At 59.9% G+C, this 57,671-nt stretch carries 43 protein-coding genes (2 of these 43 cut by a window edge); 16 read left to right on the top strand and 27 right to left on the bottom strand.

Translation table 11 applies throughout. From position 1 onward, the window contains the following. Positions 1–1,120: the 5' end (the start) of a PD-(D/E)XK nuclease family protein gene (locus ACKUUJ_RS06465; protein WP_409065062.1), read on the bottom strand. 2,033 nt of this gene lie to the left of the window's left edge; 1,120 of the gene's 3,153 nt are visible here — the first part of the coding sequence; the start codon lies at positions 1,118–1,120; its stop codon lies off the left edge, out of view. A gap of 219 nt (positions 1,121–1,339) precedes the next feature. Further along, the gene (locus tag ACKUUJ_RS06470; RefSeq protein WP_022094855.1) at positions 1,340–1,639 is read right to left on the bottom strand and encodes a YerC/YecD family TrpR-related protein; all 300 of its coding nucleotides are present in this window, start codon (positions 1,637–1,639) and stop codon (positions 1,340–1,342) included. A 322-nt stretch (positions 1,640–1,961) separates the two neighbouring features. Here ACKUUJ_RS06470 and ACKUUJ_RS06475 point away from each other — a divergent pair, with 322 nt between their 5' ends. After that, positions 1,962–2,327 carry a phage holin family protein gene (locus ACKUUJ_RS06475; RefSeq protein ID WP_118256363.1) on the top strand — a complete coding sequence of 122 codons (366 nt, stop codon included), beginning with the start codon at positions 1,962–1,964 and terminating at the stop codon, positions 2,325–2,327. A gap of 136 nt (positions 2,328–2,463) precedes the next feature. Here the strand turns inward: ACKUUJ_RS06475 and ACKUUJ_RS06480 are convergent, their stop codons facing one another. Beyond that, positions 2,464–2,892, bottom strand: a complete 429-nt coding sequence (locus ACKUUJ_RS06480; RefSeq protein ID WP_055250949.1) for an Rrf2 family transcriptional regulator — start codon at positions 2,890–2,892, stop codon at positions 2,464–2,466. A gap of 253 nt (positions 2,893–3,145) precedes the next feature. Here ACKUUJ_RS06480 and cysK point away from each other — a divergent pair, with 253 nt between their 5' ends. From cysK to ACKUUJ_RS06495, 3 genes are all read left to right on the top strand, one after another. Beyond that, positions 3,146–4,084: a cysteine synthase A gene (gene cysK / locus ACKUUJ_RS06485; protein WP_409065063.1), complete on the top strand. Its 939-nt coding sequence runs from the start codon at positions 3,146–3,148 to the stop codon at positions 4,082–4,084. A 57-nt stretch (positions 4,085–4,141) separates the two neighbouring features. Then, positions 4,142–5,365: a tRNA 2-thiouridine(34) synthase MnmA gene (gene mnmA / locus ACKUUJ_RS06490; protein WP_409065137.1), complete on the top strand. Its 1,224-nt coding sequence runs from the start codon at positions 4,142–4,144 to the stop codon at positions 5,363–5,365. Between the two features lie 152 nt (positions 5,366–5,517). Next, positions 5,518–6,891: a hypothetical protein gene (locus tag ACKUUJ_RS06495; RefSeq protein WP_409065064.1), complete on the top strand. Its 1,374-nt coding sequence runs from the start codon at positions 5,518–5,520 to the stop codon at positions 6,889–6,891. A gap of 135 nt (positions 6,892–7,026) precedes the next feature. On the opposite strand, the gene ACKUUJ_RS06500 is transcribed toward ACKUUJ_RS06495, so the two are convergent. The 3 genes from ACKUUJ_RS06500 to ACKUUJ_RS06510 form a co-directional block, all read right to left on the bottom strand. Next, positions 7,027–8,046 (bottom strand): M42 family metallopeptidase, encoded by a 1,020-nt coding sequence (locus ACKUUJ_RS06500; RefSeq protein ID WP_409065065.1) that lies wholly within the window; start codon positions 8,044–8,046, stop codon positions 7,027–7,029. A gap of 274 nt (positions 8,047–8,320) precedes the next feature. After that, the gene (gene fucO, locus ACKUUJ_RS06505) at positions 8,321–9,487 is read right to left on the bottom strand and encodes a lactaldehyde reductase (RefSeq protein WP_409065066.1); all 1,167 of its coding nucleotides are present in this window, start codon (positions 9,485–9,487) and stop codon (positions 8,321–8,323) included. 228 nt (positions 9,488–9,715) lie between these two features. Next, complete coding sequence (locus ACKUUJ_RS06510) at positions 9,716–10,432, bottom strand: YoaK family protein (protein WP_409065067.1); 717 nt, start codon at positions 10,430–10,432, stop codon at positions 9,716–9,718. A 253-nt stretch (positions 10,433–10,685) separates the two neighbouring features. Between ACKUUJ_RS06510 and ACKUUJ_RS06515 the strand changes: the two genes are divergently transcribed. After that, positions 10,686–12,827, top strand: coding sequence for a YgiQ family radical SAM protein (locus ACKUUJ_RS06515; RefSeq protein WP_409065068.1), 2,142 nt, complete (start codon positions 10,686–10,688; stop codon positions 12,825–12,827). Positions 12,828–12,989: 162 nt separating this feature from the next. On the opposite strand, the gene ACKUUJ_RS06520 is transcribed toward ACKUUJ_RS06515, so the two are convergent. The 9 genes from ACKUUJ_RS06520 to ACKUUJ_RS06560 all read right to left on the bottom strand — a co-directional run bounded on the left by ACKUUJ_RS06520 (position 12,990) and on the right by ACKUUJ_RS06560 (position 25,040). Beyond that, complete coding sequence (locus ACKUUJ_RS06520) at positions 12,990–13,892, bottom strand: lysostaphin resistance A-like protein (protein WP_409065069.1); 903 nt, start codon at positions 13,890–13,892, stop codon at positions 12,990–12,992. Positions 13,893–13,975: 83 nt separating this feature from the next. Next, positions 13,976–14,176, bottom strand: a complete 201-nt coding sequence (locus tag ACKUUJ_RS06525) for a type II toxin-antitoxin system RelB/DinJ family antitoxin (RefSeq protein WP_196025235.1) — start codon at positions 14,174–14,176, stop codon at positions 13,976–13,978. Between the two features lie 227 nt (positions 14,177–14,403). Further along, positions 14,404–15,783: an ATP-binding cassette domain-containing protein gene (locus ACKUUJ_RS06530; RefSeq protein ID WP_409065070.1), complete on the bottom strand. Its 1,380-nt coding sequence runs from the start codon at positions 15,781–15,783 to the stop codon at positions 14,404–14,406. A gap of 3 nt (positions 15,784–15,786) precedes the next feature. Next, the gene (locus tag ACKUUJ_RS06535) at positions 15,787–16,845 is read right to left on the bottom strand and encodes an ABC transporter substrate-binding protein (RefSeq protein WP_409065071.1); all 1,059 of its coding nucleotides are present in this window, start codon (positions 16,843–16,845) and stop codon (positions 15,787–15,789) included. Positions 16,846–16,847: 2 nt separating this feature from the next. Further along, positions 16,848–18,602 carry a [FeFe] hydrogenase, group A gene (locus tag ACKUUJ_RS06540; protein WP_409065138.1) on the bottom strand — a complete coding sequence of 585 codons (1,755 nt, stop codon included), beginning with the start codon at positions 18,600–18,602 and terminating at the stop codon, positions 16,848–16,850. Positions 18,603–18,652: 50 nt separating this feature from the next. Further along, positions 18,653–20,485 (bottom strand): NAD(P)-binding protein, encoded by a 1,833-nt coding sequence (locus tag ACKUUJ_RS06545; protein WP_409065072.1) that lies wholly within the window; start codon positions 20,483–20,485, stop codon positions 18,653–18,655. A gap of 423 nt (positions 20,486–20,908) precedes the next feature. Beyond that, the gene (locus ACKUUJ_RS06550; RefSeq protein WP_409065073.1) at positions 20,909–23,158 is read right to left on the bottom strand and encodes a DEAD/DEAH box helicase; all 2,250 of its coding nucleotides are present in this window, start codon (positions 23,156–23,158) and stop codon (positions 20,909–20,911) included. A gap of 691 nt (positions 23,159–23,849) precedes the next feature. Beyond that, positions 23,850–24,398 carry a GNAT family N-acetyltransferase gene (locus ACKUUJ_RS06555; RefSeq protein ID WP_409065074.1) on the bottom strand — a complete coding sequence of 183 codons (549 nt, stop codon included), beginning with the start codon at positions 24,396–24,398 and terminating at the stop codon, positions 23,850–23,852. Between the two features lie 96 nt (positions 24,399–24,494). Then, positions 24,495–25,040 (bottom strand): hypothetical protein, encoded by a 546-nt coding sequence (locus ACKUUJ_RS06560; protein WP_409065075.1) that lies wholly within the window; start codon positions 25,038–25,040, stop codon positions 24,495–24,497. Between the two features lie 266 nt (positions 25,041–25,306). Here ACKUUJ_RS06560 and ACKUUJ_RS06565 point away from each other — a divergent pair, with 266 nt between their 5' ends. Together ACKUUJ_RS06565 and ACKUUJ_RS06570 are read left to right on the top strand one after the other, a co-directional pair. Beyond that, entirely contained in the window at positions 25,307–27,901 is a 2,595-nt protein-coding gene (locus tag ACKUUJ_RS06565; RefSeq protein ID WP_409065076.1) for a hypothetical protein, read from the top strand. 192 nt (positions 27,902–28,093) lie between these two features. Beyond that, positions 28,094–29,365, top strand: coding sequence for a hypothetical protein (locus tag ACKUUJ_RS06570; protein WP_409065077.1), 1,272 nt, complete (start codon positions 28,094–28,096; stop codon positions 29,363–29,365). Positions 29,366–29,489: 124 nt separating this feature from the next. On the opposite strand, the gene ACKUUJ_RS06575 is transcribed toward ACKUUJ_RS06570, so the two are convergent. The 10 genes from ACKUUJ_RS06575 to ACKUUJ_RS06620 all read right to left on the bottom strand — a co-directional run bounded on the left by ACKUUJ_RS06575 (position 29,490) and on the right by ACKUUJ_RS06620 (position 42,803). Then, a complete protein-coding gene (locus ACKUUJ_RS06575) occupies positions 29,490–30,554 on the bottom strand; it encodes a hypothetical protein (RefSeq protein ID WP_409065078.1) in 1,065 nt (354 codons plus the stop codon). 27 nt (positions 30,555–30,581) lie between these two features. Then, a complete protein-coding gene (locus tag ACKUUJ_RS06580) occupies positions 30,582–31,487 on the bottom strand; it encodes a hypothetical protein (RefSeq protein ID WP_409065079.1) in 906 nt (301 codons plus the stop codon). Positions 31,488–31,508: 21 nt separating this feature from the next. Further along, positions 31,509–32,639, bottom strand: a complete 1,131-nt coding sequence (locus ACKUUJ_RS06585; RefSeq protein ID WP_409065080.1) for a hypothetical protein — start codon at positions 32,637–32,639, stop codon at positions 31,509–31,511. Between the two features lie 130 nt (positions 32,640–32,769). Beyond that, the gene (locus ACKUUJ_RS06590) at positions 32,770–33,357 is read right to left on the bottom strand and encodes a hypothetical protein (RefSeq protein WP_409065081.1); all 588 of its coding nucleotides are present in this window, start codon (positions 33,355–33,357) and stop codon (positions 32,770–32,772) included. 132 nt (positions 33,358–33,489) lie between these two features. Further along, the gene (locus tag ACKUUJ_RS06595; RefSeq protein ID WP_409065082.1) at positions 33,490–36,981 is read right to left on the bottom strand and encodes a protein kinase domain-containing protein; all 3,492 of its coding nucleotides are present in this window, start codon (positions 36,979–36,981) and stop codon (positions 33,490–33,492) included. Positions 36,982–36,983: 2 nt separating this feature from the next. After that, positions 36,984–37,745: a PP2C family protein-serine/threonine phosphatase gene (locus ACKUUJ_RS06600; protein ID WP_409065083.1), complete on the bottom strand. Its 762-nt coding sequence runs from the start codon at positions 37,743–37,745 to the stop codon at positions 36,984–36,986. Beyond that, positions 37,742–39,697, bottom strand: a complete 1,956-nt coding sequence (locus ACKUUJ_RS06605; RefSeq protein ID WP_409065084.1) for an AAA family ATPase — start codon at positions 39,695–39,697, stop codon at positions 37,742–37,744. The genes ACKUUJ_RS06600 and ACKUUJ_RS06605 overlap by 4 nt, the downstream gene beginning before the upstream one ends. Positions 39,698–39,700: 3 nt before the next feature. Continuing rightward, positions 39,701–40,297 (bottom strand): 4Fe-4S single cluster domain-containing protein, encoded by a 597-nt coding sequence (locus tag ACKUUJ_RS06610; protein ID WP_409065085.1) that lies wholly within the window; start codon positions 40,295–40,297, stop codon positions 39,701–39,703. Further along, positions 40,287–41,273, bottom strand: a complete 987-nt coding sequence (locus ACKUUJ_RS06615; protein WP_409065086.1) for an FHA domain-containing protein — start codon at positions 41,271–41,273, stop codon at positions 40,287–40,289. The genes ACKUUJ_RS06610 and ACKUUJ_RS06615 overlap by 11 nt, the downstream gene beginning before the upstream one ends. A gap of 54 nt (positions 41,274–41,327) precedes the next feature. Beyond that, a complete protein-coding gene (locus ACKUUJ_RS06620) occupies positions 41,328–42,803 on the bottom strand; it encodes a hypothetical protein (protein ID WP_409065087.1) in 1,476 nt (491 codons plus the stop codon). A gap of 160 nt (positions 42,804–42,963) precedes the next feature. Here ACKUUJ_RS06620 and ACKUUJ_RS06625 point away from each other — a divergent pair, with 160 nt between their 5' ends. Beyond that, a complete protein-coding gene (locus ACKUUJ_RS06625; protein ID WP_409065088.1) occupies positions 42,964–44,211 on the top strand; it encodes a serine/threonine protein kinase in 1,248 nt (415 codons plus the stop codon). Positions 44,212–44,331: 120 nt separating this feature from the next. Here the strand turns inward: ACKUUJ_RS06625 and ACKUUJ_RS06630 are convergent, their stop codons facing one another. Then, entirely contained in the window at positions 44,332–45,576 is a 1,245-nt protein-coding gene (locus ACKUUJ_RS06630) for a zinc-ribbon domain-containing protein (protein WP_409065089.1), read from the bottom strand. Positions 45,577–45,756: 180 nt separating this feature from the next. Between ACKUUJ_RS06630 and ACKUUJ_RS06635 the strand changes: the two genes are divergently transcribed. The 8 genes from ACKUUJ_RS06635 (at position 45,757) to ACKUUJ_RS06670 (ending at position 57,081) form a co-directional block, all read left to right on the top strand. Then, positions 45,757–46,719, top strand: coding sequence for an FHA domain-containing protein (locus tag ACKUUJ_RS06635; RefSeq protein WP_409065090.1), 963 nt, complete (start codon positions 45,757–45,759; stop codon positions 46,717–46,719). A gap of 171 nt (positions 46,720–46,890) precedes the next feature. Beyond that, complete coding sequence (locus ACKUUJ_RS06640; RefSeq protein ID WP_409065091.1) at positions 46,891–48,975, top strand: protein kinase domain-containing protein; 2,085 nt, start codon at positions 46,891–46,893, stop codon at positions 48,973–48,975. A gap of 403 nt (positions 48,976–49,378) precedes the next feature. Further along, a complete protein-coding gene (locus tag ACKUUJ_RS06645) occupies positions 49,379–50,611 on the top strand; it encodes a hypothetical protein (protein ID WP_409065092.1) in 1,233 nt (410 codons plus the stop codon). 318 nt (positions 50,612–50,929) lie between these two features. After that, on the top strand, positions 50,930–52,714 hold the full coding sequence (locus tag ACKUUJ_RS06650; protein ID WP_409065093.1) for a hypothetical protein: 1,785 nt from the start codon (positions 50,930–50,932) through the stop codon (positions 52,712–52,714). 578 nt (positions 52,715–53,292) lie between these two features. Then, positions 53,293–55,635: a heavy metal translocating P-type ATPase gene (locus ACKUUJ_RS06655; protein ID WP_409065094.1), complete on the top strand. Its 2,343-nt coding sequence runs from the start codon at positions 53,293–53,295 to the stop codon at positions 55,633–55,635. Positions 55,636–55,782: 147 nt separating this feature from the next. Further along, a complete protein-coding gene (locus ACKUUJ_RS06660; RefSeq protein WP_006235338.1) occupies positions 55,783–56,004 on the top strand; it encodes a heavy-metal-associated domain-containing protein in 222 nt (73 codons plus the stop codon). Positions 56,005–56,188: 184 nt separating this feature from the next. After that, a complete protein-coding gene (locus tag ACKUUJ_RS06665) occupies positions 56,189–56,461 on the top strand; it encodes a metal-sensing transcriptional repressor (protein WP_035137388.1) in 273 nt (90 codons plus the stop codon). Positions 56,462–56,607: 146 nt separating this feature from the next. Next, on the top strand, positions 56,608–57,081 hold the full coding sequence (locus tag ACKUUJ_RS06670; protein ID WP_161159975.1) for a hypothetical protein: 474 nt from the start codon (positions 56,608–56,610) through the stop codon (positions 57,079–57,081). 92 nt (positions 57,082–57,173) lie between these two features. Here the strand turns inward: ACKUUJ_RS06670 and ACKUUJ_RS06675 are convergent, their stop codons facing one another. Further along, positions 57,174–57,671: the end of an amidohydrolase family protein gene (locus ACKUUJ_RS06675; RefSeq protein WP_409065095.1), read on the bottom strand. It continues 873 nt past the right edge of the window; only the last 498 of its 1,371 coding nucleotides appear in the window; its start codon lies beyond the right edge, outside the window — the gene reads right to left on this strand; its stop codon occupies positions 57,174–57,176.

Here is a 57,671-nt window from a genome sequence, read left to right on the forward strand (position 1 = left end):
CGGTCTTTGACGCCGCGCCCTCATCGGCGGCCTTCATGCGCTCGATCAGGCCGGCAAGCGCCGCAAACTGCCTGCCCGCAATGGATTGGGAAAACGCCGTGAATTCAGTTGTCTCGGCAGCGATATGACGAGCCGCCAGACGAGAGGCGAGCTCACCGAACAGCTGGGGTGCCCGGGCAGAAACGACGAGCACGCGCACGGGGTCGGTGGGCATTGCAGTAGCTTTATCGACCTTGGACTCCTTGTGCGCTTTCACCAACTTATCGATGGCGTCCGCATAGACATGAGCACGGGCATGGGGGCCGGCGACCTCAATAAAGGCAGGCTGAGCGGCGGTCCCGCAAGCGGCATCAGGCGCGACGGCGTCCTCCCCCAGCGGCGCGGCCTCAAACAGCACGCCGCGGGCATCAAATGCCGCGGCGAGCTCCTCGCGCATCGCCGCCTGCTCGCGGGCAAGCAGCACGACGACCTCTCCCCCATTGTTCGCCACGGCAGACAGCAGCTCGAGCAGGCCGTGCGTAAACGACGTGATACCGCGCACGCATACGGCGCGGGTGCACGCCGGCAGGTTATCGGCCAGGGCACCGGCCATAATGTCAGCCGCCTCGCAGGGCTCGACCATATCTCGACGGTCCAAACCGCCCGCATAGGCGCGCAAAAGCTCGAACACACGAGCCTCGGCATCGCTTTTTGGCTCAGGCTGGCAATTGTTGCCACGGCATCGCTCGGCCGTCGTCCCCGCCACACCCGGCAGCACGTCGCGGGCCATGCGCGCAAGCATGCGCACCGTGCCCTGGCTGCGCGAAAGCGGCTGCAAATCGGCATCGTCGAGACGCGTGACCATGTCCGAGAACAGCATCTGGCGCTGCAGATTGTCGACGAAACCGCGCCCGTCGCCCAAAAGCTCCCAAAGCGAGCGAAGCCACGATGTAGGCGTCTTGTAGTCGATACCCAGCGAAATCCCGGCTTCTGCCGCATCATGACGACACAGGTCGAGCTCGGCAAACGTTGGCGCCAGCAACACGGCACGCCCGTGGCGGGCAATAAGGTCGGCAAGCAGTGCCGACTCGGCATCGCTCAAATCCGTGCCGGCATTGGTGGTATAGATTCGAACAGGCATGGTCCTCCTCTCAAACTGTTCGCAATAATCAATGTATCCATCCTACCCGCCCAAACGGACAGATTTGCCCCACGCCAACAGATTTGATCCCTTGGGGACGGAGGAAAATGGATCATCGAGGGGGTCAGTCTAACCCGGTGATCCGTTTTCCTCCGTCCCCAGGGGATCAAAAAACCGCCCCCGGAGGGACGGTTCTGCACAATCCATTTTTGGCGTGGCCTACTCGCCATCCTCCAGCTTAATGAGGATCTTGCGGTAGCCACCGTACTCGCCGTTGAGCGCCTTGGATACACGGCTCACCGTGGTGGACGAAGCGCCGGTACGCGCCTGAACCTCGACATAGGGCTCGCCCTCGTCCAGGTAACGCGCGACCTGCAGACGCTGCGATAGATCGCAAATCTCACGCGGCGTGCAGATATCAGTCAAAAACGCTTGGATATCTTTCTCGTCGTCCAAAAGGCTAAATGCGTGGACCAGCTGCTTGACATCAGGCTTGTCAAACATGTTCTCGATATTCATCGATCACCGCCAAACCCGCCAAAAGGCATCGAAGTTGATACTGACATCGGGCATCGTTCACCCGTAATATGCAATAGGGCAACGCCTGTGGCTTTTGCCCGTAGCAGTTTAGCACACCACCAAACTAAAGCGACAAGACTCTCTGCCAGCGGCACGTTTTTTAGGACGAACGCCGTTTTGAAACCGACTGCGCACGCAAGCTCCACGAATATCTGGAACAATGGGTGCCCAAACAAGGCCGTGTCCGTGCATCTATCCGAGTTGCAAAGGTGTGTGCCCCTCACGCCCCTCACCACGCCATGCGCAAGAAAGGATTCCCACCATGCGCTTTTTGCTCAACTGGCTTTTGACCTCAATCGCCATCGCGATCGCAACGTTTCTCGTCCCCGGCATTCAGCCCTTCGGCATGGCCGACGCCTGGGTCTGCTTTGCCTTCGTGGGACTGTTCCTCAACATCGTCGATTCGCTCGTCAAGCCGTTCCTGACGGTCATCTCGCTGCCGCTCACTATTATCACACTTGGTATTTTTCAGCTCGTAGTCAACAGCTTTATGCTCGAGCTGGCCAGCTACCTGTCGGTCAATCTGCTGGGCGCGGGTATCTCCATTGCCGGCTTTGGATCGGCCTTTATGGGCAGCATCCTGGTATCCATCATGCGCAGCATTCTCGACAGCATCGCCAGGAACTAAAGCGACCGGATACGGACCGCCACAACACGCCAAAAGAAGGCCGTCCATCGCAACGATGGGCGGCCTTGTTATTTGTCAAGCCTCAGAGGGCAAGAAAATCTACCATTTCTGCCCCGTCCCCCAATAGCAGGTGGGGCTAGATGACGTAGTCGTAGCCCTCGTTGGGGGCGACGAGTGCATCGAGCGTCACGCCGTCGAGGTAGTCGTTGATGAGCTTGTCCAGGTTCTTCCACACGTCGAGTGTGGGACACTCATCCGAACGTGAACAGCCCTTGCAGTCGCCGTCCAGGCATGCGACCGGCGCCAGGCTGCCCTCGGTCAGGCGCAAGATCTCGCCCACCGTGTACTGCTCGGGCGGGCGCGTGAGCACGTAGCCGCCGCCCTTGCCTCGCATGCCCGAGAGCATATTGGCGCGCACGAGTGTGGCCAAAATGTTCTCCAGATATTTCTCAGAAATCCCCTGACGCGCGGCGATCTCTTTGAGGGGAATGCGGCCTGCCGCCTGATGCTCGGCCAGGTCAACCATAACGCGCAGGGCGTACCTGCCCTTAGTAGAAACCAACATATATAGTGCTGCCTTTCGGTCTTTTAGTCCGTTGAAATTCTAGCCGAAAAATTGGCTTTGAAAATACCTATTCCCGTCAAGCTGGTTAATCGCCTCGTAATAATCTTCTATTTCCTATTGCGTTACTAGGCTTTACTGTCTACTATGCTTGCCAACAGCAAAAAGAACAACCCATAAGGTTTATGGGTTTCGCTGCTACACACACCGTAAAACCACACGGTATCCAGTCATTTGAACACTTTGGAGGTTCACCATGAGCAATGTTTATACGTCCATCGATCAGCTTATCGGCCACACCCCGCTTCTGGAGCTCACTCACTTTGAGGCCGATGAGGACCTCAAGGCCCGCGTACTCGTCAAGCTGGAATACTTCAACCCCGCCGGGTCCGTTAAAGACCGCGTCGCCAAGAACATGATTGACGAGGCCGAGAAGGCCGGCAAGCTCGTGCGCGGCGGCGACTACACCATCATCGAGCCCACGAGCGGCAACACCGGCGTCGGCATCGCCTCGGTGGCGGCGGCTCGCGGCTACAAGGTGATCATCACCATGCCCGAGACTATGTCCGTCGAGCGTCGCAAGCTTATGCAGGCATATGGCGCACAACTCGTGCTCACCGACGGTTCCAAGGGCATGAAGGGCGCCATCGCCAAGGCCGAAGAACTGCAGAAGGAGACCCCCAACAGCATTATCGCCGGCCAGTTTGTAAACCCCGCCAACCCCGCCATCCACAAGGCCACGACCGGCCCCGAGATCTGGGATGACACCGACGGCAAGGTCGACATCTTCGTCGCCGGCGTTGGCACCGGCGGCACCGTGACCGGCGTGGGCGAGTTCCTCAAGGAGCAGAACCCCGAGATTAAGGTCGTCGCCGTTGAGCCCGCCACCTCCCCGGTGCTCTCTAAGGGCCAGGCCGGCCCGCACAAGATCCAGGGCATCGGCGCCGGCTTTGTGCCCGACGTCCTCGACACCCAGATCTATGACGAAATCATCCCCGTCGAGAACGACGACGCCTTTGCGACCGGCCGCGCCGTGGGCCACAAGGAGGGCGTGCTCGTGGGCATTTCGTCCGGCGCCGCCGTGTGGGCCGCGCTACAGCTGGCCAAGCGCCCCGAGAACGAAGGCAAGACCATCGTGGCGCTGCTCGCCGATACCGGTGAGCGCTACCTGTCCACGGCACTCTTCCAGGACTAGGGCCTGTCGCCCATAGGTTGAGCCCAGGGACGAGCCGGTCTCCTCTCTCCCGGCAGTCTGAGCCCATCCCATCAGGGTGTCCCACGAGACGTCCGAACTTGCTACAATGTCTGCGGCGCGGAACCAGCCTCCCGCGCCGCTTTTCTTTTTTGGCCACATGCCACCAAGGAGAACCTCCCCATGCACAACAAGCGCGTGCTCGTCGCCATGAGCGGCGGCGTCGATTCCAGCGTGACCGCCTATCTGCTCAAGCGCCAGGGCTACGAATGCGTTGGTGCCACCATGCGCCTCACCTGCCCCGCGCCCGATCCCGTCACGGGCATGAGCAAGGTCGACCGCGACATCGCCGATGCAAAGGCCGTCGCCGAGCGCCTGGGGATACCCCACCATGTGCCCGACCTACAGCAGACCTTCGACCGCAACGTTATCGAGCGTTTTGTGAACGCCTACCAGGAGGGGCTGACACCCAATCCGTGCATTATCTGCAACCGCCACATTAAGTTTGGCGCGCTGCTCGATGCGGCGCTGGATATGGGCTGCGACTGCATCGCCACGGGCCACTATGCAAAGACAAGCCAGGCGCCCGACGGCACCTGGCAGCTGCACCGCGGCGAGGACCCCAAGAAGGACCAGAGCTACTTTTTGTATTCGCTCACGCAAGAACGTCTGGCACACACGATCTTTCCGCTGGCTGGGCTGGACAAAGAGCGCGACGTGCGCCGCATTGCCGCCGAGCAGGGCTTCATCAACGCCAAGAAGGCCGAGAGCGAGGATATCTGCTTTATCGCGGACGGCGACTACGCGGGCTATATCGAGCGCCGCTGCGGACATGCCGCTGCACCGGGCGATATTGTGTGGCGCGACGGCAGCGTGGTCGGGCGCCACAATGGCGCGCTGCGCTATACCATCGGCCAGCGCAAGGGCCTGGGCGTCGCGATGGCGCATCCCGTGTACGTAACGGGCGTCGATGCCGCCAACAACATTGTGCATCTGGGCGAGGCCGAGGACCTGACGGCCACAGCGCTCACAGCCGACGACTGGATCTGGAGTGCCCCTGCCGACCGCATGGAGGCAGAGCTCACGTCCGGCGGCATTCGCGTGGGCGCCAAGTACCGCTACCGTCAAAAGGACCAGGCAGCAACCCTTACACGTGGCGCCGACGGGCAAATGCTGCTGACTTTTGACGAACCGCAGCGAGCCATCGCCCCCGGCCAGGCAGTCGTTATCTACCGCGGCGACGTCGTCTTGGGCGGCGGCACCGTGACCGGCGCCATCAAATAACAGCACTCCTCGATAAGTTGCGGTGAAATAGGGACTGTTTAAGCGTTTCAAGCCGCTAAACAGTCCCTATTTCACCGCAACTTTGTTAAGTATTATGATGTTTGTGCTTGCTATATTTAACGATTAGAATACTTAACGAGGTGATGCAGCAGATGAGTACTTCCAACTATATAACCATGGGTGACGCCGCGCGCCTGCTGGGCGTTACGAAGGCCCGTATATCGCAACTGGCTGCATCGGGAACGCTCGCGTTCGATATCGTCGGTGGGCGGAAAATGGTTCAGTACGATTCCGCGATTGGTTATCAAAAGGTCCGTAAGCGTGGGCGCCGTCCCGCAGCTGACGTAGGGCGCAAGTTCACGTTGATGTCAGCCGACCACGAGGTCGCGCATGTCTCGTTTGATCCAACGCGCGAGTTTTCCTTTGAAATTGCCGAAATACTCGATGCACGAAGGATGCCGTTTGGCACGTGCTCGAGTTCTTCTCCAACGGTGAATAAACGAGCGCTCAACACGTGGTGGAGCCACCGGTCGGTGCCCGACGTCCGCCCCGGACTCATCTCGCGCTATCGCGAGCTGGGAATTGACAGCGGAATTGAAGTGCCCGTTCGTTGCCTGGGTTTTTCGCTTTCGGATTGCTATTGGCTAAGACCGGTCGACTGCGATGGACTCGATTGGCAGCACCTCAATTACTTCGAAAACGATTTTGAACGGTCGGCACCCGAGCATCGTTCAGGCTGGCTTGAGGGCATCGGACTCAAAAATCCTGACAATACGTCCGAGGGTGAGCTCCCCAAATCTTGGATGATCCGCAATGGTGTTCGCATCCTGGTCAAAGGATGCGGAATGGACGATCAGCGACCGTTTAACGAGGCGGTTGCAACAGCTCTACATCGGCGTCTGCTATCCAAAGGTGAGTTTGTTCCCTATACGGTCGAGCGCATGTTCGACGGGCCCGTATGCCTATGCGATGACTTTCTTAATGGCCGTGAGGAATACGTGCCGGCCGCTTATATCAGGGACGCACTCGGTGGCCAGCGAGGAAACTCAACGTACGATCGATACTGTCGCTATCTTGGCAGACACGGGGCTGACGAAGCCGCGGTAAGAAAATCCATGTCGCAGATGATTGTCTGCGATGCCCTCCTGGCCAACAGCGACCGCCACTGGCGAAACTTCGGCATCATCCGCAATGTCGACACGCTGGAAATGCGGCCTGCACCGCTGTTCGATAGTGGCAATTGCCTGTGGTACAACGTGCCAACCGCCGTGCTCGTTGCCGGGGAGTTTGGATTTGCCGCCAAACCGTTTGGTCCAGATCCTTCCGCTCAGCTAGCATTTGCTGACTCGCTCGATTGGTTCGATGCGTCGCATCTCGATGGGTTCGTCGACGAGGCAGTCGAAATCCTCTCACAAAGCGCATGGGCAACAGCAGGCAATCGCCTCAAGGCCATCCGCCGCGGTCTCGAGCGCCGCATGATAGAGGTAAGCGCCGCCGTTGAGGTACTACGTCACGTGCAGAGATAACAGCACTGCCCCCTAAGTTGCGGTGAAATAGGGACTGTTTGGCGGTTTTAAACGCTTAAACAGTCCCTATTTCACCGCAACTTACAGAGGGCGGCCTCGGTCGGTACTGCGCTGCCAGCCGAGGCCGCTGCCCCCCTAGCGCTGCACGTAGGCGCGGACGAGCTCGTAGGTGTTGCGCACGCCGTCCATGTGGCTGCGCTCGTAGTTGTGGCTCGCGTACACGCCGGGGCCGATCAGGCCGTGACGGATGTCGTAGCCGGCAGAGAGCGTGGCCTCGACGTCCGAGCCGTAATGCGGGTACACGTCGATGGCGTAATCGAGCTCAAGCTCGCGCGCGATATTGGACAGCGTGGTCACCAGGTCGTAGTTGTAGGGGCCGCCCGAATCCTTGGCACAAATCGAAACCATGCGCTCGGTGCAGCCCAGATCATCGCCCACGCAGCCCATGTCAACACTGATCATCTCGCGCGTGTCGACCGGCACGAAGGCGCCGCCGTGGCCGACCTCCTCGTACACGGTAAAGAGCAGCGACACCTTGCGCGAAAGCGACACCTCGCCGTCAGCAACGGCGCGGGCCAGACCCAGCAGAATCGACGCCGACAGCTTGTCATCCAGGAAGCGACTCTTAATGTAGCCGCTCTCCGTCACCGTGGTACGCGGATCCATAGCGATGATGTCGCCGGTCTGAATGCCCAGCTCAAGCACGTCATCCTTACTGTCGACATTCTCATCGAGCAGGATTTCCATGTTCTTCTCGATGGTCTTGACCGGCTCGTCGGCCACGTGCGCCGAAGGCTCGGTGTTGAGAACCACACCCGTGTACACATTGCCGTCACGCGTGTAGACGGTGCAGTTCTCGCCATCGGCCGTAGACCACTGATGTCCACCAAGCGTCGTGGGACGCAAACGGCCATTGTCCTTAATGGAGCGCACCATGGCGCCCAGGGTATCGACATGGCTCGCCAACACCAGCGGTTCACCCTCGCCGCCAAGCTCAACCAGCACGTTGCCCTTATTGGAACGCTCAGGGCCAAAGCCCATATCGCGCAACGTTTCCATTAGATAATCAGTCGCCGCACGGGTATAGCCCGTAGGCGAGGCGATAGAAGTCAGCGTCTTAAGCTGGTCAGTAATAAAACCAAGCGTAGAATCCATTTGGGACACCATCCACAACTCCAAAGTCAACATCCCGTAATCAGTAAAAGCCCCAACAACGATACCATCACGCACAAATATTTACCCAGCGAGATGACCCATCGACCTCTTCCGAACAGCGCCCGCCACGACAACGAGCCGGCGGGCCCCGCCCGTTAGCCCCAGAATCTTTCCGCAGGACAGAAGGAGGCCCCGCCGCACGTAGTGCGCAGCGGGGCCTCCGACATGTCCGAGGACGATTCTGGGGCTAACGGGCGGGGCCCGCCGAACCAGGTTAAGCAGCCGGGCAGATCTTCTTGAAGAGCTCGATGACGTCGTCGAGCGTCGCCTCGCGCGGGTTACCCGGGAAGCAGGCGTCGGCCATGGCGTCCTTGGCCAGGATCTCGATCTCGTCAGCCTTCATGGCCTCGCAGACGTGCGGGATGTTCACGTCGGCGGAAAGCTGCTTGACGGCGGCGATAGCAGCGTCGGCAGCCTCGTCGGTGCTCATGCCCGTGGTGTCAACGCCCATGGCGACGGCGACCTTGGCCAGACGCTCGGCGCAAACCGGCTTGTTGAACTCCATGGCGATCGGCAGCAGCATGGCGCAAGCGACGCCGTGCGGGGTGTCGTAGTGAGCGGACAGGGTGTGAGCCATGGCGTGATCGATGCCCAGGCCGACGTTGGAGAAGCCCATGCCGGCGACATACTGGCCAAGAGCCATGCCCTCACGGCCGGAGCCGGGCTGGCCGGACTTGGCCTCGGCGACGGAGTCGCGCAGGTTCTCGCTAATCAGCTTAATAGCCTCAAAGTGGAACATGTCGGAGAGCTCCCAAGCGCCCTTGGTGGTGTAGCCCTCGATGGCATGGGTCAGAGCGTCCATGCCAGTGGAAGCGGTCAGGCCGGCGGGCATGGAAGCCATCATGTCGGGGTCGACGACGGCGACCTCGGGGGCGTCGTTGGTGTCGACGCACACGAACTTGCGGACCTTCTCGGGGTCGGTGATGACGTAGTTGATGGTCACCTCGGCAGCAGTACCGGCGGTCGTCGGTACGGCGATGGTGAACACGGCATGGTTCTTAGTGGGAGCAACGCCCTCGAGGCTGCGGACATCGGCGAACTCGGGGTTGTTGATGATGATGCCGATAGCCTTGGCGGTGTCCATGGAGGAGCCGCCACCGATGGTCACGATAGCGTCAGCCTCGGCGGCCTTGAAGGCCTCGACGCCGTCCTTGACGTTCTGGATGGTGGGGTTGGGCTTGATCTCGGAGTAGAGGCTCCAAGCGATGCCGGCAGCGTCGAGCTCGTCGGTCACCTTAGCGGTAACGCCAAACTTGACCAGATCGGGGTCGGAGCAGACGAAGATCTTCTTGTAGCCGCGACGCTGGAGCTCGCCGGGGATCTCCTTGATAGCGCCAGAACCATGATAAGAAATGGTGTTGAGAACGAAACGATTAGCCATTGATAGCCTCCCATCGTGTGCGGGGCACCCATTACGCCCCGCGCTATTAGTTCCATCCTAACGCTTTTGAAACAAAAAACGCGCGAGAACGTCAAAGGTGTTAAAGCGTTTCAACAACTGGTATCGTCACCACCTGACCGCTAAACAAAAAAGGGGCGGCCAAGATGGCCGTCCCCTCCCCATTATCGATCTATCTGACAAGGGAACTGCCCCTGTCATATCCTGCCGTTATTTTTGGCAGGCGTCTTTCCAATTTTCGCAGGCGCGTTTCCAGCGAAAGCGCAAATCGCGCTCGCGGTCGATAAACATAATGCCAAACGCGACAAACAGCAGCACGCTCGCCACCGCAATGGCGTGCAGGCCCATGCGCTCAATGCACCAATTGCCCAGCACGGCGCCAAACACAAAGGTGAAGATCACGCCAAAGTACAGCAGGCCGTTTTCCAAAAAGCCGCGCTTATGGGTGATGATGTAGTCGTCCACGTTTTGCAAGGCATTACGGAGGTTGCCAATGCACATAGTCGTGGCGATGCCGTGACCGTGGATCTTGCGGAAGCTCTCGACCTGCATACCGCAGGCAAATGAGGTGAGGCAGTTGGCGAGCAGGTTGAAATCGCCACCCGGGATAAAGCTCACGCCCAGCAAGATAACGGCTTCAAAAAACACCGTCACCTGGCGCCAATGAATCACACTACCAAACCGCTCGTGTACCAGGTCGGCAAGCATAATGCCCACGGCAAACGACACCACGGGGAAGAAATAGCGTCCCGCCAGCGCCCAGTTGCCCTCCGAGATGCTCACGCCCACGAGCAGGATGTTGCCCGTCTGCGCGTTGGCGAAAACATGATCGCGCCCAATGTACGAATACACATCCATAAAGCCACCGGCGAGCGCCAAGATGATGCCCAGCTCAATAGACTCCGATATCTGTTTGGCACGCTGCATCGTCGTGTATCCTCCTTGTTGACGACTCTCTCGTGCGTTGGCGGAGACATAGCCGCCGTTCATACTGTAACCCATTGACAACATGGCATGCGCGCGAGACGGCCCCTTCGGCACGGGGATACACAGTCTGGAAACAAACAACACACGCATCGACGCGCCGATCCGCCAGCCCATGTACTCCACCAGTCTTTTTAGCGCCGTCCCAAAAAGACTGGTTACAATTACGTGCAGCATACTAACAACGGGAGGAATCGTGGCAAAAAAGCCCCAGGACGCTCAGCACAACCAGCACGGCAAGCATGCCCAGCGCGGCCAGCAGCAAAAGCGCAGCGGTAAGGCGCAGGCCACGGTCGCCCGCACCAAGCATTCCCAAGCGACGCCCACCCGTCCCTGGCGCCCGGGCCGCGATAAGTTCCTCCCCGTCAGTCGTGCCGACATGGATGCGCGCGGTTGGGACCAGTGCGACTTTGTCTACATCTGCGGCGACGCCTACGTGGACCACCCTAGCTTTGGTATGGCCATCGTCAGCCGCGTGCTCGACGCGCACGGCTACAAAGTGGGCATTATCTGCCAACCCGACTGGACTGACCCCGCCAGCATCACGGTGCTCGGCGAGCCGCGTCTGGGCTTTCTCGTCAGTGCCGGCAACATGGACTCCATGGTCAACCACTATTCGGTGACCAAGCACCGCCGCCACACCGACGCCTATACCCCCGGTGGCGAGGAGGGGCACCGTCCCAACCGAGCCGTCACGGTCTACGGTAACCTCATCCGCCAGACGTTCAAGGACGCTCCCATCATCATCGGCGGCATCGAGGCGAGCCTGCGCCGTCTGGCCCACTACGATTACTGGCAGGACAAGCTCAAGCGCTCGGTACTGCTCGACTCGGGCGCCGACATCCTCATCTACGGCATGGGCGAGCACGCGATCGTCGAGATCGCCGACGCGCTCGACGCGGGGCTGCCCATCGATCAGATCACCTATATCAACGGCACCGTCTACCGCACGAGTTCGCTCGATGAGGTCTACGACTACGACCTGCTGCCCAGTTGGGACGACCTTACCGCCGACAAGCTCAACTACGCGCGCAGCTTTAACGTGCAGCAGCAGAATATGGACCCCATCACCGGGCATCGCCTGGTAGAGCCCTACCCCAACAGCGTCTATGTGGTGCAAAACCCGCCGTCGGCGACACTCACCACCGACGAGATGGACGAGGTGGCCGAACTCCCCTACGCACGCGATTGGCATCCCGACTACGACGCAGCGGGCGGCGTGCCGGCCTTTGCCGAGATCAAGTTTTCCATTAGCTCCAACCGCGGATGCTTTGGTGAGTGCTCGTTTTGCGCCCTCACCTTCCACCAGGGCCGCGTGCTGCAGATGCGCAGCCACGACTCGATCATGCGCGAGGCCGAGCTGCTCACGCGAGATCCCGAGTTTAAGGGCTACATCAACGACGTAGGAGGGCCGACGGCCAACTTTAGTCGTCCTGCCTGCGACAAGCAGCTCAAGCACGGCGTGTGCAAAAACAAGCGTTGCCTGTGGCCGAGCGTGTGCAAGAACATGGTGGTCGACGAGAGCGGCTACACGCAGTTGCTGCGCGACCTGCGCCAGCTGCCGGGCGTCAAGAAGGTCTTCGTGCGCAGCGGCATCCGTTTTGACTACACCATGGCCGACGCCTCGGACGAATTTTTGCGCGAGCTGCTGGAGCACCATGTCTCGGGCCAGCTGCGCGTAGCGCCCGAGCACGTGAGCGACGCGGTGTTGTCCGTGATGGGCAAGCCAAGCCGCGCCGTCTACGACGCGTTCTGCCGTAAATTTGAACGCCTGAACCGCGAATACGGACTCAAGCAGTATGTGGTGCCATACCTGATCTCGAGCCACCCCGGTTCAACCATGAAGGAAGCCGTGGACCTTGCCGAGGCCGTGCGCGACATGGGCTACATGCCCGAGCAGGTGCAGGACTTCTACCCCACACCGTCCACCATGTCGACGTGCATGTACTACACCGGCGTGGACCCGCGCACCATGGAGCCGATCTATGTGGCGCGCGACCCGCACGAGAAGGCCATGCAACGCGCGCTCATCCAGTATCGCAAGCCCGAGAACTACAAGCTGGTACGCGAGGCGCTGGAAAAGGCCGGGCGCCGCGACCTGATCGGCTACACCAAGCATTGCCTGATCCGTCCCGTGCCGCCGCGCCCGGGCGAGGCATCGGCCAGCGGCGGACACGGCACTGGCAAGAAGGGCGGCAAGGCCCACGGTGGCGCCGCCGGCAAGGGGCCCAAGGGCAGCAAGGGCCACGGCGGCATGTCGCGTGCGCAGAACACCGCCGGTCGCAATCGCGCGGCCCAGGGACGGCAGGGCGCCAACGGCGGCGGACGCCGCAACTAGCGTGGCGAGGGCCGGCCGGCATCTCTTGGCCAGCCGGTGCCCCTTCATCAGCCCAGGCGTGTTTTCCTAGGGAGAACACACTTAGGCTGTCTCTAGTCGTGATTTCCCTAGGGAGAACACGTTCAGACGCACCTAGCCGTGTTTTCCTTAGGGGAATCACATTTACTGACGGGAGCGAGCCAGCTGGCACGCCTGCCTGAGCGACCGCATCGCCTCTACCAGTACGAAACCGGCAATGGCAACCGTGACCACCACGTCGAGCGGCGTGTTCACAAACCACAGCAGGCCCATGAGGTACGACCCGGCATTAAAGGCAAAGTGCAGCAGGATCGTGTAGCGGAGCTTTCCGGTCGTCACGAGCACCCAGCCAAAAATGAGGCCGGCAGCGCCCGCATAGCAGCCCTGCACCCAGTTCATGTGCATAAAGCCGAAGATTGCCGCCTGCAGTACGATTGCCGCGGCGACGCCCCAGGTACTCGGAGCCGCCCAGGGCACTATGGCGCCGTCCTGCGCGTTCACACGGCGCCGGCGCTTCCAGAGCGGACGGCACTGTGAATTAAACGCTCTGAGCGAAAACTCAAAAATGATACCGCGCACCAGCAGTTCCTCGCAAAACGGAGCCCCGAGCACCGTGGTCAGGACGGCCAGATAGCTCGTGTCGCCCATGCCTGTTTCCTCGACAAGCTCGCTGTAGTCAGCCGCCGCCTCGGGCAACAGCGACAGCACGGCGTCGGTCACGTAGCCAACGACCACCTGCAAGGCCAGGCCAATCACGATAACGCAGGCGATGCGTTTCCACGCCCCACGCGCTCCCCCGCCAAGCGGATGTTCGCTTTGCCGGCGTGCCATAAACGAACGCGGCCACAGATAACGCCACCACAGCAGTGCCATCAAAAACGATGCCGTCTGCGCGACGGCCTGGAACCATTGGATATCGAGATTGTCGATCGGATAGCCCGTCAGCACCGATACGGCATCGAGAACCGAAAACAGAACCACGCTCAGGGCTATATCGGCAGCGACAACGCCAAAACAGGCAAGCGCCCACGCTATCGCATTGAGCATGCCAACCTCCTCAAAACCATTCCCTAGTTCTACCACAACTCGGCAGAGAGCTGATCCCATGGGGACGGAGGAAAACGGATCACTTATTGATGAGAATCGGGCGCAGCGCCAAAGGCCCCGCTGGGCGAAATGTCGAACGGAAAGGTGCCGCAGCGATTGAACGCAGCGATGAACATGCGGATGGCGTTGGACGGCGTGGTGCCCACGAGCTGGGTTGCTGCCGCGAAGGCTGCCTTCTCCTCGGGCAAGACCTTCGCGACAACCGGGGTCATGTGTTCTGCCATGGCGCTTCCTTTTTGAAACGACGGTGGTGCGGATAGATGCGGGCCACGCGGCTGGGCGACGGGCTGTGAAGGCAACCCGATTGGCCCGCATCTGGAGTTTGTTTCTACGGCGTTGGTATTACTTGGTATTCCTAAGTATTACCCCGCAGATAGAATACCATACCAGATCCCATGGAGACGGAAGAAAATGAATCATTTTATTGTTGAGTTAGCGCCTGAAATGGCTTTTAGAGCGTGATGATATCCGAGATATTGAGGGCCCGAGCGTCGACGGCATCGTGCGTGGCAAGCAACAGCATGCGGCCGTCGAGCAAGTCGAGCACGACCTCGGCGCATGCGTCGCGCGCAGCGGTATCTAGACCGGTAAAGGGCTCGTCCAGAATCACCGCGTCGCCCGGACACAGCAGGGCTCGGGCGATCTCGACGCGACGGCGCTGCCCGCCCGAGAGCTCGGCCACACGAGCATGTACATCGACCCCCGGCACCAGCAGGCGCAGCAGGGCAGCGGCACTCGAGGCGTCCACGCGCGCGTCGGCGCACACCAGCACGTTATCCAAAGCCGAGGCGCCCTCTACCAGGCGCACATCCTGAAACACCATGGAGCACGGCACGCACTCCCCCGCCGCCAGCGCAAGCAACGTCGACTTGCCCAAGCCCGAAGCGCCCATCACACAGATACGCCCACCCGCGGGCACGTTAAGCTCCAGACCGTCGAGCGCCGGCGCCCAGGGCGCTCGATCGCCCACGGCGAGTGCAAGCTCCGCCGCAACCCCGCCGCCAGCAGGGCCGCCCGCACGCCAGCGATTACCATGCCCATGCGCCCGCACGGCAACACGCCATGCCGCGGGCCCCGAAGCCCGCAGCAACCACACCAGCACACGCTCGCACGCCCACGATGCCGCCACGACCAACACGGTCCACGTCAGCAGGTCAGCCGTCTCGATGAGCAGCTTCGCCTGATAGATGCGCTCGCCCACGGTACCAGCCGCCATGCCAATCAACTCCGCTGCCACGCCGGCCTTCCAGCTCATGCCGATCACGGCACGCGCACACGAAAGCGCAAACGGCAGGACCTCGCGCCAGGTATGGGCGCAAAACAGTCGCCAGCCCCGCACGCCATGCAGGCGGAACATCTGCTCCAGCGGCTGATCAACCTGAGCCAGCCCCTCGGCCAGCGAAAAATACACGCCCGGCAGCGCCATCAAAAAGACAGCGGCGATGCTCACGCGCGCCGATCCCAGCCAGATAAGCAACAGGACCACCACGCAGGCAACCGGCGTCGCCTTAACAAACGAAAGTGCCGGCGCCACCAGGCGGGCAAACGTCCGCGACCGTGATGAAATCCCGGCAAGTACGCCACCAAACACCGCGGCAAACGCCAGCCCGCCCAGTATCCGTGCGCCTGAGCCCACCAGAATCGCCCACGTGGTGGCATCGCACACCAGCCGCAGCAACGCCACCACAACAGCGCCCGGCCCCGGCAAAATCAGCGGCTGTGCCACCAGCGCCGCCGCGAAAGCCCACACGGCAAGCCAAAAGGCGGCAACGGCACCTGCTGCCGCCACCGCCTTCATACGCTTTGTCATTTGTCGAGCAAACGCACGCACGGGCTACTCCATGTAGTAGAAATCATCGGCCGGGAGCTTGCCGCCCACGGCGCTCGCGTCCGCATCGGCCAGCACCTGCAGGTACCCACCGAGTGCCGCCTTCATATCCTTCCCCGTCTGGCACACGAGCATGCACCCGGGAATCGCCTTTTCGGCAATCGCGGCGTTATCCACGATACCCGCATCGACCACGGACTGAGCCCAGTCCGCCGGCGCCGCGTTCACGGCCTTCACGCTCGCCGCATGGCAGCTCAGGAATTCCGCCACGGCCTTGGGATGTTCCTCGGCAAACGCGCGGCGCACCACGGTCACACCCGTCAGCAGGCGCGAGCCCGTGTCTCCTGCCAGCTCATCCCACACATCGGTCAGACTTACCGGTGCCGACAGCTTGCCCTCGCTCTTGGCGATGGCAGCGGTCTTGAACGGCTCCGGCAGCACGCCCACGGCGGACGGGTCGGCAAGCAGGGCCGACAGCACCTCGGTGGGCTCGCTCTTAAACTCGAGCGTCACCTGGCCGGTCAGGCCCGCGCGCTCCAGCAGGTAGTTCATGACGTACTCCGGCGTGGTGCCCTTGCCCGTCATATAGACGGTATGGCCCGCCAAATCGCCAAACGAGGCCACACTCGCGTCGCCCGTCACCACGTTCAGCACGCCCAGCGTGTTGATGTCGATGACCTGCACCGCACCCTCGGTCTTGTTGTAAAGCACGCTCGCCACGTTGGCGGGCACCAGGGCAATGTCGACATCGCCCTGAATCACCTTGGGCACGATCTCGTCGGCGGCAGTGTTGATCGCAAAGTCGAACTCGTTGTCCGTGGCACCGTCGGCAGCCTGGTCCATAAACTGCACCAGGCCAATCGAGGTCGGACCCTTGAGCGACGCGACGTGCACCTCAACCGGCTCGACAGCAGAACCGCCCGCAGCAGACCCGGCAGCCGAACCCGCGGCGGACCCGGCACCGGTAGCTCCGCCACCACAGCCCGCGAGCGCAAGCGACAGGGCGCCCGCGGCGAGCACCGAGGCAAACCCCCGGCGCGACATCTCAACATCAAAAGCGCGCATCGCTAGCACGCCCCCTCGTTGGGCATCGACCAGGCGTGATGGTCGGTATGCAGCAGGTCCTCGGCCAGCGGCGAGAGCGGCGCGCCCAAAAACTCGCTGTAGCACGCCTGGACATCGGGATTCTCGTGCGAGAAGCGAATGTCCGCCTTCGCATCGAGGCCCCAGAGCACCTGGCCACGCTCGGCTGCCAGCTCACAGCCGTCGTGGATGGGCTGGCCGCCGCCACCGACGCAGCCGCCCGGGCACGCCATGACCTCAACGAAGTCATAGCTCACGCGGCCGTCGCGAATCGCGTCGAGCAGACGGGCGGCGTTGCCCAGCCCGTGCGCCACGGCGACGCGCACCTTGGTACCATCGATATCGGCGACGGCTTCCTTCCAGCCGTCCAGGCCGCGCACATCGGTAAAGAAGTCGGCGTCGGGGTTCTTGCCCGTCACCAGGTAATAGGCCGAGCGCACGGCGGCCTCCATCACGCCGCCCGTGGCGCCAAAGATCACACCCGCGCCCGTGCCAAAGCCCAGCGGCGTATCGAGCGGCTCCTCAACCAGCGTATCCACGCTCACGTGGCTCGCGCGGATCATGCGCACCATCTCGCGCACCGTCAGCGCAACGTCCACATCGGGCGTGCCGTCCTCGCCCACCATGCTCGGCAGCGCGCACTCGGCCTTCTTGGCCGTGCACGGCATCACGGACACCACAAACAGACGCTCGGGCTCCACGCCCAGCACTTTGGCATAGTAGGTCTTGGCGATGGCGCCGAACATCTGCTGCGGCGACTTGGACGTAGACAGGCTGTCGACAAACTCCGGATAGCGGGCCTTCACAAAGCGTACCCAGCCCGGGCAGCAGCTCGTAAACATGGGCAAGCCGCGGCTGTCACCCTCGCCCTTGGCGGCGGCGCCCAGGCGCTCGAGCAGCTCGGAGCCCTCCTCCATAATGGTGAGGTCGGCCGAGAAATCGGTATCGAACACGTACTCAAAGCCCACGCGACGCAGCGCACACGCCAGGCGCTCGACGGTGGCCGCCTCGCGCGGAATGCCGAGCTCCTCGCCCCAAGCGCTGCGCACGGCCGGCGCAATCTGCACCAGCACGATCTTGTCGGGATCGGCGAGAGCATCGAACACGGTCTCGGTATCGTCGCGCTCGCGCAGTGCGCCCGTCGGACAATGCGTAATGCACTGGCCGCACGCGACGCAATCGGTCTTGCCGATTGGCACGCGCCCGCGGGTACCCACGGCGGTATGCGTGGCGCGGTTGGTCAGGTCCCAGATCCCTAGGCCCTGTACGCTCTCGCACACCTTAATGCAGCGCATGCATTTAATGCACTTGTCGTTTTCGCGGATGATGGGAAAATCGAAATCCCAGCCCTCGCCCGTCAAATGCCTTTGATACGGCAGATAGAAAATGCCCAGGTCATTGGCGATGGTCTGCAGGTTGCAGTTGCCGCTGCGCACGCAGCTCGTGCACTGCGAATCGTGCTGGGACAGCAGCAGCTGCACGTTGGTGCGACGGGCTTCGCGCGCCTTGGGGCTGTTGGTGTGGACCACCATGCCGTCGAGCACGTAGTTGTTGCAGGCGGCAACCAGCTGGTCGCAGCCCTCAACCTCGACCACGCACACGCGGCAACCGCCGATCTCGTTTAGATCGCGCAGGTAGCACAGGGTAGGAATCTGAATGCCGACGGACTTGGCTGCGTCCAGGATCGTGGTGTGCTCGGGAACCACGACCTCGCAATTATCGATAGTGAGCTTGACCATATTGTGCGCTCCGTTTTCGGTGTTGTCGCTGACGGTGGTTTTGTTGGGCTCTACCATTCCAGGTTCCTCCCTCCGCGGAACGCGCCAAAGCCAAAGTGGTCGCAGCGCAGGCAGCGGCTCGCCTCCTGGCGCGCCTCCTGCTCGGTGAGACCCTGCTCGACCAGATTCCAATCGTGAATGCGCTCGCCGGCCTCGCGCTCGCCCAGCTCGCAGCGGCCGCACTCGTGCTTGCCCTTAAACTGGACGGTCGGCAGCTCCACGTCGAGCTTGATCTTGTGGTCGAAGCCCAGATAGCGGTCGATGTTTGCCGAAGCCACGCGGCCGGCATTGATGGCGCGGATGACGGTAGCGGGGCCGGTCTGGCAGTCGCCGCCGCTAAAGAGGCCATCGAAGTTGGGCACGGCGCCATCCGAATCGGTGACGACGCAGCCCCACTTGCAGGCAATGCCCATCTCCTCAAACGGCTTGGAATCGATGTCCTGGCCAATGGCGACGAACACGCGCTCGCAGGGGATGACGTGCTCGGGCGTGGCGGCGGCACGCGGAGCCGGACGACCGCGGCGGGGCTCGCCGATAATCTGCGGCTGCACGCGCAGGCCGTTCACGCGACCGTCCTCGCCCGTCTCGATGGCGAGCGGGGCCGTCAACTCCAGCACCTCGCAGCCCTCGGCCTGGGCACCGGCGATCTCGGCGTCCTGGGCCGTCATATCGCAGATGCGACGGCGGTAGACGATGCTTACCTTTTCGGCACCGCAGCGCACGGCAGAGCGAGCCACGTCCATGGCAACGTTGCCGCCGCCGATGACGCACACGCGCTGGCCGCTTAGGTCGGGCAGCTCGTCATCGCCGATGGCGCGCAGCATCTTGACGGCCGACTCAACGCCGGGCGCCTCTTCGCCCGGAAGGCCGAGCTTCTTATCGCTGTGGGCACCGATGGCCAAGTAGACGGCATCGAACTCGTCGCGCAGACGGGCGAGCTCCTCACCGCTCACGGAGTGATCGAGCTCCACGTCGATGCCGGCGCTCAAGATCCAGTCGACCTCGGCCTGCAGGCGCTCGCGCGGCAGACGATAGCTGGGGATGCCGTAGCGCAGCATGCCGCCCAGGTGGTGGCGCTGCTCAAAAATGGTCACCTTGTGGCCCATCACGGCCAGGTAGTAGGCGCATGAAAGGCCGGCTGGGCCGCCACCGATCACGGCGATGCGCTTGCCGGTGTTGTCGGCCACGCTGGGCTTGTAATCGTTGAGGTCGCTGTGCTCAACGGCAAAACGCTTGAGGGCGAGGATGTTCATAGGATCGTCGACCATGCCGCGACGGCAGTGCATCTCGCAGGGATGCTCGCACACCAGGCCGCAAACGAGCGGCAGCGGATTGTTCTTGCGGATGACCTTGACGGCATCGGCATAGCGACCGGCCTCGACGAGCGAAATGTACCCGGGAATGTCGACGTGCGCCGGGCAGCCTGAGACGCACGGAACGCGGGCATCGCGGTCAAAGCCGCAGGAGTGCTCACGGATGTGGTGCTCAAAGTCGTCGCGAAAACCGCGGATAGCCGTGAGCGCCATGGCGCCGGCCTCGTAACCGATGGCGCAGTCGCTCGAAAGATAGATGGTGCGGGCGGTGCGCTCGATCAGATTGAGCGTGGACTCATCGGCGCGGCCTTCGAGCACATCGGCGAGCAGGTCGCTCAGCGCGCTCAGGCCCACACGGCAGGGCGTGCACTTGCCGCAGCTCTGGGTGGAGCACAGGTTGACGAGTGCTGCCGTAAACTCAACGGGACACGGGGCGAGCGAACTCACCGCCAGACGACGTCCGAGCGCATCGTGCAGGTCGTCCATGACGGCCTGAGCGTGGCTGCGTTCCATTACATGCAGTCGAGCCATAAGATCCCCCCTCACATGGCAGCCCGGAGGCGAGGCCGGGCGAAATTGCTACACGCAACACACTGACCTATAAAGTTGTTTGGCAGCAACACGGTTCGGCAGGCGGTATGAAACGTCGTCCTCAGCGGTGAAATAGAACATCACCGCAGATAAATGCCATATTTGATAAACGCGTTACCCACAATGCGGCACTTGGGGACACTCCTCACTCTGGTGCATCGTGGACAGGTTTGTTTGCACCAATCGTGAGTTGCGGTGAAATAGGGACTGAAAAGCCGCTCAAAAGGCCAAAACAATCCGTATTCCACCGCAACTTCAAGACGTTGGTGCATATGAACCTGTCCCCCTTGCACCAAAAAGGGCTCCGAGCAAAAACATGCCCGGAGCCCTCTGGTCGCCTCGACTTAGAGCGCGACGCGTGTGTTACTTGCGCTTGCCGCCGCCGTCACCGGGACGACGGGAGCTGCCGCCGCGCTTGCCGCCACGGCTGTTGCCATAGCTACCACGGTTATCGCGACCGCCGGCGCGGCCGCCGCGGGAGCCGGCCTGGTTGCCGCCGCGGCCACCACGGTAGCCGCCGCGACGCTCCTCGCGGGTATCGTCGTAGTTGCGCCAGTCATCGCGACGATCGCGGCTGGCACGCGGATCGCGACGATCGCGCGACTCATTCGAACGACCGGCGCCGCTTCGCCCACCATTGCCGCGAGAACCCTCGCGACGCTCGCCACCACGGCCGCTGCGCTCTTCAAAGCGCTTGCCGCCACGGGACTCACCGCTGCGGGCGCCACGCTCACCGCGACCCTCGCCGCCGCGACGCCCATCACGGCCACCGCGCTCGTCATCGCGACCGGAACGACGACGGTCGCCCGCACCACGCTTGCCGCTACGCGAGCCACGGCCCTCGTCCTCGCGCTCGACACGGCGACGACCGCCGCGGTCCTCGTCCTCGCGGCGACGGCGATGTGCCTCGCCCTGGAACTGCTTGGCACGGCGCTCGGCACGGTTGCCGCGCGGGCCCTGCTCGACGGCAGCAGCGCCAGCGCGCTCCTCGGCAGCCACCTCGCGGGCCACGCTCTCCACAGCCTCGTCCACGCGAGCCTGAACGCCCTCGCGCACGCGGGTCTTGCCGCCGCGCTTGGGACGGCTCGGACGCTCGCCGTCGCCGCGACGCTCGTCGCGACCGCGGTTGGAGCGACCGGCCACATCGCCATAGTCATCGCCGTTGCGCTTGCCGTCGCGACGTGCCTGCTCAAGCTTCTTCTTGCTCTTGGACTTGCCGCGCTTGGTCTTCTTCTTCACCTTAAAGGCCGCAGGGTCGCGCTCGGGATCAACCACAGGCGGGTTGGGACCCACATGCAGGTCGCCGGCCTCGTAGATGTCGGCGGTCTTGTCCATGAGCTTCTCGATCTCGTAGAACTCATCGACGTCCTGCTCGGTCACAAACGTGATGGCCCAGCCCAGCTCGCCGGCGCGGCCCGTACGGCCAATACGGTGGATGTAGTCGGTCGGCTCGGCCGGCACGTCAAAGTTCACGACGTAGCGCACGTCGCTGATGTCGATGCCGCGGGCGAGCACGTCGGTTGCCACCAGCACGTCGACGGTACCGTCGCGGAAGGCCGAAAGGGCACGCTCGCGCTGGGCCTGGCTGCGGTTGCCGTGAATCGCGGCGGCCTTAATGCCCTTGCGCTCCAGACGACGGCAGCAGCTATCGGCACGGTGCTTGGTGCGCATGAAGACGATAGTGCGCTCCGGGCCCTCCTTTTTGAGGAACTCGGGCAGCAGGTTGTTCTTGGCCTCGATGGACACCGGGAACACAAACTGGTCGACGGTGTCGGCAGTCGACGTAGCGGGCGCGATCTCCACGCGGGCCGGGTCGCTCACCAGGTCGGTGATCTCACCCACGGCCTCCTCGTCGAGGGTCGCCGAGAACAGCAGCGTCTGACGCTCGGCCGACGTCTCGCGCACAATGCGGCGGACGGCGGGCAAAAAGCCCATGTCGAGCATGCGATCGGCCTCGTCGAGCACCAGGACCTTAACCTCGTCCAGGTGGCAGGCACCCTGCTCGATCAGATCGACCAGACGGCCCGGCGTGGCGACCAGGATGTCGCAGCCGTACTTGAGAGCAGCGGTTTGCGGCTTGTAGCTCACGCCGCCCACGACGGTCACGGCAACATGGCCGGTGACGTCGGCGATCTTGCTCGCGACCTCATCGATCTGCTGGGCAAGCTCGCGCGTGGGGGTGATGACGAGCATCACGGGGCCGCGGCCGTTGCCCTCGGGCTTTTTAGCACCGCGGCGGCGATTGCGGCCGCCGCGCTCGCGCACGGGTTTGGGAGGAGCGATGTGCTCCAGATTGTTCATGGTCGGCAGCAAAAAGGCGGCCGTCTTGCCGGTGCCGGTCTGAGCGGCGGCAAGCAGGTCACGGCCCTCGAGCACCACGGGGATCGAACCGGCCTGCACGGGCGTCGGCGCCGTGTAGCCCAGGTTCTCGATGGCACGAAGCATTTCGTCGGAAAGTCCCAGCTCGTCAAAGGCGGGCAGGCTCTCGGTAGCGGACTCGACGGCCTGGGCAGCATTGGCCTCGTCGGCGGCATCGAAGGCAGCCTGGGTCATGGCCTCGCGGGTCTCGTCCAGAATCTCGGCGTCGGTAACGTCGGATACAGAATTACGCATATGTTGTTGTTCCTTATCTGCACGCGTCATGGGCGCGGCATGCGGCCGCGCGGGCGTGCTTGGTAGTGCGCTAATACATACAAAAACAGGTGCGCACAGAGAGGACGTTGCTCAGCACGCTGGCGATCGCTTTGGCAGCCCTATCACGCGCCGTCCAGACGCAGCAGCTCTAAGCGATGGAGCAGATTCGCCGCGGGTTAGTATACCCGTACTCCGTATGCCCCCACGTAAACCACAAATGACGAGGCGGACGGGCGAGTCTGGGCCGATTGTCTCGATCTGTAACAGTTGCGGAGCAAAACCGGGTCTACACGTTACGGATCGAGACATTCAGTCAGCCCCTTGGCTAACATCTCAATCTGTAACATCTACAGGCCGAATCTTCGTCTAGGTGTTACAGATCGAGACAAACAGCCGACACGGCTCACAAACGTCTCAATCTGTAACAGTTGCGGAGCAAAACCGGCCCCAGATGTTACAGATTGAGACAGTTGAGTTGTCTGCCGAGGAACAATCTCAATCTGTAACAACTAGACCCCGTATCCCCCGCCAGATGTTACAGATCGAGATAAACCTGCCGATCACCAACCCCGACAGGCAACAAAAAGGACCGGACGTCCAGCCATCACAACTGGAACGTCCGGCCCCGTCAAGCACCAACTAGGGAAGCTGAACCAACAGATCGCAGCCTCTACTCTGCGTCCGGGTCCTTAAAGTTCTTGGGATCCAAGACCATGCAGGTGTAGGTGATGTCGTGTTCATCGTCGGGAATGGGTTCAAACCCGTTCTTGCCAAAGAAGTCGATGAGCAGCTGCGCGAGCTTAATCGGATCCGCATCAGGATCGTCAAAGAGATATTCGCTCAGATCCAGGAATGCAGGCTGCTGGTGGCCTTCGCTCTCCCAGTATCCCAACAGGGCGTCGTGCACCAGGCGCGCGCCATAGCCGTTACCGCGGTAGTCGGGGTCAACATACACATGGCTCAAAAACGTCCCCAGGTACTTGTTGAGCGGGTGCTCCGTAACGGCATCCGGCAGGCGGGGGTCATCTGAACCGCCCGTTACGCAAAAACCGACCAGCTCATCATCGGCAAAGACGCCCCAGAGGGAAGAGTTCTCCTCGTCCTCGTCCTCAACCCAGTCCGCGTACTCGTCATAGACCTCGTAGCCCGACTGCTCATCCAGTTCGACCATCGCATCGACGTCGTCGGGACCCAAAGCCCTTACTTCAACTTCAGCCATTGTCCTGTCCTTTCTCTCGCTTTCAGGACAACCCGAGCATACGCCGCTGTCCAGATAACCTGTTGCGCAACATCGGAAACTGCGTCAATACCGCCGTTAACGGCGACGACGCCTCAGGGCAACACATGCAACGACAATCGCCAGCAGCACCAAGCCCTGAAAATTGATACGGCTAATAGCGAAGCCCGAAGGAACAATAAAACTGTCGTAGAACATGTCGAGCAGGCCGATAAACACCAGAAACGCGATGAAGATCCAGAACACGCGACTCCTTAAAATGGGAGTAAACATGTCGAGCACCGAACCGCCCGAGGAAGAGCCCTGATAGCCAATCAAATCAAACGGCTCATCCTTTTCCACCTCGTCGGCATCGCTCGAAGCGCCTGAAGACTCGGACTCCAAATCGCGACGATCCGTCCAATACCCGGGCACATGGTCGCGCTCACCAAGGTACTCACCGTTTTTTACCACCGGCTCAAACAACATGGCACTCGAAAGATCCTCGAGCTCCTCGCGAATCAACTGGTCGGTGCGAGCGTCATGAGGCTCCTCGAGCTCGCACTCAAGCTCGTACATATGCTCCATGACCCGCTCGTAGTCCTCTTCAGACATATCGTCATCGTAATAGGAGTTCCTGCTCATCGTTCATCCCTCATTCAAAAACCGAATCCCTTTTGGACAACTCAAGTGTAGAAATCCATACCGAGCAGACGTTGCGCAACACTGCCGGGAACGAGACGGATCCGCTCTCAAAACGCCCCGGGACAAACCGTTCCGCATTGCAATTTGCGCACTCGCGGATGTTGCGCAACGTTCTCGCCCATCGGGGCGGTAGCGTTCGAGTTAACAAAGCCACGAGCCCTAAAACCCGGGATCGTGGGCTTCCACCGCATACGAAAGAAGGAACGATGGACGAGATTTTTGAGCATCTGCTTCAAGATACCGACCGAGGGATCTCGATCAACCAGATTGTCAATCGTATCGTGTTTCCCAACCACGACATCTGCATGCAGGCCAAAGCTGCCCTGGAGCGAGACTATGGCGAGTTCTGCTTTGCTGCCGTGATCCCCGATTACGAGGACTTCCAGCACATGGATCCGACCGACGCCATCAATGCCGCCCTGGAAACCTGCGGGTCCGACGGCGAAGAGGTCACCAACGTCGTCTGGGGCTACAACTCGCTCCAGTACGAATACAACGGCATCCCCTCGCTGGAGGTTGCCAAGACTATCTCCAAGATGATCGGCGTTCCCGTCTACTACGAGTACACCGATGCCGATGAGATCGCCGCCGGCGCCGTGATCGCCGATGCGCAGGGCGACAGCGTCTCGTTTGCAAACGTGGTCGACAAGAGCTGCTGGGTGTATTTCCCGGAGGGGTTCGACGGTGCCACCGACACCCTGTTCCGCTGCGGCATGGGAACCATGTCCATGCCCGACGGAAGCCAAAAGTACATTGAGGACACCACCGACCCCATCATGCGTTCGTATGCGCAGCGCGGAAACGTGTCCCTGTACTTCGACTTCCTCAAGGACCAGTTTGGCGCCCAAGAGGAGCCCCAGGCAGAGTCCGATGCCCAGGCAGAGTCCGATGCCCAGGCGTCGGGCAACGTCTACATGTCCCAAGCTATGGGCGCGATGACGTTTCGCATCGTCTTTCCCAATCATGACTGCTGCGAGTATATCCGCGATGATCTCGAAAAGTGCTTTGGCGGGTTCTCGCTCCAGGCGATTTGCGGCACACCCGACGGTACGTTTGACTCACCCGATGAAGTCCTGTCCACCATGGCAGGCCACGGAATCCCCGATGATGCAACCGATGTCGAATGGGGCTATAACTCTGTGCGTTATCGCGTGGCGCACTCCGTGCCCAACGCCATCGTTCTCGAGGCGCTCGTCCAGCACTACAACATTCCGCTGTACGTCGAGTATTTCGATGAGCTTAAACGCGCGACCGGCGCTGCCATTACGATCCCCGACATAGCGAACCCGACCGCATTCGTCCCTGGCACACTCGGCTGCAAAGAGCAGATGTACTTTGACCGTGGCAGCGACAACGAAGGCTACGTTGCACTTCGATGCGGCTATTGCCAGGCGGTCTCCGATGATGGCAAAACGCGCATCTCCTTTGTCGACGACCCTTCGCAGTCGGTCATGGCGGAAATGGCAGAAGAAGCATCGGTCGGAGTCTACGTTAGGCTGCTTAAAAAATTCGATCTTGAGCAAGTTCTCCCCGCTGGATCTCAGAAACCCGCCTCGCGTCCCGCCGCAAGCTCCAAAAAGAGCACTTCGACCTCCTCAGCAGAAAAATCGAAAATCAGCCTGTGGATGAACCCCATTGCAGAGAAGCATGTCTGGAACTCCCTCGATGCCTACGGTCAAAAGCAGGGCAAGCAAAATGACATGAACATGTTCTTTTTGGAGCCGCTCTATCGCGGCGGCGATCAGATCCGAGACCCATTTGGATTTGCCACAGGCCGCAAACCTTTGCCGGCTTATGCAAGCCACCAGGCGCACCGCAAGGTTATCGACGCCGCCCTTACTACCGACATAGAAGTCGGCGCGCTTGTCGCGGGGCTTCTCGGCCAAGACCTGTTGACATCCGAAGAGCTCAACGCGCTGCACCGCGACATCGAGCTCAAGGCCCAGGGTATAAGCGCCATCGCCACCGGAAGAGGCGCCGCACTCGAAAGCCGTTGCGACTCGGTTTGCTACCTTATTGCAAAGCTCCGGAGCCATGACGGCGACAATAGCCATCGCTTTATGATGTGGATGGCGGACACCGACCAAGCCGTACGCGTAAAGTTCTACGGCGAGGCACCGGCAATCGGCGCGCCCTTTACGTGCCGCTTTAGCGTAGTGGAAAATGACGTCATTACGTACTGGATGCCCGTCGAGGGCGAGAAGGGCTTCTCTCGCTATAAGCAGATTCCCGAGGGAGGACGCATCGACGTCTCCGCGGCAAAGAGCGACTCTGCCGCCATGAGCGCCCTGCGCAAGGCCAACGCGATGTTCCTTAAGGCGTGCGGACTCAAGCAGACCGCACCGTCCAAAACGCGCATGACCCCGGAGCAGTCGCAACGATTTAGCGAGCTGCGAGAGAAACTGGGCCGTAAAACGGGTTATGCCCTTACGGTGCTCTTCTCGCGCTGCGTACTCTGCAGCGCCGAAGCCGACCGATTCCTCGAGCTCATGGAGCACGCCGCTGCCGCGCACGATCGTGGAGAGGTGATTGACGTCGACGATACCGAGGTCGTAGAGCACAAGGCCGTTTACATGGTTGGCCCGATCTCTACCGAGGATGGTACCTGTCAGCTCTACAACCCCAACACCGTCAACTTTGAGGACTTTAGGTTCCAGCCCAACCTGCTCGAAGACTTCCATACCGACCTGCCCCGTGCCGGCAGCTTTATCAACATTGCAACGAGCGTCGTTGAGTCGGACGTCATCGCCGCCTGGGCGGGCTACAACCCGGGCAACGCCCAGCGCTCGGCGCGCTACTAGAGAGCGATTGGCACGACCAAGCCATGTATCTGTTGCGCGGCATCGCCCCTGGACGTCGAACCGCACCGTCCGCGATGTTGCGCAACAGAATGCAACGCAGGCGGCCTAGTATGCGAAGTAACAGGCGCGCGCAGGTCAGACGCATCGAATCTGGCCTTCGCGCGCAACACAAATCATCGCAGGGAGCACACCATGGCGCGTGACACATCAAACGTTCCGGTTGTTAACTTGCCGCTCGCTTACAAGTTCGACGGCAACGGCAACATCATCCAGAAAGTCTTTTTTGGCGTAAATGCGGTATTCGGCCCCGTCTGGTACTGGTGGTACTTCAAAAGCAATCGTGATCCCAACTTTTGGCTCGGTGACAGCGAAATGGACGGCTATGATCCCGATGAATGCTCTACCGAGTTCCTGCACCGCATGGATAACTTTACGCCCGAGGAGAGCTGCAACCTCTTTGAAGTCGCAAAGTATTGCGACCGCATGACGGGTGTTACCGTCTTTGACGTCGTAAACGGGCGAAATGTAAACGAGCGACACCTGGATGACTACTACACCGGCTACGACCTTGGCATCAAAGATGATGACGAGGACGAAGAAGACGACACAGACATCGAGATGGAGTTTGAAGGGCAACCTGTTAGCTCCCAGCCGATGCGCGTATGCGACGAGGGCCCCTGCCAGTTTATGCTGCCGCCCGTTTTAAACTGCGGAACGGACGACGGTTCTGGCTACGAGGTCGAGATTCCCCTGCGCGCCAAAACGACCAAGAGCGGTACTCCGCAGGAGCGACTATCGTTCTATATCCCCGCCGACGTCGCCGTACAGTGGTTCCGCGAGGTCACGGACGAGCCGCAGGCCGACTACCAACTGTTCCAAACTGTTTGGATGGATCGGGCCAATCGTCTTGAGAACCCGCACTTTGTCGACCACCTGTTTTCCTATGCGTTTTGGCAGGAGCGACTGCTGCGCATCCTGCACTACACGTACAAACGTGGCAAGGTGCAGAGTGCGCGCATCGTTGCCGATTACGAAGGCGATGCCGCCGAGTTTATTGGTAAGCACTATCCGGAGACCGAGGTCATCGGTCATCAGGGCAACGAGAACGCCTTTGAAACGGGAGCCGCCTATCTGGTGGACCTCACGCTGGACTACAAATACAAGGGCGACAAGCTTGTCGAGAAAAAGACGTTCTCGGTCCTTGGCAGCTTTGGACGCGAATGGTATCGACTCTTTAGCGGCAATCCCAACGCCACCGTTGATGATTTCTATGCATGGTGCGAGCAAACCGACACCTACGAGCCCCTACGTCAGGCAGCCGAAACCGCCGGCGCAATCGTTCAGTACACCACCTACGGACTAAAGGACGGCAAGCTCACCAGCAAACGCACCGAAGACCACCAAGGCCGCACCAACGTCGAGATTAATGAGGCGGCCGAGCTGAGGGATCGCATGTTCACGTAGGCGGTAGATAGACTGCCACAACTCAGAAATAGATAAAGAAGTGGGGCTCGGAAATAACCGAGCCCCACTTCTATTTGTTCGTTTATGGCCTTGCAGCAAAAGCACTCTGCCGCTCCAAGGGACCCTACCGCTCCTCCAGCGTCCAGCCCTTCTGGGTACAAAGGTCGCGCAGGGTGGCCACCAGGTCCGCATTGGTGTTGCTGTCGACCACGATCTTGTCGATATGATCCGCAGCAATGTTGAGCTTGGGGAACGAGTGGCTGCAACCCGACAGGTTAAGTTCGCCGACATTGCAGGTAATCTCGAGTGCGCCAAGAATGTCATCGTTCGAAAGATCAATCTTCTCGACGTCACCCTGAAGGCCTTGGTCAACGGTAAAGAACATCAGGTTCTTAAGACCCGAAGCGTTGATGGAATTGACAGCACCCTTAAGGCTTTCAATACAAAAGGAATTGAGCTTGGGGCAGACGCTCAGGTCGAGGTCCTGGGTCGTCATGTCACCAAACTTGAGCACCTCGAGTGCCTCGAGCTCGCTAAAGTCTGCACTCTTGGCGCTCAGGGTATTGATGCCAAGCGTATCGAGCTTGTCCAGCTTGCTAATGGGCGTGAAATCCGTCACCTCTTCGGTTACGACCAGCCTCGTGATGCGCTGGGTCTCCTTGGCGGTCAGCTGGCCATCGTCATCGTTATCGTAGTCGGCAAGCAGCCCGTGCAGAGCATCATCCGTGATCGCATCAACATCGACGAGACCTTTTTCTTTCTTGGTCTCGGAGCCAGAGGCGTCAGTTGAGCTCGACTCTTTAGAGGCGCTCGACGAGGCTCCCCCGCCGCCTTGCACGTCACCGACGCCGCCAATCACGGAGAAAACGGCAACCGCGCCTATGACCACAACCGCCGCAAGCACTACCAGGGCGCGAACGCCGCCCAAGCGAGAGACGGCTTCATTTGCACGTTCAGCCGCCTGTCCATTCGGCTGGCCGGCAGGACGAGGGATCCGACTTGTCGAACGCCTCGGCGTCTGCTGCGCCTGCCCAGCAGACTTTTCGGTTGCCTGCCCGTTCGGACGCATATTCACCCGCACATCCGGCGTCTCGGCAGCCCGCTCATGAGCCCCGCCCGAAGGCTGCTCGGTCACACGCTGAACCTGTTCGTTATCCCGCCAAGACATGTCGGGCTTAAAGTTCGCCATACTGCTTCTCCTCACTTGAATGCAGCGTCACTGCTGCTCCATGGTGTAGCCGTAGTCACTGCTCATTTTTTGCAAAAACTCGACCATGCCGCTGCTCGTGTCGCTGTCGTACAAGATCTTGCCAACGCAATTGGGCGAAAACGTAATATCGAAGGCATTTTCCCTGCCTGCGCCGCACAAATTGAGCGTTTCGACTCTGCAACCGATCTTCAGAACGTCAAGGTTCACATCACCCGACAGGTCAAGTGTCCCAATACTGCCATCAAGGCCTTCGATCTGGACGTTCGTCAACGAGGAAATGTTTTTGGCATTCAAGGTATCGACGGGGCTCTCGAGCCTGTTTATGGCAACGCGCTGTAGCTGAGGAAAACGTGTGAGATCAACCTGAGGCACCGAGCAGTCGCCAATGGACAGATGAATGATATTGCTAATGGAGCTTATGTCGTAGCTTTCGCTGTCGTAGTCGCCGATGCCAAACGTCGTGATGTTGTGAAAGTTGGCCAGCAGCGGAAGCGAATCAAATGACTCGACGTCGATTGATCTAGCTTCATCCGCAGTCTCTTGCGAAATATTCCCGTCCTCATCCGCATCGAATTCTAAGTCCGAGCGCAGCGTCTCGTCCGTAATTTCATCGAGCGTGAGCACTGTGGCCTTTTTCGCTTCTTCCTGGCGGCGCTCTTCTTTTTCCCTTTTACGCTGAGCGCGCGCCGCCTCGTCTTCTTGCTGCTGTTTGGCCTCGGCACGCTGCTCAGTCTGCCGATTGGCGTCGGAGATACCGCTCGTGATAGACACGACCGCCACGATGGCGATGACTACCACCGCGGCAAGAACGATCACCACGCGCGGACCGCCCAAGCGGTTCACGATATCGTTGACATCCGATCCGTTGGACTCGGCGCCCCCGCGGCCAGACCCGTTCTGATTAATTGCCATCCGTATTTCCCTTTCCGCCGCCTACAGGCGGTCCTTGTCGAAGTAGTCCGCGTCGCGCCAGTCGCCGCGCCAGCGGTAGGCATGGGCGTTCTCGCGCGACCAGTCGCTCAGGTGGCGCAGGATGAAGCGGCTCATGTCGTCCGCGAGCGGCTCGATCGGCCCCACGCGCCGCGCCTCGGCCGCCTGCTCCCAGAACGAGTACGCCATGAGGTAGAACGTGCCGGCGTCGACGTAGTCGCCTGGGTAGGCGGGGTCGTCGAACCAGCCGTGCGTGTCGGGCGTGCCGTTTTGCTCGCACCACTCCGCCACGTTGAGGGCGAGGCTCATCAGGGTCGTGTAGTCCTGCGGGTCGCCCGAGGCGAGCGCCTCGTGCAGGTTGGACATGGGGCCCTCGGCGCCGTAGGCCGGGTAGTACAGGTCCCAGATCCTCGACGCCGCGTCGTCGGTGAGCTCCATCTGCGAGGGGCGGTCGCCCAGGCCGTCGTCGTAGACGGGCGCGTTGGGGTCCTCCCCCGTGAAGGCCCCGACGCCGTAGTCGAGCGTGGAGGCGCTGTTGCGGGCGCCGCGGGCGGCGCGGGCCATGGAGCCGAAGACCGAGTAGCCGCTGTGGTAGCCGCGGACCGTCTCGGTGACGAGCCGGCGCAGGCTGAAGTTGGCGTGGGCGCGGTCGCGGGCCTCGCGGGTGGCGGCAGAACCGCGGAAGAAGTACGTGGCGCCGATGATTAATTGCTTAATGATCAAGCTCAACGGGCCGGCAATGATTTCTGTCACAACTACGAGAAGACCAATGAATACAACAGCGCCCAGAGCGAATGGATTGAATGCGCTATACCCCGGCGCCGGAAGCCCCGTATGCAACACATCGTCTCCGCCAACGTTCAAGTACATGCGGTACCAGACCGAGCAGAGCCCCCAGACCGTGAAAATACGCAGCGGGAAATACCGAACAATGGTGGGAATCGCGTCCACAATGCGCGAAAGATTGATGTTAAAGCGAGGGCGATTCGCGCCCTCGTTGTTAACCGGAGTAGCCGCCTCCGGATCGCCCGGAAGAGACACGCCGGCGCGTCGCGCACGCAGGCGGTCGAGACGCTCCTGCGTGGAAGAGGCTTGTGCCTGCGACGCACCTGCCGAAACATGTGCTCCCGCCACCTGTCCCGCAGCCGGCGTCGCATCCCCCTGCTGGTCATCAACTCGAGAGCTATAGAGGCGCGCAAGTCTCTCCTGCGCCGACATGCCTTCTTGCTGGTTATCGTCTGCCATGTGTTTTGCCTTTACCTAATTAATAATGGAAGTGCGTCTGAGCATAGCGGTTAAGCGCATACCCAAACTCCCTGGATATCGTCTTGATGGTATGCGTCTCCATCTTTCTGGTCTGAGGATTACGTCGATTAAATACAAACGTCGGCATAAATCCGCTCACTTCCTGAAACCCGCTCAGCGAATTAAAGGGAATGATAATCGGCGGATTGGAATTACCCGGAGCGAAAAGTCTACCCGCCACCGCCTTGCTGCTGCCTATACCAGGGACGAGCATCTTGAGCGCGGGGTGATTATCGAGCGTCGAGCCCTCACGCTTGGCGACAATCTCGAGGTGGTTTTCGAAAATCCTGATGGAGCATGGGCGTCCGTCATACGAGCCCAAGCCCTCATTGATTACCACGTCATTTCGGATTTCGCGTTGCGCCATGTTCGAACGAGAACGTGCATTCACCTGAGAGCCGCGCTGGGACGCCACGTTCTCAATACCCAACATGTCGTCAAAAGCGCCCATGGCACGTCGCTCGGTGCCATGGAGACCACGCTCGCTGGGATTTTGATTGCGACCTTGTCCGTTATTCGGAAGTAGTCTAGTGAAATCAAAGGGCATATAGAACACTCTTTCCTAACTTAAAAACCCGTCTCAGCCGTTCACCCAACGCAATGCAGGTACTTACAAACGGCAGTTACGACCTATCAATAGGTTCATGGGGCGGCCAATCCGCTCACGCCCAGCTCGGTCCTATCGACCAAAAATAAACAGGACAAGCAAAACGACGACAACAATGGCAATGATTGCACCTACCGACTGAAGAAGAGACACTACACCCCAAAGCAGGAACGCAATGATTGCGGGAATCAACCAGAGATACGACCAGCTCTTAATCGTAGAAGCGCTGCTGGGATGTTCGTTGTCGCCCCATGCGGCAATGCAAGCGAAGCAATCAACAAGAATGGCGAGCAAAACCTCGCACTTGGCCACCGTATCGCCGTCAATAAACACCGTGCCCATAAACCCGGACGCGCTAATCACGGCCGCCGTGATAAACAACAGGCGAATTGCCAACCTGCCAAGTCTATCCATAACTTCAGGATCGGCGTAGAAAGCCTTGTCTTCGGAGCCAAACGAAAAATCGGCCCCCTGTGCCATCGGAAGATCCTCGTCAACGCCCACCATCGAAAGCTTTTCCGCTGTAGCGCCTGTGCGGCTATCAAAGTCGACCAACTGAATCAGACGACTTTCAAGAAGATCGGCGTTAGCCGCCAGATCGCTGTCGAGTGACTGGACGCGGTCAACCGCGGAAAAGGAACGAAGCAGATTCAATGCCAAGAAGCCGAAGATACCGACAAACGCCGCAACCAAAAACAGCACTGCGAGCGGGGCGAAGGAGCCACACATAACGATGAACTGTCCAAAGGAACCGCGAGCGCATAGGATAACAACAAAGTAGACAACCGCCACAATGCACGTCCAGCGCAGCACCCCGCCTTGCTCTTTCTTCACGGCCTCAATACGCGCCGTGGCATCGGCAATGCCTTCAGTCACATCGTAGTCTTGCGTATCCTGTCGGATAGCACCTTCGAGCGCGCCATCCGCCTCGTTTCGCTCGTCCTCAAGGAATTGAGAATAACTGGCGGAAGACATCAGGTTCGCATGAGCCAAAAGCCTGATTCCGATGCTATCAAGTAGATGGTCATCCGCACCGCCTGCAAGCAGTTCTGCCACATATCCGCGTGGTACTGCCTCTCCTCGTGCCTCGGCACAGAAAAGAGCATTCAACGTAAGCGGTCGAGTAAGAAGAACGTCCCTCGTCTGCCAGCCATTCACATAGGGAACAGGCGTCACCTCCATGTCGGCGCGAAGCTTGCTGCCTTCGATTCGGATATTGGACCCCGCTTGCATGAGCGAAGCAACCGATGCCTGCGCCGAAGGAGATAGACCGCGAAGATTGACAATTGCGGATTCTCCGGCAGAGCCCGGAAGCGCCTCGTAAAGAGTAGTGTGCTCGGAAAGCCAAATCCAGCCTGCCATATTGCCGTATTTACGATAGAACGCTCGCACGGGAGCCTTGTTGTCGGCGACACGGTCCATGAAATCGAGTACGACATCAACGTCAATTGACCCGCCACTCTGGGCGTCACCACGTGCCTTAATAATAGCGTCCATGGAAACGTCTCCTGCAAAGAGCAGGAAGAACTCATCGACAGCACGAGACGTTGAGCAAGTGGCAAAAAATGCCCGGGGGTTCCCGATGAGCCTCCTGATCTCTTGCTGGGCCGCAGCATGAGTTTCCAACTCGTCGAACGTAAGGAAGCCCTTCAATAGGCAGGCAGCAAAATGTGGATCGTTTGAAGAAGCAGCGAGGTCCTCGATTGCCTTGATATTCCTGGCAATATTCGCAACCGCCTCATCATGCTCGCCCTGACGGGAGAGAACGTAGGAAAGAAAGCCCGACGGAAGCACACCCATGGACGCAGTGCCATCAAGTCCCGACTTCACCGCATAGCGATCGATATCGGTATCGGCCATAGTGGCGATACGTGCCGGAAGATCGTTTTTGCCGGTGCCTAGCGAAACATCTTCGCCGCGCCACGAAATGATCTTGCCGCCCGACATTTCGTAGATCACGCAAGCAAGATTGAAATCGTAATTCGGTTTTTCTCCGCCCTTCGCTTTTGCCTCGGTAATCTGATGAATCTTTGTCTCGAGGTCGTTTTCATTCCATTTACGCATCTGGCGCTCGAGCTGCCACTGTTGCATGCGCTGTTTTGCCTCGTCCCAATGAGACGCGAGCCCGTGAGCGAGCGACACAGGATCGGTATAAAGCCTGCCGACAAATTCATACGGCGCATGGCCGCTCTTGAAATCGAAGGTGGGCAGCTGACGATAGAAGTGATCGGGGTCAGCGATCCAGTCTTTAATTTCTTCGTATCCGAAGCGCTTGTTTGCAAGCTCAAACGTAAGGCCTTGAAGCAAATTGCCCAAGGTAGCGTCATCAGGGTGGGTGAACTCAGCAGGTTGACCCGCTTCCTGAAACTCGAAAAACGTGTCGTCCTTCAAACGCTCATAGAGCGGGTGGACATTACCCTCATAAAGAGTCCAAATGGTATAACCAAACGAATACCAATCGTTGCGAGGGTCGACCATTCTGCCGTGACCAGGCGTATACCCATTTGATCGCGTCTCGGTTTTAGTCGTACGATTATCAATTCCGGAAAGAGAACGAGCGGACCCATAGTCGCCAAGCGCGATTTGTTTATCGTACAGGTAGACATTCGACGGTTTCACATCGCGATGGACGATGCCAAACTCGGTGTGCAGCAGGTTAATCGCTTGGCTCAGCTCCGGAATCACGCGACTTTTAACCATATGCTTGCTACGGGGTCGATCGCTGAGACAAGTAGCCTTGGGAGTGATGGCAATATCCCAAAGCTGAGGAGCGGGGGCCCCTACTACGGTCGCGCTCAAGCCCTGGTGCAAATAGGCAAAAATAGGCAGCAAATGCGTTTCTGACACGGGACGACCATTGAGGCTCATGACGGCATGCACAGTCTTCTCGTATTCCGTGAGCATTTTTTCTATAAGAGGCTGAAATACCTTGGCAACACATGCGAGGCCGTCATCCACCCGCTCGGCAGCAAAGACCGTGGACTGACCACCATGACCGACAACTTGACCCAAGTGAACAATAAACTGCTGGCCGTCACGTGAGGTAATCGTCACATCTTCCGGAACGAAAGGAGATACGGGCACGGAGGAAGCGGCGCGAACGTCCCCACGAGAAACGGTCACCGTTTCGCCATTGGGATTTACCACCGCACCGCGTGGGACCGTTATCGTTTGACCGCCAGAAGCGGCAGATCGCGGCACCGTTACGGTCTCGCCCGCCACGGACGTCATCGGCCGGGAAACCGTGACCGTCTCGCCGCCGGCGGGAGCAGCCATCGGCCTTGCAACCGTAACGGTCTCGCCGCCAGTCGCAGAAACCGGACGATTTACCGTCACCGTCTCGCCTGCCGACGGGGCGTCGCCGCGGCGAATGGTCACCGTTTCGCCGGACACCGGAGCAGTGCCTCGGCGCACCGTCACGGTCTCGCCCGGTACAGGAGCCTGACTGCCGTGATACACGGTGACCGTTTCACCGTTTACGGGTACGTCCCCACGACGGACCGTCACGGTTTCATCGTTGCCGGTGCCACCATCTCGGTGTACCGTTATCGTCTCATCGGACATCTTTATTCCCCTATCTCAATCACGATCAGCGTCGCGTCATCCGTCGAACCGCCCATGCGGGCCTCGGCATACAGCTCCTCGCACAGCTGCGCACAGGTCGAATCGCTCGCAAGCATCTGCTGCAGGCGCGCAAGGTCAATCTCCCCATCGATGCCATCAGAGCAGATTAAGTAGCGATCGCCCGGAAACAACGTGGTCGTATTGATCTCTAAGTTTCGTCCTCCTTGATTAAGACCGACCGCCAGCTCAATGCAATGCGAAACCGACTCATCGCTGTACTCAAAACCAACGCCGCCCAGGCGGGATTCGGGCGTATGGTCGTAGCTCAATACCGCAAGTACGCCATCGCGCAAGCGATACACACGCGAATCGCCAGCATTAAAGATTGCGGCAGACCCATCATGTGCCACCATAAGCCCGGCAACCGTGGATGCGGCAACGGGCAGGCCATAACGGGCCGCATAGGACTCGACATCGTTCTCGGCGCGCTCGCCCGCCGTACGCAAACGATCCTGCAGGACATCAATCGAATCGGCTTCAAAAACCTGAGTCGTCTGTGCAAACGCCTGAGCAGCGAGCGTCGAGGCGGCCGCTCCGTGCCCGCCTTCGCTCACACCGTCAAAGACTGCCATGCAGCCCATCTCGCGCTCGCAATCGCCCGCTAGGCCATAGCAAAGGACATTACCGTCAAGAAGCAAACGGTCCTCGTTGACGGGGTGATTGGTTCCCGCTTGAGTTTTTGCCGCAGCGATAAACTTCGTCATCGCCAATCGCCTCCCATCGATCCGGGCACGAGCTCAAATGCGATATGCGCATCGTCGCCCTCGCCCTGCGGCACGGCGCGTGCCACCATGCCGGGACGACCGCGCCACTCGGCGCGGTGTTCAAACAGAAAATCGGAAAGCCCGTTAAGGTAACCGCTCTCCACCAAGTTGCCAATGCCGCGGCCGCCCTTGGCCTTGACGGCGTCCGTCATGGCAATGGAGTGCAGCAGTTCGCGGGCGGCATCGGTCGCCTCAACCGTAATATCGGGCTGTGCCTTATGCACGTTGCGGTTAACGGCATCGATCTTGGAATTGAGGATCTGAAGTGCCACGGCATCGTCGATAAAGTTGAAGATCACCACGTTGTCGCCGATACGACCCAAGAACTCGGGCTTAAACTCGCGATCCATCTCGGTACGCACGCGCTCGCAAATCTCGTCATAGGGCGTGTTGGGCGCGATGGTATTACGAACTTCGTTGCCCTGGGCATCGATCTCAATCTTGGAAAAGCCGATGTTGCTCGTAAAGAAGATGACCGTCTCAGAGAAGTACACGGTATTACCCTGGCCATCGGTCAGGCGGCCATCTTCGAGGATCTGCAGGAACTTGTCCATAATGCTGGGCGCGGCCTTCTCGATCTCGTCGAAAAGAACTACCGAGAACGGATTGGCCTTGACCGCATTGGTCAGCTGACCACCCTCGGCATAGCCCACGTATCCCGGAGGAGCACCAAAGAGCTTTTGGTCGGAGTTCTCGGCACCGTACTCTGACATATCAAAACGCAGCATGCTGCGCTCGTCACCAAAGAGGAGCTCCGTAATGGCCTTAACAATCTCGGTCTTACCGGTACCGGTGGGGCCGCTCAAAAACAGGACGCCCTTGGGTTTAGAGCCAGACGAATGGGTAGCGCCCGAAAGGCCCATAACGGAGCGCTTGAGCACGGTGACGGCCTTCTCAACGGCCTCGTCCTGACCCTTCACGCGGCGCTTGATCTTTGCCTCGGGATCCTCTTCGAGCTTCTCGAACATCTGCTGCCATTTGTTCTCGCGAAAACCGTACTTGTAGACGTCGACGAGCTTGGGAAGGATGGCCTCGATGGAAGCCTCGGGGTTTTGCATGTCGCGCTGGTACATACGCTGCAGGCCCTCGAGCTCCTTAACGCTCATGCCGTCGGTGGTATCGATAAAGCGACGCACCGCGCGGTCATCGGAATCGGACAGCGCCTCACCAAAGCCAAACTTGCTCTGAATATAGGCTTCGCGCATGTCGCGGTCGGGATGCGGCAGCGTGATGGTGCGCAGGAAGGGGTTCTCCTCGATAAACCACACGGGCAGGTTGCGCACGTTATCCGTTACCAGAATGAGCGTGTTGACAGCCGTGCGGTTAATAAGGCGTGCTTTGCTAGCACCAAGGTACAGATTAAGGAAAAACTGCGTCTCGTCGGGCATAAGGCCGGTCGAGGAGGCAAGCAGACGCGACGCCATGTTGACGATCACGCAAAGCGGCTTGGCCTCGGTGCCGCCATCGGGATTGTCGTTGTATTTAAGGCGCAACATTGAGCGGATAACCTCGCCGTATGATGGCAGGCTCGACTGCTCGGTGGCATATGCTTGGCGGCCATCGGCGATACAGGCGTTCGCCTCCATCATGCGGTCGTCGCTCTTGGAAGCCTCGTCGTGCGCCAGCGACACCAGGCGCTTGCAATCGACGTTGCCCATGCTGCTCGAAAACAGCTGGATGGGATCGAAATATGCCACGTTGTACTCAACTGAGCCATTGGCGTCTTCAAAAAGGCCGCGCACGACCTCGGCGAGCTCCGAGAACTGAAGGCCGCCGTCAACCACATCGGGATACTTGTCATTCACGTTGCCCTCAAGGATAAAGAGGCTCTTCACCCCTTTAAAGTTGAGCATCTCGCGCTGCCAGGATTGGCGCTCGAAATCAGTTGCCATGTGTTATACCTCCTTGACAGGAAATTCGTGGTGGTAGCGGTTAGCAATGCCGACGGTGTTAACAGTGCCGTCCTGAACAAAGTTCTGAAGCTGACGAGGCTGCAGAAGATACTGATCGTAGTCATCGTGCGGGCGGTCGCTCAGATAGATCACGCGCTGGTTAGTCGAGCCGCGCAGCGCACAATCGGGCACGTTGAGCTCGTCTACGTACGGACCGTCGATCAGCACATCGATAAGGGACTTAAGCGTCTCCCACGTATCCGCACCGATCACTTGCGGCAGCTCTTCAAACGTGAATCCGGTGTAAACGAGAATGTCGTCGTAGGCACAGCGGATCGTTGTCAGCAGCTTCACGAGCTCTGGTGCCTGCTCGAGCGGATCTCCACCCGAAACTGTCAGTCGATGCACGCCATGTACGTGCGCCGTATCGAGCAACATCTGCGCAAGCTCATCAACGTCGACATCCTGCTCGGGCAGCTGCATCCTAAGTTCGGGCGAGATACATCCGGCGCAGTGCTTAGAACAGCCGCTAGTCCAGATTGCGATGCGCTCGCCTGGCCCCAGAGAAACGACAGGCGCGAGCATCTGGCTAACGAACATCCGAGTAATCCTCGCCGGGGTCGAGCGTACGATATACGGCAGACGTGCGCGCGAGCGAACAGCCACACTCTTCACAGCCATCCCCGACCTTTGCGCGCTCATCGGCAACAAGGTGTAGACGACCACACTCGGGACACTCGACAAACCAGCCCTCAATGCCGGCAGACGGGCTGGCGGCTGGCGTGGCGGGTGCCGCAGCGGGCGCGACGGCCGCAGGCCGCGGCGCAACCGCCGTCTGAGCCTGCGTGGGCTGCACCGCAGGAGGCTCCTCCACGGTGACCATCAAACGTAGCTGGGCAAACTCACCAGATGCCGCCGGGATCAGCAGCACGTCACCGGTATGGATCTGCTGGGACACGCCGGGAGCCAAATTAAGAATCTGGCCGCCGCGCATAAGAGCCGTTCCATTATTGGAACCCTCGTCGGCAACCAACCACGCGCCCTGTTCAAAGCGAACGCTGGCATGCTGGCGAGATATTGCAAAATTCGACGCCATACTGGGAAACGCGTTGCGCCCAAGCACGGTCATGCCCGTGAGACGCAGCTGCTCACCCATAGCTGGATCGGCAAGCGTAAGCGCAGGAACCGCAGGAGTAGCTGCAGCATTCGCCATGGATTGCGGCGCGGGCTGCGGCATTGGCGCGGCAACCGGAGCGGGTTGCGGAACGGGCATGGGGGTAGGCTGCGGCATCGACATGGCCGTGGGCTGCTGCGCGGGCGCAGGAATCGGTTGTGGAGTGGACATCGGTTGTGGCACGGGTGCCGGCTGCGGCGCGGGCACGGGAACAGACTGATACACCTGCTGGGACGCAGGCTGTTGAACCGGTGGTGTACCACCCATCGAAGAAGTCGCAGGATAGACGGCGGGCGCTGGACGTTCACCACTAGGTGCAGCGAAGTCTTGCACCGGAGCGGCAGGCGTCGACGGCGCAGGTGCTACGCCGGCGGGACGCAGAGCACCGCATTCCTCGCACATATCGCGCTCGTCATCATTATCAAAACCGCATTCTGGGCATTCCCATGTCATGATTTACCTCATCTCTCTTTGCTTGAGCTGGCTTGCTTGGCGACGGTTGCGCAGGCGGCGCTCCGCATCTGCGGAAGGCGCAGGCGGCACGTAATCGTGCGGGTGAATCTCGACGGCGGCAGCGGGATTCGCGGCCTGCGTGGTCAATCCTGCACCCTCGGCCGGAACGGTTACGCCGTAGGCCTTAAGATCCTCTTCGAACTGTTTGTAGAAGTCACAGAACTCAATCTGGTCCCTATAGACCTTCTCGACAGTCGCTTGATCCTGCGGCTTCATGTCCTTGATGATGGTCGGATTATCAGGATCCTCAGAAAACTCCTCGGGGTTGGCTGCGACAACGCGGATGATGAGTCGATCTCTTTTCGTGCTGCGCAAAAGGGCAATGGCCTTGTTCTGCTTGGTGTCAAACATCAATCGCCAGGGCTTTCCCGAACCCTCCATAACGGCATAGCGAGTAACGTTAATACCGCGAGCAGCCATGACCTCGTTGATAGAACGCTCGATATAGTCGTCTTTCATAGCATTGGCAAGGGCAGCCTCCGCTTCATCGTTTGCAGCATAGACATCTTCGATCTCGTGCAATTGTTTAAGCGGCAGGCTCTTTCCGTAACGATTGTTGGCACGTTCGATGCGCGCACGATACTCTTCGTAGACTCGGTGCCGTTCGCCCGATTCATACGTAGCGTTTTTTACTACGTACTCAAAATCGTTCATCATCTTCATTGCCGCTAGGCGATCATCGACGCGCGAATCAGGCCCAAGTGCATCAAAAGCGGCGCGGACGCTCTCAAACTTTGCAGAAATACGGTTTCGAAGGGGGATATCGAGCGCTTCGTCCTGCATAAGCGGCGTAACACGTCCCGCCCAAGTCTCAAACGCGCGAGCCGCTTGTTCGAGCGACCCCTCCTCTTGTTTGGCCGTTGATTCGGTAAGGTAGCGAAGCGCCTTCTTCAGGTCCACGCCGCCGCCAGGACCAACAACATAATTCGTAATTTCCGCGACATGCTGGGCGCGAAGGCGCTCGGCAGTCTGGACAGCCTTGAGTTGAGCTTGCGACTGCTGAACGAACTGCTCTCTATGCGCTTCCGAAACCGTTGAGGGCAGCAGGGCGCTAATCTCCCCGAGCAAAGCCGGGATCTTAGCGCGAACTGTTTCGGCATAGCGCATGTTTACCGCTTGCATTCCACTGGGCATATTATCCAATGCCTCTTGGGAAAAAGCCTCGATACGAGCATCAATCAACCGATCAAAGTATGCCGAAACAGAACCATCGGTGTCTTCAATGTTAGAAAGCGCTTTGGCTTTTATTCCGGCCAGAGAGCTCTTATATGACTGAATGGCCGCCTCAACGCGTTCCCGCTCCAAGTCTGCCGGGCTTTTGCTGCGCTGCGCCCAAACAAACTCATCCTGCTCTCGCGTGGTCATCTTGTTCCACTGTTCCCGCGTGATTCCATATGATGCGCTGAATGAATAGCTCATATCGTTCCCCTGATTGCCGACTTTAATTGACCTATTTCTACCGCCGTCTTGCGCGATTCTGTTGCGCAACATTGGCGAGCGGCAGATTTGTCGATGTTGCGCAACAGAAGGCGGCGGCAAGCGCATATCCTGCTAATGGAAGAAAGGATGAAAGCGCGCCATGACCGGATTCTACGAAGAAGTTCGACTCGTCAAGTTTCATACGCCAGCGCTGCTCTCCGAGCGTGAGCAGGCCGCGGCACGGCGTCGCTTTTGCACGCTTCTCGTTCCGCCGCAAAAGGGCGGCTTTGGCGGCAACGCCTACGTCCGCCGCGTCCAAAGTGGCGATCGCACCTTTGAGCTCGCGCTTAAGATGCCGCGCCCCGATGCCCAGCCCGAGCAAGAACAGCTCAACCGAGAAACTTTGGAAGAGGAGTACCGCACGCTCTCCGTCGTATCCAACCTAAGGGGTTTTCCCGATGTCTACGGTTTTGGCTACACGGCAGACGGAACCCCGGCGCTGCTTATGGAATGGGTTGACGGCGTCTCGCTTCTTGATGCACGGCCAGCTCTGAGCGATGGCGCTGAAACCTGCCCCGGCGATATCGTCGCCGCGCTGGGTCTGAGCGTGCTCAAGATCATCTTGTCCACGCAATCGCTCGACACGCCCTTTGTCCACCGCGACCTCTCCATGCGCAACATCATGCTGCGTCACGATCGCATCCCGCTCGAGGAGCAGGTCTTGAGTGGCTATTTTGACATCTGCCTCATCGACATGGGCAGTGCCAAGCTCGTTAAACCGGACTTTTCCTTTACCGTCGACGTCAACGCTTTTCGCGGTGCCACGCCGGCATACGCGGCACCCGAAATGCTGGAGCGGTTTAAGGCCGACCCCGGTGCGCGTGACAATCCCGCCGTCGACATCTATGCGCTGGGAAGCATCCTCTACGAGCTTTATTGCGGACACGCGCCCTTTGAGGCAGAGCTCAGGCGCTCTGGAGATCACGCGCGCCTCAAGCGCACCGTGCAACCGCAACCCCTTGCGCCCGCAACTCCCCGCGAACAGGGCTTGGTCAACGCGATTATGGCTTGTTTGGCAGTCTCGCAAGACGCACGCCCTTCGGCAAATGAACTCGCGGCGCGCCTTGAGCCTTTCGCCCGTATGGGTGCTCCGCGAAAGCGCCGGCCCGTAGCGGATCGCGGCAGCGCTACCGTGCGGGCGGACGCCACCATCCCCACCCGCACGGTTGCACAGGCGCAGCCCGCGTCTCGACCAACCCCATCCACCGAGACCGTCCGCAGCGCCGAGTCCATGCGTCGCGCGCGCCTTGCCGTCAAACGTCAACGCTCGATGGCGCTCACGATGGTGATTGCTGCCCTGGTAGCAATCGTGGTTATACTCTTCCTCGCATCTGCCGGCATACTTTAGCCGGCAGTAAAAACCAAGTCAGCAAATAGACCCATTTGCAAAAAGCGGTGGCGGGCGCAACTCTCAATAAAGCCGCGCCTGCCACCGCCGCCATGCATCGCGCGCTGACAATACGAGGTACTAGGAAATCAAAAGCTCAAAGGAATCCGTGATGCGCGTTCCCATGTTAACGGCGCCGTCTCCCGATTCGACCGTGGTATTCAGGTAGTACTTGCCGTTCTTCTTTTTAGGAACACCCGAAACCGTAAGGTCGCAGTCCTCCTCCCCGACGGGAAGCGAGAACTCAAAGCCCTTATTCCTGACAAACGTACCAGTGACGTCCGTGTAGGTGCGATAGTCGTCGCCATCGGATTGGGCGACGGTTTTTTCGGCGTTGTAGGTATCGTGGGCATGCAGCGTGGCCGAGATGTCTGCAACCGCTTCGCCGGAATCGCTGATGCTCTTAAACACAATCACAAGGTCGTTTTTGCTCGCGCCGTAGCAAGTATGGCCCCAAGAGTTGCCCGTCTCCTTAAGTGCTCCGCGCCACGTGGTGTTGGCAAAGCTCGTGGGCTTATCGATGCTGAGCTTCGCTGTGCTACCGGAGGTCGTGGTAGTCGACGAGGTCGCATTGCCCGTCGTGGAAGAGCCCTCGGCATCGGAGCTGGCGTCCCCGCCGTTCTTGCTTGCGGTCTTGAGCTCCGCCTTAGCGTCCTTAAGGTCGGACTTTGTCTGATCGAGCTCGTCTTGCGTTTTTGTGAGTTCGTCCTTGGAAGATTCAAGCTGCTTCTTGAGCTTTTGAATCTGCTCCGTATTTTGCGGATGGGCCAAGCCATATGAGTAGCCCGCCCAGCCGGTTCCCGCGCACAAGGCGGCAACGACAATAACGCCGGCGGCGATGGCGGGCGCATACGACTTGCCCAGGCGCTTGCGTGCCAGCTTGTACTCGGCCTTGGCCGTCTTGAGGCTCTCGCGGTCCTGCTCGAGCTGCTCTTCCTCACTGAGCGGCGTAGAACCAAAATCGGCATGGCAGGCAGACTCAGTTTCCGCGTTCTCGATCGTAGTGCCAAAGTCTGACAAGGGATCGACTACACGTGCGGCGTCCGAATCGGATTCGGGCGCAGCGGGCTCAGACGCGTCGGGTGCCGCCACCGGCTGCTCGTCTGCTTTCGAGGCAGCATCCGCCTTAGGCAACTCCACCGTTGCCGCCGTAGCGGCCTCACCGTCGCGCCACGAAAAGGCCGGGCTCTGCGACACCGTCTGGGGCGTGGTGTAGGGATCTTCGGGAGCAGGTGCAGACGGCGCGGCGGCGTCAAGAGGCGATCCACACTCAGAGCAAAAACCAGCGTCATCGGGCAATAATGCACCGCAATAAGGGCATTCCATAGGGCACAACCTCTCAAAATGTGTCGCTTGCAGCCATCCTGCAACTTGGCGTATATGCCCTATAATGTCTTGATAGTTATGCAAAGCGTTGCGCAACATTTTTCGAGTCGGTACGCTTTGACCGTAGCCATTTCCTAACATGTTTGCAGTACGTCATTAAAGTTATCTGGGGAGGCAGCCATGGCGGCGGAAACACCGTGCTCGGTCCTCTACAACGACATCCGATCGTTCGGCGGTCTCAAGCATCTCGAGATTGCGCGAATGCTCATCAACGGCAATTCGTATGCAGGCAGCACCCTGCTCGACAAATGCTCTACCAACCGCTCGTACCTCACTCGCTACATCGTCCACCGCGAGCCCGATCAGTGTGCGCCAGGTATCTACAATGACCTTACCGTCTCCACACTCAACCTTGCTGCCGCCATTAGCAACAAGCTCGGCGGAGGCGATCGTGCCTATCAGGAAATATCCGAGCATTACAGCGGCCCGGCGGCCCAAGACATGATGTCGATTCTCGCCGATTATGACCTCGACGACCGCCTCTACGCCAATGCCTTGGGGCGCATCAACAGCTCCGATGACCACAGCCCCCGCGAAAAAAGCACGCTCTTCTTGATGCTCTTTGTGGCAACGGGCGCACTTGCCGACCCCGCTCAAGGCGTGGCCACCGTCGAGCGCTTTTGCGACAGCAAGACGGGCGGGCACTTTGGCACCACCGAAACTACCGTTGGACGTGGCTTTATGGGCAGCCTGGAGCAGCCACGCACCGTCGCCCCCAACCTCGGTCTGCTCAGGACACATGCCGACAACTGCGTCGACATGCAAATCCATCCCCTCACACGCGATCCGCGCGGCACCGTGATTGGTTCTTTGCCCAAAACCTCGCCCAGCATCACCGATGTGGGCACCGACGCATCGCGCGAGCATCTTCGCATTTGGCTTGAGGGTGAGCACTGGTACGCCCAGGGCCTTGGATCGACCAACGGCACGGTGCTCGAATCGGGTGCAGGCGACGGCGATACCGTAATCGAGCCGCCCCGCGACCAACGAGAGCCCGGCAAAGTCTATCCCCCCGTGGAAATCGCTAACAGTGACAGACTTCATTTGGGTCTCTATACAACGTTTCTCGTTATTGTGGACTAGCGCGTAGAGACGTGGGGAAACAGGTGTCACTCGTCTTATATCATTTACGTTGCGCGCTGCACTATAAATAGCAATACGAGTCAGCTTATCGGCGAACACGTCTATCATGGGCTTTAATCGATAATCGCGTTCTCGGCGTGAGCACGCGGCCCCACCAAATGAAGGAACGTCTTGGATACCACCAACACCGCCCCTGGCGACAAACTCATCCGTCTCGACACGTTCGATACCGCCGTGGCAGTCGACCCCAGCGCCGAGGATGATGCCAAGCGCCGGTTTATGACGCTTATTCTTCAGACGGCATACCGCGACGGCGGCAATATCGGACACGTGCTGCGCGCGACCAACACAAGCGGCGAGGTCTTTGCCGTCAAGCTGCTCAAGGACAACGCCATCCTTTCTGACCAAACACCCGATCGCTCCGCCGAGCAAGCGGCTGCGCACCTGGCCAACACCGCCGCGCTGTTCGAGGAGTACCGTCATCTGTGCACCGTCTCGCACCTGCGCGGATTTCCGCGCGTCTATGGCTATGGATCGTGCGAGGACGACCCGCTCATCCTCATGGAGTGGGTCGAGGGCACCTCGCTCAAGCAGGCCCTGCCCTTGCTTCCGCACGATGTCTCGGGCGGGCTAACCACCCAGATGGTGGCCGCCGTTGGAAACGCCGTGCTTCGCGCACTCCTGATGACCCAGGGACTCGTAAATCCGGTCGTCCATCGCGACCTGTCGCCCGCCAATATCATGTTCCGTACCACCAGTCGAACGCTCGAGCAGCAGATCGTCGATTGCTCCTTTGACCCCTGCCTCATCGACATGGGCTCCGCGACCATGGCCCTCGGCGATGACACGATCACCCGGCGCGCCGACATCTGGCGCTTTGCCACGCCCGCATACGCCGCACCCGAGATGCTCACGCAGGATATCGAAGGCATCGCGGCCCTTCGCCGCTCGCCCGCCATCGATGTCTATGCGCTTTCGAGCATTCTGTACCAGCTCTACAGCGGTCGCAAGCCGTTTGATGTCGAGTCGACGGGTGCCGCGGCAACCGGCTCGTTCTACCTTATAAAGACCAAGACCAAGCCGGCGCCGCTCGAGCCGCGATGCAATGACGACGAAGCGCTCGCCCAGATCATCATGAAAGGCATCTCGGTCGAACAGGGCGATCGCCCTACCGAGCAGCAGATGCTCGAGGTGCTCTCGGCATACCTCACCGATGCCGAATCCGAGGGCCGCGAAGGCGCAGGAGACGAAGCCGCGATTGATATCGATTCTGGCACGCACCTTAAGGTCGACGTCGCCGGCGAGCGCGCGCGAGAGATCCTGGAGCAGGCCCGGCACGATGCCATGACCCGCCGCCGCTTTATTATCGGTGGCGTTGTCGCAGCCGTTGCGGGGCTCGGCGTTATCGGGGCGGCAACCCATGGCTTTGGCATCCCCGACTACCTGGACGGCATCCGCAGTTCGCTTGACGACTACACCTGGGATCAGCTGCAGGAGATTTCGCTCAAGATTAAGGCCGCCGAGACCCGTAGCGAGGCATGCGAGATTGCCAAGCGCTACCATCTGCTCGATGACAACGGGCATATCCCCTATCCGTGTACCAAGCGCGTGAGGCTCACCAACGGGCTGCACATCGGCGCGCAGCTTGTGGGCATCCGTCACGACGAGCTTCTAGACGGTACGGGCAAGGCCGGGCTGACGTTTATGTTCGATGCCGGCATTGCCGAGCGCGATGCAGCGCCCCAACCGTTGAACGCCGGCTGGGCAGATTGCGAGCTGCGGGAATGGCTCGACGGCGACGGCCTTAAGCTGCTGCCCAACGAGTTGCGCGCACTCATTAAATCTGTCAAAAAGATCTCGAATAACGTTGGCGCCGCCAGAGGCGCATCGTGTCTGAGCGAGTTGCCCGCAACCCTTTGGCTGCCCGCCATGGTCGAGCTGTGCGGTACGCAACCGCCCGAGTCATTTGCCGAGGACTTTCACTACCTGGCCGACATCTATAACGGCGAGGGCAAGGAGTACCAACTCTTCCGCGAGCTCAAGGTAAGTCCGTATACCACGAACGAGATGTTGGTTCGCCAGTGGAAAGGCAAGGACACCTGTTGGTGGGAACGAACGGCGAGTCCTGACACATCGGAGAGCGAAGGCACACTCTATATGAACCGCGTGGGACACGACGGCGACGTCTTTACGTACGCAACGCCTGCGGAAAAGCCAAACAGGCGAACCTGTGTGATCCCCGGGTTCTGTATCTAGGCGGCGGGCGTCTTGCCGTGACGAGACCCCTCCCCGGCAATTGTCTCGATCTGTAACACCAGCTCGGCAGATATAGGTCTAGATGTTACAGAACGAGACAAACCCCCAGCCCCGCGAGACAACATCTCAATCTGTAACAGTAAGGGGTTAAAAACCTCTCTAGATGTTACAGATCAAGACATTTGAGTTGACCACGGACGGTCCGTCTCGATCTGTAACAGTTAGAGGTCATATTTCCCGCCAGATGTTACAGAACGAGACATTAGCTTGCCGAGAACTTCGCCTCATAATATATGACTCAAGTGTGTCGATATTTCCTTGCCAATGTTGCGCAACAGAAGCCCTTTCGGCAGTCGTAACGTACGAATTGTCATAGGTACCCCTTCAACGATTGGGAGAAGAAATGGCAAAGTACGCACCTAAACACTTGGAAGTCTCAGGCGGCGCCGAGCCTCGCCCCACATTCTCGGGCCACAAGGCAACACGACTCGCCGTCACCGCGGCAACCACCATCGCTATGACCGGCTCGTCGCTGCTCGCGCCGTTCTCGGCATTTGCCAACGATGTGAGTGATACCACGGCACAGGACGCGATCATGTCCCCGCTTGCTGTCCACGCCGGCGAGGCGGCAGGCTCCGCAGTAAAGGCAGACGCCCAGAAGATTGCCGACTTGCAGGCTGCGATCGACGCCGCAAAGGCTGCCGAGGCAGACGCCAAATCCGACTACGACACGGTGGCTGCCCCCTATACCGAAAAGCAGGCGGCACGCGACAACGCACAAAGCACCTATGACGTCTCTGTCTCCGATAATTCGCAGGCAGAGGCCGCCACGCGCGCCGAATATGCTCGCCAGCTCGATGAAAGCGTCAAGGCGGCCGACAGCGCCAGTGCCACGCTGAAGGATGCCCAGGGAAAGCTCGATGCAGCCAAGACCGACGCCGAGGACAAGTCGAAGGTCCTTGATGCCGCAAAGCAGGCGGCAGCTGACGCGCAGGCCAAGCTCGAGGCAGCCCAGAAGGCAGCCGCCAACGCAACGCCGGAGGAAATCAAGGTCGCCGAGCAGGCTGCCGCAGATGCGCAGGCCGCTCTGGACCAAGCAAAGGCTGCGAAGGCCACTGCCGATTCCGCGCTCGCCGATGCCCAGCAGGCTCAGAACGCCGCGCAGAGCGCTTACGACGAGGCGGCAGGCACGCTGGCTTCCGCCCAGCAGGAAAAGAACGCCGCGGATGGTAAGGTAGTCGCGGCACAGACAGCGTATGACAGCGCACAAGCCGATTTGGCGGCCGCAAAGGCAGGCGCTGAGGGCCCGGAGTATGACGCCGCCCAGGCAAAGGTCGATGCTGCCCAAAGCGCACTCAACCAGGCGAAACAGCAGCAGGCGACTGCCGAAGCAGGCCTTTCTCAGGCAAATAGCGACGTTGAATCCAAGCAGGACGCCCTCACCGGCGCCGAAAGCGAGCTCGAAGCCAAGAAGCAGACAGTCGCAGCAGCCGAAAAAGATGTAACGGCAGCCCAGACGAAAGCCGATGCGGCGCAATCGGAGTTGACCTCGGCAAAGCAGGCACATGCTGCCGAACTGGAGAAGGCAAAGGCCGCTCAGAAACAAGTCGACCAGGCAAAAGCCGAGAAGGAGTAGGCAGACAAGGCGCTCGAAACTGCCAAGGCAAACCAGGCGGCCGCCGATCAAGCCGTTGTCGATGCACAGAAAGCATACGATACGTGCAAGGCAGCAACCGATAAGGCAACGACAGCGGAGGCGCAGAGCGTCATCGGCTTCTACCAGTTCATCGGTGCCAACGACGCTGCAAACATCATCTATAGGCAGAGCGATAAAAACCCGACGACCATTGGCGATAAAAAAGACGGCACGTCACTCGACAACGCCAAGCTTTCGTTTGGCAAGCTGCGCGAAATTAATGAATATCGCAAAAGCGTCGGCCTTAGCGAGCTTAAGGTGACGGCAGAGCAAATGGCAATCGCTCAGTCTGATTCCAATTACTCCGACGCAACGAAGGGGCACTCAGACTATGCCGGATTTGAAAATGCCGCTTGGAACTTCAGCACGAAAGAAAACATCGCGCACCAATGGGTTGATGGCGAAAAGAAAATATTTGACGATGCTGCAGCGAAAGCCGGCCTTGGCAACGTTGCCCCCAAAGATGCTTGGAAGACTTTCTGGAGTCACGGTACCGAATTCGGAGCCCAAGGCGTGGGTTTTGGCAAAGTCGGCCACTATTTGAATATCGTACAGCCTGACGCCAAAACCATGGGATACGGCATCAACTCGCGCGGAACCCTTTGGCCGTATGTGTTCGTCTTGGAGATCGACAACAATTACGGTTCGTACGAGAAAGAATACTCGATCGATGAACTCGAGAATCTCTTTGATCAGTATCAGCTGAGCCTCTCCAAAGCTAGCGAAAAGCTCGCCGCCGCAAAGACGGACCTTGAGCAAAAGCGCAGCACAGCGGCATCGAAAGCCGATGCCGTAAAGGCAGCTGAAACCCTCGTCGCTCAAAAGCAGGAAGGCATTGTTGCCGCGAATAGCGACCTTGCCGCCAAGAACGACAGCGTAGCAAGTGCCGCCGCCGCTGTTGCCCTAGCAAAGCAGAATCTCGCCAAGGCAAACGGAAAAGTTGCCGAAGCCGAAGACCAGGTCAAAGCCGCCCAAAGCAACGTGGCGACCGCAGAACAGGTCGTCAACCAGAAGCGCGCCGAGCTTAAGGCATCGAAAGAGCAAGCCGCTCAGAGTCAGAAGAAGGTTGATGACGCCAAGGCAGAGACCCTCGTAAAGCAGCAGGCTCTGCAAGATGCAAAGAAGGAACTTGCCAAGTATTCAGCCGATGTTGCTGCGTCTCAGGAGAAAGCCGACGAGGCCCATCAGGCGCTTGATGAAGCCACGGCAGCCCAGACGTCTGCCCGGAGCGCTCTCAAAAAGGCGAAGCTCGACGAGACCGCCAAGAAGCAGGCCCTCGACACCGCGAAGGACAACGCCGAGGCCAAGGCGGCGAACGCGGAGCACGCCGCGAGCAATCTGACCACGGCGAAAAACGACTTTGCTTCAAAGAAGGCCCGTGCCGACGCCCTGAGCAATGCAGCCGATAATCTTGCCACCGCCGAGGCGGCCAAGAAGGAGGCCGACGCAGCAGTTACCGATGCCGGAGTCGCCCTTAGCACGGCAAATGATGCCATCGCGAACGCCGAGCAGGCGGTCGAGAATTCTCAGGCCGCATCGGACGCCGCTGCTGCTACTCTCGGAAAGCTCAAGTCCATCAACGTCGAAAACGGCATTGCTACTGGCTCTGACGCAAACGCGAACGATACGCTCAATGCTCTCTTTGCCAAGTGCGTCGCCGCCAAGCAGGCAGAACATAACGCAAAGGCCGCACTTGATGCCGCTCAGGCAGACCTTGATGCTGCGACGCCCGCCTACACCGCGGCTCTCAACGCCTACAACGAGGCAAAGGCAAAACGCGTTGCCGCCGAGCAGGCCCTGAAGGACGAGATCGCTCGTCAGGAGCAGGAGGCGGCGAAGGCCGAGCAGGCCAAGATCACGCAGGCCGCCGCTAAGCCGGTTGCTGGAAAGCCGTCTGCCGGCAACGCCAAGACGGCCGACAACTCGGCGCTTCCCACCACGGGCGACAATGCTGCGCTCGCCGGTGAGACGTTTGTCATCGGAGGTGTCGTGCTCGTAGCCGCCGGCGTCTTCCTGACTGACAAGAAGCGTCGTCAGGAGTAAGGATTTCGGGAGGACGGCTTCTCCTCCCTCCCACCGCTTCGCAAACCCTGCCCAACATGCGCCGGGGCGCCCATCACGCGGGCGCCCCGGCGTTTTACGTTGTATGCCCGGGGCATCTGCTCCGAGATTGTCTCGATCTGTAACAACTAAGACCCAAACATCGGTCTTACTGTTACAGATCGAGACGTTCGGGTTACCCTCGAATGGTTTGTCTTGATCTGTAACAGTTACTCGGTAAAACGGGGTCTAGTTGTTACAGATCGAGACATTAGTTTTCGGCCGATTTCTATGTCTTGATCTGTAACAGTTAGAGGTCATATTTCCCTGCTAGATGTTACAGATTGAGACATTGAGTTTCCTGCCAACTGTTTATCTTGATCCGTAACAGCTATGGCTCAAAAACCGGTCCAGATGTTACAGATTGAGATGTTTGGCAGAGACGGCCACCTATTGAGCAGCCACCCTCATCTGTAGCGAGATGTCAATCATTAATTCTGTACTAGACACCCCCAGGGGGTATGGGTGTATAGTATCGGCAGGTTAACAATTCCAACACCGAACCACAGAAAGGAGAAGCCATGGCTCAAGATAAGTTCGACGTGGGCGGCATGACATGCGCCGCCTGCCAGGCGCACGTGGACCGTGCCGTGAGTAAGCTCGACGGCGTCCAAAGCGTCGCGGTCAACCTGCTCGCCGGTTCCATGATGGTCGACTACGACCCTGCGCAGGTCTCCCCCGACGATATCTGCACCGCCGTCGACCGTGCCGGCTACTCGGCCTCGCCCGTCGATGCGGGCACCGGTGCCGCCGGCTCAAACGGCAGTGCGCAAGTCAGGTCCGGCGCCGCCCACATGGAGTCGCCCACCAAAAAATTGGAGGCCGCCGCCTCTGCCATGCGCACCCGCCTCATCGTCTCGATCGTATTCCTCATCCCGCTGTTCTACATAGGCATGGGGCACATGCTCGGCTGGCCGCTGCCCGGCATTTTCACCGACCATACCCACAGCATGACGCTCGCCCTCACTGAGCTCGTCCTGCTCATCCCCATCGTCTATGTCAACGACGCGTACTTTATCAACGGGTTTAAATCGCTCGCGCACGGCGCGCCCACCATGGACGCCCTTATTGCCGTGGGCGCGACCGCTTCCGTCGCCTGGTCGCTCTACGCCATGTTCATCATGGCCGACCAGTTAGCCGCGGGTCAGGTACACGAGGCCATGATGACGGGCATGGACAATCTGTATTTTGAGAGCGCAGGCACGATCCTGTCGCTCGTCACCGTGGGCAAATACCTCGAGACGCGCAGCAAGTCAAAAACCGGCGGCGCCATCGAGGCGCTCATCGACCTAGCGCCCAAGACCGCGATCATCGTGGCAGAGGACGGCAGCGGGACCACCGTCGACGTCGACAGCATCCTTCCCGGCCAGGTCCTGCGCGTGCGCCCCGGCGAGTCCATCCCCGTCGATGGCGTGGTGCTCGAAGGCAGCTCGACCGTGGACGAGAGCGCGCTCACCGGCGAGTCCATCCCCGTGGAAAAGACCGCCGGCGACACCGTCAACGCCGCCACCGTCAACCGCACCGGTTCGTTTACCTTCCGTGCCACGCGTGTGGGCGCCGAGACATCGCTCGCCAAGATTATCAAGCTCGTCGAGGACGCCAACGCCACCAAGGCGCCCATCGCCCGCATGGCCGACAAGGTCGCCGGCGTATTCGTGCCCGTGGTGTTCGCGATCTCGGCCGTGACCTTTGTGGTGTGGATGGCACTGACCGGCAGCGTGAACGAGGCACTCACTTCTGCCGTGGCCGTGCTGGTGATCAGCTGTCCGTGCGCGCTCGGCCTGGCCACGCCCGTCGCCATTATGGTAGGCACCGGCAAGGGCGCCGAGATGGGCATTCTGTTCAAGAGCGCCGAGGCGCTGGAGAGCCTGCGCAGCGCGGGCACCGTGGTGCTCGATAAGACGGGCACGGTCACCCGCGGCAAGCCTGCCGTGACCGATATCGTAGTGGCCACGCGCGCCGACGGCTCGCCCGCCATGAGCGAAAAGGCGCTGCTCAAGCTGGCCGCTGCGCTGGAGCGCTCAAGCGAGCACCCACTGGCCGAGGCGATTATGGCCGAGTGCGAGGCGCGCGGAATTGTCGCGCGCATGGTCGAGGACTTTGCCGCCGTGCCCGGTCGTGGCGTGACGGCGCGCGAGGGGCAAAACGTCATTGCAGCCGGCAACGTACGCCTGATGGACGAGCTGGGCGTTACCGTGCCCGCGGGTCTTGCCGAGCAATTTGCCGCCGAAGGCAAGACGCCGCTGTTCTTTGCCAAGAACGGCGAGTTCGTCGGTTCCATCGCCGTGGCTGACGAGGTCAAAGAGACGAGCGCCGAGGCCATCGCCGCGCTCCGCAAGCTCGGCGTCGACGTGCGCATGCTCACCGGCGATAACCGCGTGACGGCCGAGGCAATCGCCCGCCGCGTGGGGCTGAGCAGCAAGCAGGTCATCGCCGACGTCCTCCCCGCCGACAAGGAGCGCCACGTGCGCGAGCTGCAGGATGCGGGCAGCAAGGTCGCCATGGTGGGCGACGGCATCAACGACTCCCCCGCCCTGGCGCGCGCCGACGTGGGCCTTGCGATCGGCACTGGTGCCGACATCGCCAAGGAAGGGGCGGATGTGGTGCTCATGCGCAGCGACCTCATGGACGTCGCCCGCGCCATCGAGCTGTCGCGCGCGACGATCCGCAACATCAAGCAGGACCTGTTCTGGGCACTGTTCTACAACGGCATCGGCATTCCGCTCGCCGCGGGCGTGTTCTTCCCGCTCACCGGATGGCAGCTCTCGCCGATGTTTGGCGCCGCGGCCATGAGCCTGTCGAGCGTCTGCGTCGTAAGCAATGCGCTGCGCCTGCGAACCTTTAAGCCGAAAGTGGCAAAATAGGCTCACCATTACGTCCATTTAGAACGGGTTTTCCAGGTGCCCGAGATTGACCTGAAAGAGGAGCGACGCGTACTTTGGTACGCGAGCGACGGTTTGAAGGTCAAGGCCGGGTGCCTGGGAAAGCCGACATAACAGAGAGGAATACCCATGCGTTACACAATCAAGACTTCCGGCCTCATGTGCGGTCATTGCGATGCTACCGTTGAGACGGCACTGCTCAACGTTGCCGGCGTGACCGACGCCGATGCCGATCACGAGACCCAGACCGTCCAGGTGGAGTGCGCCGACACCGTGACCGCCGAGCAGCTCGCTGCCGCCGTCGAGGGCGCCGGCGAGAAGTTCCACGCCCTGTCCGTAACCGCAGCCTAGCTGCCACCGCACCAGCAGGCACCGCTGTCGGCCGACATAGCCGCCCAGCAACCACCGCTCAACCAGCCCTTCAGAAGTTGCGGTGAAATAGTTCTTGTTTGCAGGCTTGAAGCGCTAAAACAGGAACTATTTCACCGCAACTGACGGGGGCATCCGGAAGATCGACCAGAAACGAGGACCCGCCATGATGGCAGACCACAAATCGGTGACCCGCATGCTCAAGACGGCACGCGGCCAGATCGACGGCATCTTGCGGATGGTCGATGAGGACCGCTATTGCGTCGATATTTCCACGCAGCTCATGGCCACGCAGGCGCTCCTCGCGCGCATTAACGCCGACGTGCTCAAGGCGCATATCGAGGGCTGCGTGACTTCGGCAATCGAATCGGGCGACGAAGACCTCAAAGCCGCCAAGCTCGCCGAGATCGAACGCGTCGTCGACAAGCTCTCCAAGTAATTGGGGCATTGGGGACAGACTACTTTGCACCGTCTTGGTGTTCCGGGGACAGGAATGTTTGCACCACCTTGGTGCAGATTAACCTGTCCCCCTTGCTCTAAATCGGGTATAAAGGCGTGCAGCATATCGAACGAAAGGCAATTCGCATGAATGACTTTATGAAGGGTCGCAATGGCGCCGATGAACTCACCATCGTAATGGGTTTTGCCGGCATCGTCATCGCGATGATCGGATCGATAGCCCGCATCCAGTGGCTCAGCTGGATCGCCATCGCCGTTATCGTGATTGGCGTGCTGCGCGGCCTGTCCAAAAATATCGATGCACGTCGCAAGGAGAACGACGCCTTTGTCGCCGGCTCGGCTAAGGTCCCCGGCTTGGGCAAGTTCGTCGCCAGCTTGGGCGGCGGGGCCGCAGCGGCCAGCACCTCGCGCGCGGCCGGCACCAGTAAGGAAGACTTTGAGCGTGCCAAGCGCACAGCCAAGAAGATGTGGAAGGGTCGCAAGACTACGGCATACCTCAAGTGCCCCAACTGTGGCCAAATGCTCTCCGTCCCCAAGGGCAAAGGCAAGATCCGCGTCACCTGCCCCAAGTGCCACGCCAAGATGGAAACGCGCTCATAGCCGCCATACCATGGGACAAAATAAAAGCCGAGGCCTCGCACTGAGACCTCGGCTTTTTTGATTATGACAAAGGGATTGCCCCTTTGTCACACCTATGCCACGCCGTCGCGGGCGAGCTCCTCAGCCAACGCCTCAGCCGGCATGGCCATAATCGTGTCGAGCTCGTTATCAACCTCGGGGATACGCTTCACCTTGAGCTTGCGCACCAGATCACCGCGACACATCACGTGCATCGGCTCACGCAGCGCGCACAGGTCATCGAGCGGGTTCTCGCGCGTCACCAGGATATCGGCGGCCTTACCGCACTCGATTGTGCCGGTCTCGCCGCCCAGCCCCAGCAGCTCGGCATTGACTTGCGTAGCCGTATGCAGCGCGAAGGCGTTGCTCACACCGACATACTTGGCAAAATAGGCCACCTCACGCCACATGTCGTACTGCGTCACGAACGGGCAGCTCGAATCCGTGCCTAGGCCCACCCTAACACCAGCTTCCAGTGCGGCACGGGCGCTCTCGATGATGCCCGAGCACACGATGTCGCCGTTCTTCTTTTGCGTATCGGTCGAATGAGTCTTTTCCGGATCGAGCAATAC

The sequence above is a fragment of the Collinsella sp. wc0583 genome (genome assembly GCF_046116915.1).
Classification (GTDB): Bacteria; Actinomycetota; Coriobacteriia; order Coriobacteriales; family Coriobacteriaceae; genus Collinsella.

What these genes read in the sequence shown, in the direction of transcription:
- ACKUUJ_RS06470 (WP_022094855.1), bottom strand. Translation starts at nt 1,639, where the DNA reads ATGAATATCGAGAACATGTTTGACAAGCCTGATGTCAAGCAGCTGGTC.
- ACKUUJ_RS06475 (WP_118256363.1), top strand. Translation starts at nt 1,962, where the DNA reads ATGCGCTTTTTGCTCAACTGGCTTTTGACCTCAATCGCCATCGCGATC.
- ACKUUJ_RS06480 (WP_055250949.1), bottom strand. Translation starts at nt 2,892, where the DNA reads ATGTTGGTTTCTACTAAGGGCAGGTACGCCCTGCGCGTTATGGTTGAC.
- cysK (WP_409065063.1), top strand. Translation starts at nt 3,146, where the DNA reads ATGAGCAATGTTTATACGTCCATCGATCAGCTTATCGGCCACACCCCG.
- ACKUUJ_RS06495 (WP_409065064.1), top strand. Translation starts at nt 5,518, where the DNA reads ATGAGTACTTCCAACTATATAACCATGGGTGACGCCGCGCGCCTGCTG.
- ACKUUJ_RS06500 (WP_409065065.1), bottom strand. Translation starts at nt 8,046, where the DNA reads ATGGATTCTACGCTTGGTTTTATTACTGACCAGCTTAAGACGCTGACT.
- fucO (WP_409065066.1), bottom strand. Translation starts at nt 9,487, where the DNA reads ATGGCTAATCGTTTCGTTCTCAACACCATTTCTTATCATGGTTCTGGC.
- ACKUUJ_RS06510 (WP_409065067.1), bottom strand. Translation starts at nt 10,432, where the DNA reads ATGCAGCGTGCCAAACAGATATCGGAGTCTATTGAGCTGGGCATCATC.
- ACKUUJ_RS06520 (WP_409065069.1), bottom strand. Translation starts at nt 13,892, where the DNA reads ATGCTCAATGCGATAGCGTGGGCGCTTGCCTGTTTTGGCGTTGTCGCT.
- ACKUUJ_RS06525 (WP_196025235.1), bottom strand. Translation starts at nt 14,176, where the DNA reads ATGGCAGAACACATGACCCCGGTTGTCGCGAAGGTCTTGCCCGAGGAG.
- ACKUUJ_RS06535 (WP_409065071.1), bottom strand. Translation starts at nt 16,845, where the DNA reads ATGCGCGCTTTTGATGTTGAGATGTCGCGCCGGGGGTTTGCCTCGGTG.
- ACKUUJ_RS06540 (WP_409065138.1), bottom strand. Translation starts at nt 18,602, where the DNA reads ATGGTCAAGCTCACTATCGATAATTGCGAGGTCGTGGTTCCCGAGCAC.
- ACKUUJ_RS06545 (WP_409065072.1), bottom strand. Translation starts at nt 20,485, where the DNA reads ATGGCTCGACTGCATGTAATGGAACGCAGCCACGCTCAGGCCGTCATG.
- ACKUUJ_RS06550 (WP_409065073.1), bottom strand. Translation starts at nt 23,158, where the DNA reads ATGCGTAATTCTGTATCCGACGTTACCGACGCCGAGATTCTGGACGAG.
- ACKUUJ_RS06555 (WP_409065074.1), bottom strand. Translation starts at nt 24,398, where the DNA reads ATGGCTGAAGTTGAAGTAAGGGCTTTGGGTCCCGACGACGTCGATGCG.
- ACKUUJ_RS06560 (WP_409065075.1), bottom strand. Translation starts at nt 25,040, where the DNA reads ATGAGCAGGAACTCCTATTACGATGACGATATGTCTGAAGAGGACTAC.
- ACKUUJ_RS06565 (WP_409065076.1), top strand. Translation starts at nt 25,307, where the DNA reads ATGGACGAGATTTTTGAGCATCTGCTTCAAGATACCGACCGAGGGATC.
- ACKUUJ_RS06570 (WP_409065077.1), top strand. Translation starts at nt 28,094, where the DNA reads ATGGCGCGTGACACATCAAACGTTCCGGTTGTTAACTTGCCGCTCGCT.
- ACKUUJ_RS06575 (WP_409065078.1), bottom strand. Translation starts at nt 30,554, where the DNA reads ATGGCGAACTTTAAGCCCGACATGTCTTGGCGGGATAACGAACAGGTT.
- ACKUUJ_RS06580 (WP_409065079.1), bottom strand. Translation starts at nt 31,487, where the DNA reads ATGGCAATTAATCAGAACGGGTCTGGCCGCGGGGGCGCCGAGTCCAAC.
- ACKUUJ_RS06590 (WP_409065081.1), bottom strand. Translation starts at nt 33,357, where the DNA reads ATGCCCTTTGATTTCACTAGACTACTTCCGAATAACGGACAAGGTCGC.
- ACKUUJ_RS06595 (WP_409065082.1), bottom strand. Translation starts at nt 36,981, where the DNA reads ATGTCCGATGAGACGATAACGGTACACCGAGATGGTGGCACCGGCAAC.
- ACKUUJ_RS06600 (WP_409065083.1), bottom strand. Translation starts at nt 37,745, where the DNA reads ATGACGAAGTTTATCGCTGCGGCAAAAACTCAAGCGGGAACCAATCAC.
- ACKUUJ_RS06605 (WP_409065084.1), bottom strand. Translation starts at nt 39,697, where the DNA reads ATGGCAACTGATTTCGAGCGCCAATCCTGGCAGCGCGAGATGCTCAAC.
- ACKUUJ_RS06610 (WP_409065085.1), bottom strand. Translation starts at nt 40,297, where the DNA reads ATGTTCGTTAGCCAGATGCTCGCGCCTGTCGTTTCTCTGGGGCCAGGC.
- ACKUUJ_RS06615 (WP_409065086.1), bottom strand. Translation starts at nt 41,273, where the DNA reads ATGTGCGAGGAATGCGGTGCTCTGCGTCCCGCCGGCGTAGCACCTGCG.
- ACKUUJ_RS06620 (WP_409065087.1), bottom strand. Translation starts at nt 42,803, where the DNA reads ATGAGCTATTCATTCAGCGCATCATATGGAATCACGCGGGAACAGTGG.
- ACKUUJ_RS06625 (WP_409065088.1), top strand. Translation starts at nt 42,964, where the DNA reads ATGACCGGATTCTACGAAGAAGTTCGACTCGTCAAGTTTCATACGCCA.
- ACKUUJ_RS06630 (WP_409065089.1), bottom strand. Translation starts at nt 45,576, where the DNA reads ATGGAATGCCCTTATTGCGGTGCATTATTGCCCGATGACGCTGGTTTT.
- ACKUUJ_RS06635 (WP_409065090.1), top strand. Translation starts at nt 45,757, where the DNA reads ATGGCGGCGGAAACACCGTGCTCGGTCCTCTACAACGACATCCGATCG.
- ACKUUJ_RS06645 (WP_409065092.1), top strand. Translation starts at nt 49,379, where the DNA reads ATGGCAAAGTACGCACCTAAACACTTGGAAGTCTCAGGCGGCGCCGAG.
- ACKUUJ_RS06655 (WP_409065094.1), top strand. Translation starts at nt 53,293, where the DNA reads ATGGCTCAAGATAAGTTCGACGTGGGCGGCATGACATGCGCCGCCTGC.
- ACKUUJ_RS06660 (WP_006235338.1), top strand. Translation starts at nt 55,783, where the DNA reads ATGCGTTACACAATCAAGACTTCCGGCCTCATGTGCGGTCATTGCGAT.
- ACKUUJ_RS06665 (WP_035137388.1), top strand. Translation starts at nt 56,189, where the DNA reads ATGATGGCAGACCACAAATCGGTGACCCGCATGCTCAAGACGGCACGC.
- ACKUUJ_RS06670 (WP_161159975.1), top strand. Translation starts at nt 56,608, where the DNA reads ATGAATGACTTTATGAAGGGTCGCAATGGCGCCGATGAACTCACCATC.